The organism is Streptomyces sp. NPDC002835 (assembly GCF_053591995.1).
Genome location: NZ_JBSFUW010000046.1, coordinates 1 through 42,696 on the forward strand (window position 1 = coordinate 1; position 42,696 = coordinate 42,696).

Genomic DNA, 42,696 nt, shown 5'->3' on the forward strand with positions numbered 1-42,696 from the left:
AGCCCCAGAGCCGCCTCCGGGTCCTCCGCGCGCACCGTGGAGGAGCTGACGGCCACAGCCGCCAGCGCCTCCGGCGTGCGGTGCTGGAACACCTCGCGCGCCGAGAACACCAGCCCGGCCTTACGAGCCCGGCTCACCAGCTGGATCGAGACGATGCTGTCACCGCCCAGCTCGAAGAAGCTGTCGTCGACGGAGACCGAGTCGAGGCCGAGGAGTTCGGCGAAGATGCCGCAGAGGATCTCTTCCTTGGCGGTCTGAGGCTGCCGTCCCTCGCCGGCTCCGGTGAACTCGGGTGCGGGGAGGGCTTTGCGGTCGAGCTTGCCGTTGACGGTCAACGGCAGGGCGTCCAGGGCGACGAACGCGGACGGCACCATGTAGTCCGGGAGACTCGCCGCCACATGGGCCCGCAGCGCGTCCGTGTCCAGGCCGGTGCCGGTGCCGGCGTTAGTGCCGGTGGCCGGGACAGCGTAGGCGACCAGACGCTTGATCCCGGGCTGGTCCTCCCGCACCACGACCGCCACCTGGGCGACAGCCTCATGTGCGCCCAGGACGGTCTCGATCTCACCCAGCTCGATCCGGAACCCGCGGACCTTGACCTGGTCGTCCGCCCGGCCCAGATACTCGAGTTCGCCGTTCCGGGTCCAGCGGGCCACATCGCCCGTCCGGTACATCCGCGTCCCGGCGGGTCCGTGCGGGTCGGCGACGAACCGCTCCGCCGTCAGCCCCGGCCGGCCCAGATACCCGCGCGCCAGACCGGCGCCCGCGATGTACAGCTCACCCGCCACACCCGCCGGAACCGGACGCAGACCACCGTCCAGCACATAGACACGGCTGTTGGGAATGGGCGTGCCGATCGTCGGGACTCCCGAACCGGCCACCAGCGGCGCCGACATGGTCGCAGCCACCGTCGACTCCGTCGGACCGTAGGCGTTGACCATCCGACGCCCCGGAGCCCACCGGTCCACCAACTCCGCCGACGTCGCGTCCCCGCCGACCACCAGGGACCGGAAGTCGGGATATTCCCCCGCCGGAACACTCGCCAGCGCCGCCGGCGGCACCAGAGCATGCGACACCCGCTGCGACTCCAGCACCTCGGCCAGCACCTCACCCGCCAGCGGACCCGCGGGGGGCACCACCAACGCGGCGCCCGCCGCGAACGTCATCACGAGCTCCAGCACCGACGCATCGAAACTCGGCGACGCGAACTGCAGCACACGGCTGTCACCGTCGACCGCGAAACGCTCGACCTCCGCAGCCGCGAAACTCGCCAGACCGCCGTGCGGAACCACCACACCCTTCGGCCGCCCCGTCGACCCCGACGTATAGATCACATACGCCGGACCCGACGAAGACACCGGAACCGCCGGACGCTCGTCACTCAACCGCTCGTACAGCTCGGGCAGTTCGCGCAGGACCAGTACCGGCCGGGCGTCGTCGAGCATGTAGTCGATCCGCTCCTGCGGATAATCCGGATCGACCGGCAGATACGCCGCCCCCGCCTTCAGTACCGCCAGCTGCGCCACCACGATGTCCACCGAACGCGGCAGCACCAGCGCCACCACGCCCTCCGGCCCCACGCCCCGGCCCGTCAGCCAGTGCGCCAAGCGGTTGGCCCGCACCTCCAACTCCGCGTAGGACAGTTCGAAGCCGGCACCGACCACCGCCGGCGCGTCCGGACGCCGGTCCACCGCGGCCTCGAACAACCCGTGGAACGTCACCGGCGCCAGGGCCTGTTCGGCGCCGGCCCACTCGCCCAGCACCCGCTCACGCTCGACCGCGTCCAGCACCTCGACCGCACCGACCCGCACGTCCGGATCAGCCGCCACCGCATCGAGCACCGACACCAGCCGTGCCGCCAGCACCTCCACCGACTCCCGGTCGAACAGATCGACCGCGAACTCCACGCTCCCCTCGATCCCCTCCACCGACTCCGCCAGCGTGAACGACAGATCGAACTTCGCGGTGTTCAGACGGACGGGCTGGCGGCGGACCTCGACGCCCGGGAGGGCGAGGTCGGACGCCGGGATGTTCTGGAGCTGGAGGGAGACCTGGAAGAGCGGGTGCCTGGCCATGGAGCGCTCCGGGTTGAGCACCTCCACGAGCCGCTCGAACGGCACGTCCTGATGGGCGTACGCGGCCAGGTCCGCCTCCCGCACCCGCTCCACCAGCTCACGGAACGTCGGGTCGCCCGACACGTCCGTACGCAGCACCAGCGTGTTGATGAAGAAGCCGACCAGGTCGTCGAGCGCCTCGTCCGTGCGGCCCGCGATCGGTGAACCGATCGGGATGTCCGTCCCCGCGCCCAGGCGGTGCAGCAGCGTGGCCAGTGCGGCCTGGAGGACCATGAACAGGCTGGTGCCGGTCTCCCGGGCGACGTCCGAGAGGCGTGCGTGGAGCTCTGCGGGAATCGTGAAGCCGAGCGTCTCGCCGCGGTAGCTCATCTCCGCCGGGCGCGGCCGGTCCACCGGCAGCGGCAGTTCCTCCGGCAGGCCGGCCAGCGTGGTCCGCCAGTGGTCGACCTGGCGCGACAGTTCGCTGCGGGGGTCGTCCTCGTCGCCGAGCACGTCCCGCTGCCACAGCGTGTAGTCCGCGTACTGCACCGGCAACGGCGCGAACTCCGGCGCGACGCCGCCGATCCTGGCCGCGTACGCCGTCGACAGGTCCTGCGCCAGCGGGGCGAGCGACCAGCCGTCGCCGGCGATGTGGTGGACGACGACCAGGAGCGCGTGGTCGTCGGGGGCGAGGGTGAAGAGGTGGGCCCGGACCGGGATCTCGCGGGCCACGTCGAAGCCCTGCGCCGCGGCGGCGCTCAGCGTCTCGTCGAGCGCGTCGGGGTCCGTCGTGGCGAGGTGCAGCCGGGGGCGGGCCTCGGTGTCGCCGGCGTCGAGGACGAGCTGGCGGGGCCGGCCGTCCACGTCGGGAAACAGCGTGCGCAGCGCCTCGTGGCGTGCCGTGACGTCGGCGAGCGCCGCCGCCAGGGCGTCGGAGTCGACGTGCCCGCCGAGCCGCAGGGACAGCCCCAGGTTGTAGGTGCCGCTCGGGCCTTCGAGGTGGCTGAGGAACCACAGGCGGCGCTGGGCGTGCGAGAGGGGGATCTCGGCCGGGCGCTCGCGTACGGTCAGTGCCTCACGGGCCTGACCGGCGTCACCGAGGTGCTCGGCGAGGGCGGCGACGGTGGGGGCCTCGAAGAGGTTGCGGACGGTGAGTTCGGCGCCGAGGGCGGTCCGGACGCGGCTGATGAGGCGGGTGGCGAGCAGGGAGTGGCCGCCGAGGTCGAAGAAGCCGTCGTCGATGGTGACGGCCTCGACTCCGAGCACTTCGGCGAACAGCTCGCACAGCGCGGTCTCCCGGCGGGTGCGGGGGGCGCGGCCGGTGCTGAGGTGGGTGAAGTCGGGCGCGGGCAGCGCCTTGCGGTCCAGCTTGCCGTTGACCGTCACCGGCAGCCGGTCCAGGAGCAGGACGGCGGCGGGCACCATGTAGTCGGGCAGGGCCGCGGCGACGTGGCCGCGCAGTTCGGCCGGGTCGGCGGCCGGGCGGGCCGGGTCGGCGGCGACGGTGTAGGCGACGATCCGCTTGTCGCCGGGGCGGTCCTCGCGGACGATCACGGCGGCCTGGGCGACGTCCTCGTGCGTGAGCAGCCGTGCCTCGATCTCGCCCAACTCGACGCGGAAGCCGCGGATCTTGACCTGGTCGTCGACGCGGCCGAGGTACTCCAGTTCACCGTCGGCGGTCCATCTCACGAGGTCGCCGGTGCGGTACATACGGGAACCCGGGGCGCCGTACGGGTCGGCGAGGAAGCGCTCCGCGGTGAGCGCGGGGCGGGCGTGGTAGCCGCGGGCGAGGCCGGCGCCGGTGAGGTACAGCTCGCCGGGGACGCCGGCGGGTACCGGGCGCAGGCCGGCGTCGAGCACGTACACGCGGGTGTTGGTGATGGGCCGGCCGATGGTCGGGGTGCCCGCGCCGGGGCGCAGGGGGGCGCTCATGGTGGCGCAGACGGTCGACTCGGTGGGGCCGTAGGCGTTGACCATCCTCCGGCCGGAAGCCCAGCGTTCGACGAGCTCCGCGGAGCATGCCTCTCCGGCGGTGACGAGGGTCATCCCGGCGGGCAGTCGCGCGTCGCCCATCGCGGCGAGCACGACGGGGGGCAGGGTGGCGTGGGTGACCTCCCGCTCGGCGAGCAGGGCGGCCAGCGGCTCGCCGGCGGCCAGCCGCTCGGCGGACGCGACCACCAGCGTGGAGCCGTTCAGCAGCGTGGTCAGGATCTCCCACATCGACGCGTCGAAGCTGGGTGAGGAGAACTGCAGTACCCGGTGGCCTTCCCCGCCGCCCAGCCGGCCGCGGTGGGCGGCGGCCATGCTGGCGACACCGGTGTGGCTGACGACGACGCCCTTGGGGCGTCCGGTGGAGCCGGAGGTGTAGATGACGTACGCGGCGTCCTGCGGCGTCAGCCCACTCGCCGTGTGACCCTCGGCGGGCAGTTCGGTCTCGTCGAGCAGCAGCTGCTCGGGCCCGCCGTCGGGGAGCGCGCCGCGCAGAGCGCCGGTGGTGACGACGAGTGCGGGGCGCGCGTCGTCGAGGATGTACGCGATGCGGTCCGCGGGGTAGGCCGGGTCGACGGGCACATAGGCGGCGCCCGCCTTCATCGCGGCGAGGAGCGAGACGATCGTGTCGGCGGAGCGTCCGAGGGCGACGGCCACGGACGCGCCGCGGCGGACGCCGCGGTCGCGCAGGAGCGCCGCCAGGCGTGCGGCCCGGGTGTCGAGCTCCCGGTAGCTGTAGGACACGTCGTCGGCGACGAGGGCGGCCGCGTCCGGCGCGGTGCGGACCTGTTCGGCCAGCAGCTCGGGGACGGTGGCGTACGGGACGTCCCGGGCAGTGTCGTTCCAGCCGGTGAGGAGGTTCTCGCGCTCCTCCCCGGACAGGATGTCCACGGCCGCGATCCGGTCGTCCGGGTCGGCGGTGACCGCCTCGAAGAGCCGGAGGAAGCGCTGCCCGACGCCGGCCGCGGTGGACTCGTCGAACAGGTCGCGGGCGTACTCCAGCCGGACCTCGACCCCGGCCGGCTCTCCGCTGCCGGTGAAGCGCTCGCCGAGCCGGAACGCGAGGTCGAACTTGGCGGTGTCCGTCTCCAGTCCGCGGGGGGATGCGCTGATCCCCGGCAGGTCCAGCACGGGCGCCTCGTTGTCCTCCAGGGCGAGGGTGACCTGGGCCAGCGGGTGGCGGGCGAGCGAACGCACCGGGTTGAGGATCTCCACCAGCCGCTCGAACGGCACGTCCTGGTTGGCGTACGCGGCCAGGTCCGTCTCCCGCACCCGCTCCACCAGTTCACGGAACGTCGGGTCGCCCGACACGTCCGTACGCAGCACCAGCGTGTTCACGAAGAACCCGACGAGGTCGCCGAGGGCTTCGTCGGTCCGGCCCGCGATGACGGTGCCGACCGGGATGTCGTCGCCGGCGCCGAGCCGGTTCAGCAGCGCCGCGAGGGCCGCCTGCGCCACCATGAACACGCTCGCGCCGCTCTCGTGGGCGATGCTCCGCAGTCGGGCGTGGACGTCCGGGGCGAGCCGGAGCTCGACCTTTCCGCCTTCGTGGCTCGCCACCGCGGGACGCGGCCGGTCGACCGGCAGGGCGAGCTCCTCCGGCAGTCCGGCCAGCGTGGTCCGCCAGTGCGCGATCTGCTGGGCGAGGACGCTCGCCGGGTCCCTCTCGTCGCCGAGGAGTTCCTGCTGCCAGAGCGTGTAGTCGGCGTACTGCACGGGCAGTGGCGTGAACTGCGGTGCGTCGCCGCCGAGCCGGGCCGCGTAGGCCGCCGACAGGTCGCGGGTGAAGGGCGCCACCGACCAGCCGTCGCCCGCGATGTGGTGCACGACCACCAGCAGGACGTGGCGCTCGGGCGCCGTGGAGAACAGATGCGCCCGCACCGGGATCTGGGAGGCGAGGTCGAAACCGCGGTGTGCCGCCGCGGCGAGCTCGCGCTCGAGTTCGCCGTCGGTGATGTCGGCGGTGAGCAGCTCGGGACGGGCGTCCCGGAGCGCGAGGATGTGCTGGTGCGGCGCGCCGTCGTGGACGGGGAACACGGTCCGCAGACTCTCGTGCCGCGCCACGACGTCCGCGAGCGCCGTGCGCAGCGCCTCGACGTCCGGCCGGCCGGAAAGCTCCACCGTCAGGCCGTCGTTGTAGGCCGCGCCGCCGCTCTCCATCTGATTCAGGAACCAGAGCCGGTTCTGCGCGGCCGACAGCGGCAGCCGCTCCGGCCGGGGGCGGACCGTCAGGGCCGGCCTGGCGCCCGGCGCGAAACCGAGCGCTTCCGCGAGGGTGGCGACGGTGGCGTTCTCGAACACGGTGCGCAGCGTCAGTTCGGCGTTCAGCTCCCGCCGGATCCGGCCGACGAGCCGGGTCACCTGGAGCGAACTTCCGCCGCGGAGGAAGAAGTTGTCGTCGACGGAGACGACGTCCTCGCCGAGCACATCGGAGAAGAGGCGGCACAGCGCCTCCTCCTGCGCGGTGCGCGGCGCCCGGTGCCCGCCGACCACGCCGGGCGACTCCTGCTGCGCCGCTTCGGTGGTCCGGCGGCGTACGGGCAGGCCCGCGACCTGCTCGGCCGCGAGCTTGACGGAGTCCACCCGCTCGTCCAGGGAGGCGGAGCCGAGCCGGTGCAGGAAGTCCAGGAAGGTCTCCTGGTAGGCGCGGAGCGCGTCGTCCTCGTAGAGGTCCGGGTTGGCGTCGAAGTCGATCTGCAGCCCGGCGCCGGTCCCCCGGTCGTAGACGATGAAGGAGATGTCGTCGGCGGGGCCGATGGAGAGGTTGTGCGGCTGGGCCGGGTGTCCGCCGAAGGTGACGTCGTAGTCGAACATCATGATGTTGACGTGCGGTCCGACCAGCCGCCGATCGTCGGCGAGCATGCCGAGGTCACGCCGCAGGTCCTCGAACTGGTAGCGCTGGTGCTTCATCGCCGCGCGCATCTCGGCCGACACCCGGGTCAGCAGCTCGCCCACGGTCAGGTCCGGCGCGACGGCGATGCGCAGCGGCACCACGTTGGAGACCATGCCGGGGACGCTCCGGCCGGTGCGGCCGAGCCGGGTGGAGACCGGCAGGCCGAGCACGATCTCCGGGGCGCCGGTGAGGTTCTGCAGCCATGCGGCCACGGCCGCGACCAGCGCGGGCGGCCAGGTGACGGAGGCGTCCGAGGCCAGGTCGCGCAGCCGGTCGGTGTCCGCGGGCGCGAGATGGGCGGTGCGGCGGGCCAGGGAACGGGCCAGGGCCGGCTGCTCGCCGGAGAGGCTGACCGGCTCCGGGCACTCCTTGAGCCGGTCGATCCAGTAGGCGCGGTCCCGGGCGAAGCGCTCGGAGTCCTGGTAGCCGGCCTTCTCTTCGAGGAGGCGGGCCAGGGGCGCGAAGGGGGTGGCGGGAACGTCCTCGCCGGCCACCAGCGCGGAGTACACCTCCGCGGTCCGGCGGGCGACCATGTTGACGGTGAAGCCGTCGACCAGCAGATGGTGGTAGCGGTGCAGCCAGAAGTAGCGGTCGTCGTCGATCTTGAACAGGGCGAAGAGGAAGAGCTGGTCGTGCTCGGGGTCCAGGGGCCTGGCGAAGTCCTCGGCCATCCAGGCACGGGCCGCGGCCACCGGGTCGGGCTCGCCCTGGACGTCCACCACGTGCAGGTACCGGTCGAAGCCGTCGGCCGGGACGATCCGGGCGACGGGGCCGCCGTCCGCCTCGAAGAAGCGCAGCCGCAGGGTCTCGGCCTCGGCGACGACCTGCCGCAGAGCCGCCTCGAACAGATCGGCGTCCACCGGGCCCGCGATTTCCAGGAATTCACCGGTGTTGAAGATCGTGTTCTGCGGATTCAACTGCTGCGCGTACCACACACCCGACTGGGCGGCGGTCAGCGGAAGAAGGGCGCCCCGAACGTCAGACACAGCCACTCACCCTCAATGCAGTGATGAAAACGAAAGTTGCCAAACATGGCAACTTGGCCATGTCTAACAGTCCGCTTTCGGCCGGGACAACGGCAGTTGCAGAAAGTTGCCACCGGACACCAAGTCCCCCTTCAGGGGCGCGTGCTAGCGTCGCCGGTATGACCGGAGACACGAAATCAGAGGCAACGCTGCTCGATCACTACATGCCCGAATGGCATTTTCGCGAGCGCCATTGGGTGGCGATGGAGGCGCCGCGCGAGGAAGTGCTGCAGGCAGCCCGGGAGCTCACCTGGCGCGAGGCGCCGGTGGCCCGTTTCCTGCTGGCCTTCACCCGGAACCGGCTGCGGCCCGACGGCCGGGTGCTCGACGACTTCGCCATGGGCGGTGACACCGTACTGGCCCTGGGTGAGGACGAGTTCCTGTACGGGGGCATCGGCTCGCAGGCCGGCCCCGTGACCCCGGAGCAGCCGATGCACGAGGCGTTCCGGGACTACGCGGAGCCCGGCTGCACCAAGGTCGGTTTCAATGTGCGCTATGCCGACGGGATATTGACCACGGAGACCCGGATTCTCGCCACGGACGAGCAGACCCGGCGCAGCTTCGGCCGCTATTGGACGGTTATCCGGATGCCGAGCGGCGTGGTCAGGATCTCCGTCCTCGGCGCCATCAAGCGCCGGGTCGACGGAAAACGTAAGAAGCCTGCAGGCCGCTCAGCACAGCGGCCCGCAGACAGCCCGAGTCAGCCCTGAGCGTCCCGCACGAGTTCGACGAACCGGCCTGCCGTCGAGTTGCGATAGAAGTCCTGAGTCGCGACCTTCGGCAGGCCTTGTTCGCGCATTTCCCGGAGCACCCGGATGACCAGCAGTGAATTGCCGCCGAGCTCGAAGAAATTGTCCTTCAGGGTGACGTCGGTGTTCAGCGCGTGGCCCCAGAGCCCGAGAATCCACTCGGTGAGCGTGTCGGTCTCCCCGTCGAGCGGTCCCGTCGGCTGTGCCGCCCCCGCGCTCCCGGACCCGCCCGTCGAGCGGTCCCGGTCCGGCCTCGCCGCCTCCGGCGCCGGCAGGGCCGCGGTGTCCACCTTGCCGTTGATGGTCAGGGGGATCGAGGGGAGTTCGGTCACGGAGGCCGGGACCATGTACACGGGGAGCACACCGCGGGCGTGGGCCAGCACGTCGGCCGTGGAGACCGCCGCGCGCAGCGTCACGTAGGCGTCGATACGGGCGGTCGCCGAGTCGCCCGGGGTGTCGTGGCCCAGCACGGCCGCCGCACCGGCGACGGCGGGGTGGCTCAGCAGGACGTTGCGGATCTCGTCCAGTTCGATGCGGTGGCCGCGCACCTTGACCTGGCTGTCCAGCCGGCCGAGGTGGTCGAGACTGCCGTCCGGGCGCAGCCGCCCGCGGTCGCCGCTGCGATAGATCCGGCCGCCGCCGTACGGGTCGGTGACGAAGCGTTCCGCGGTGAGTCCGGGCTGCCCGAGGTAGCGGTCGGCGACGCCGGCGCCGCCGACGCAGATCTCTCCGGGGACGCCGAGCGGCAGGAGCCTGCCACGAGGATCGCGCACCGACAGGGACCAGCCGGGGATCGCGGGGCCGACCTTGCGCCCGGCGGCGAGGACGTCGGCGGGGGTCACGGTGTGGGCCGTGACGTGGACCGTGGTCTCGGTGATGCCGAACATGTTCACCAGCCGGCAGTCGGTGTGGGAGTGCCGGGCGAACCAGGGGGCGAGCATCCGCACGTCGAGCGGCTCGCCGCCGAAGACGACCAGGCGCAGCGAGAGTTCCGTGCGCCGCTGCCGGTCCGCCTCGACGATCTGGGCGAACGCGGACGGGGTCTGGTTCAGCACGGTGACCTGTTCGCGGACGAGCAGGTCGTGGAAGAGGTCGGTGTCCCGTGTCACCCAGTAGTCGACGACCACGAGTCGGCCGCCGGTGAGCAGGCAGCCCCAGATCTCCCAGACGGAGAAGTCGAAGGCGCTCGAGTGGAACAGCGTCCACACGTCGTCCCCGCAGAGCCCGAAGTCCTTAACGGTCGCCTCCAGCAGGGCGGCGACGTTGCGGTGCGGCACGACGACGCCCTTGGGCCGCCCGGTCGACCCGGAGGTGTAGATGACGTACGCGGTCGCCGATCCGTCCTCCGCGCGGGGCGGAACGCCGCCGCCGTCGCCGAGGTCGCCCAGTTCGGCGGGGGTGACGACGCGTACGCCCGCGATGTCGGGGAACGGCTCGTCGGCGCCGCCGACCACGACGGACGCCCCGGCGTTCTCCACCGTGTAGCGCAGCCGCTCCTCCGGGTAGCGCAGGTCCATGGGCACGTAGGCGCAGCCGGCCTTGAGGATGCCGAGCAGCGTCACCACCAGGTCGGCGTTCCGCTCGAGGGCCACGCCGACCAGGCTGCCGGGGGCCACGCCGAGGGCCACGAGGCCGGCGGCGGTCCGCTCGGAGCGCGCGTCGAGTTCGGCGTAGGTGAGGCTGGTGTCACCGGCCGTGAGGGCGACCGCGTCGGGACGCTCTCGGGCGACGTCGGAGAAGAGCCCGTGCAGGGTGCGGCCGGCGGCGACGGCACTGCCCGCGGCCGGTGTGACGCCCAGCCGCAGCACGGACCGGGCCTCGTCCTGAGGCATCAGTTCCACCGCGTCGAGCGTGCGGTCCGGGTCCTCTGCCAACTGACCGGCCACGTGCGCGACGTGACCGGCGAAGCGTTCCGCGACGGCCGGGTCCAGCGCGCCGAGGTCGTGGCGGAGCACACCGGTGACGGTGCCGTCCTCGTGCCGGCGGAAGTGGAGTTCCGCGGGTCCGGCGGGGGCGAGGTGCGGCAGTCTCCGCTCCCCGGGCCTGGCCGTGTCGATGCGCAGGCCGATGCCCGGCAGGGACTCGCCGTGCGCCCTTCGCAGCCGGGCGAGGAAGTCGCCGGTGCGCTGCGACTCGTCGACGGGCCGGCCCGTACCGTAGCGGGCCAGGACCAGCTGGGCCGCCCCGGTGAGCACGGCGTCGTCGGCGCCCGCGGTGCCGGGCAGGGGCACCGGCACCTCGCCCGTCCGGCCCGCGCGGGCCGGATCGCCGAGGCCCCACTCCGGCGGCGGTGCGGCGTCCTCGCGCGGCAGGGCCGCCCCGGTGCCGCGGCCGAACGTGAAGCGGGGCTCGTCGAAGGTGAGTTCGTGCCGGGCCACCAGGACGAGGTCGGCGTCGCCGTCGGCGTACCGCACCAGCACGGCGCGCAGGGGCGGCCCCCCGGCGTGCAGCGGCCGCTCGGCCTCCGCGGCGACCCGGTGCAGGGCGGACGGGTGGCCGGCGCCGAAGGGCAGCGCCTCCTCCCACAGCCGGAGCCGTGCGGCCGTCCGCGGCCAGGAGCCGGCGGCTCCGGCACGCAGGCGGCGCTCCAGTTCTGCGGCATCGACCGGGCCCGGCACCCGGACCACCAGGCTGTGGCAGGACCTGGCCTGACTTCTCGACATGGCGGGACTCCTGAAGCAGTGCGAGGTGTGTGGGGGCGGGTCAGCGGGCGCTGAAACCGCCGTCGACGGTGAGCGTGGTCCCGGTGACCTGCCGGGAGTCGTCCCCCGCGAGCCAGACGGCCGCGCCCGCGATGTCCTGGGGCTCGATGAGGGAGTTCATCGGCTGCGACTGGACGAAGATCTCCTCGTGCTCGTCGACGTCGACGTCGAGGGAGCGCGCGATCTCGGCGAGCATCCGGCCCTCGTTGAGCGGGTCGTCGCGGACGGATCCGGGGCACAGCGCGTTGACCCGTACCCGGAACGGCGCGTAGTCGAGGGCGGCCGCCTTGGTCAGGCCGATCAGGCCGTGCTTGGCGGCGACGTAGCCGGCGAAGTGGCGGTAGCCGACGAGCCCCGCCGTGGACGCCACATTGATGACGCTGCCGGACCGCTGCTCCACCATGGCCGGGACCACGGCCTTCATCATCCGCCAGGCGCCGGTGAGGTCGATGCCGACCATCAGGTCCCACTCTTCCTCGGCGATCTCGTGCACGGCCTTCCCGGAGGGAGCGGCGATGCCCGCGTTGTTGAGCAGGACGTCCACGGCCGCGAACCGGTCCAGCGCCTGCCGGGCCGCTTCCTCCACGGCCTCGGGCCGCCGCACGTCGGCGGTCACGGTGACGACGGCGGCGCCGTGCGCCCGGCACAGTTTCGCCGTGTGCTCGAGCTGGTTCCCGGAACCGAGCGGATACGGGACCCCGGCCAGGTCCCCGCCGACATCGACGAGGACCAGGTCGGCACCCTCCTCCGCGAACCGCACCGCGCAGGCCCTGCCGAGGCCCCGGGCGGCGCCGGTGACGACGGCGGTCTTGCCCCTCAGGAGCGCACGCGGCGCCTGCTCGCGACCGGCCGTCATGGCGGCGGGCCCGCCGCCGCTGGTAGCCGTCATGACGGCAGGGCCGCGGCGACCGCGTCGATGAGCGGCAGCGGCGAGTCGATGAGGTACATGTGGCCGCCGTCGGGCTCCACCAGGCGGAAGTCCCCGGTGGTGGCGGTCCGCCACTCCTCGGCCTGCTCGCGGGTGACCAGCTCGTCCCCGGTGGCGCGCAGCGAGGTGACGGGGGTGCGCAGCGGCGTGTCGGAGACGGGCTTGTAGTTCTCGTGCATCTCCACGTCGGCCCGCAGGACCGGCAGCAGCAGTTCGCGCATGTCCGGGTCGGCGAGGGCGTCGTGCTCGTAGCCGGCGAACTCCTGTACCCGGGCGAGGAACTCGCTGTCCGGAAGCCCGGTGGCCCGGCGGTTGCGGCCGGTCCAGGGCCCGGGCGAGCCGCTGACGAAGAGGTGGCTCAGCCGGACGGCGGGGTCCTTCTCCAGCCGGCGGGCGAGTTCGTAGGCGAGGACGGCGCCGAGGCTGTGCCCGAAGAGGGCCACGGGGTCGTCCCCGGCCAGCGCGGCGACCTGCGGTGCCAGCGCGTCGGCGGCATCGACGACGTCCCGGAACGGCTCGTCGATGAACCGCTCCTCGCGGCCCGGGAGCTGCAGGGGCACGATGCGTGGAGCGTGGTCGGGCAGTTGTTTCCAGGCGCGGTAGAAACCGGCGCCGCCTCCCGCGAAGGGGAGGCACACCAGTGCATGGGTCATGAGCGGCATCGCTTTCTGAAAAGGTGCTGCTTCCCGGAGGCGGCGGGGTGCCACGCTCACAGCGGCGTCAGTGCCACGGTCACATCGGCGAGGTCGTCGGGCAACGGGCGTTGCACATTGCTGCCAACGCCCGTTGCCGGGCCGCCCGGAGGGGGGTGGTCAGGCGGCGTCCATCGCGACGGCCAGGGACTTGGGCCGCATGTCGGTCCAGTTCTTGTTGATGTGGTCGAGGCATGCCTGGCGGCTGTCCTCGCCGTGCACCACGGTCCAGCCGGCCGGCACCTCGGCGAACACCGGCCAGAGCGAGTGCTGGTTCTCCTCGTTGACGAGGACGAAGTAGCGGGCGTCGTCGTTCTCGAAGGGGTTCGTGGCCATGATCAGTCTTCCTTCACTGTGTGTCGTTCGAAGTGGGCGCGGGCCGTCCCGACGAAGTCGGTCAGCCGGTCCACACCCCAGAACTTGTCGAATCCGCTGATGAAGAAGGGCACCCCGAACACTCCGTCGCGGTGCAGGGAGGCGAGCGCGGCGATACCGCGCTCCCGGATCCGCGGGTCCTGGTGGGCTCCGGCGAGCGCTTCCCCGTCGAGGCCCAGCGTCTTGCCGATCCGGCCCATCGTCTCGGGGTCGGAGATGTCGTCGCCGAGTTCCCAGCGGGCGCGGTAGGTCTCGTCGATGAACTCCCGTCCGGCGCCGAGTTCCTCGGCCGCCAGGTAGGCGAGGTGGGACACCTCCCAGCGCGGCGCGGGGTCCACCGGCCACACCATCTCGAGCCCGCGCGCCCTGGCCAGCCGGCGGACGTCCTGAAGGATGTAGAGGTGTTTCTCCTTGGACATCGCCACGTAGGGCAGCTTGATGTCGCTGCGCTCGAGCTGGTCCTGGGCGGACTCGTCCGGCTCCCAGAAGGGCAGCCATTCGATCCGGTCCGCCACGTCCGGATGGCTGCCGGTCAGGTCCCGGTAGGCCATCCAGGAGTACGGGCTGCGGAAGGAGAAGTACCAGCGTGGTCCGCGTCGTGCCATCACCGCCTCCAAGGGGGTTCGCGGGTGGATCAGATGGTGATGCCGCCGTCGATCTGGAGCACGGCTCCGGTGATGTAGGCGGCCCGGTCGGAGACCAGGTAGGCGACGAGGTCGGCCACCTCCTCCGCCGTGCCCATGCGGCGCAGCGGGATCGAGGAGAGGGCTTCCTTGCGGGCCTTGTCGTTCATCGCGGCGACCATGTCGGTCTCGATGAAGCCGGGGGCGACCGCGTTGACCCGGATGCCGGCCCGGCCGGTCTCCTTGGCCAGGGCGCGGGAGAAGCCGATGATCCCGGCCTTGGAGGCGGAGTAGTTGGTCTGGGTGCCGTTCCCGTACACACCGGCGACGGACGAGATGTTGACGATCGCTCCGGAGCGGCGCTTCATCATGCCGAAGACGACCGCCCGGCAGACGTGGTAGACGCCGTCCAGGTTGGTGTCGATGACCTGGTGCCACTGCTCGTCGTCCATGAGGACCAGTGGGTTGTCGCGGGTGATGCCGGCGGCGGTGACGGCCGCGTCGATCTGGCCGAACTCCTCCTCGGCGGCGGTGATCCAGGCCCGTACGGACTCGGCGTCGGCGACGTCGACCCGGCTGCCGGTGACGCGCACGCCCAGGTCGGCGGTCTCCTTCTCCAGCGTGCGGGCGGCCTCTTCGTCCGAGCGGTAGCAGAAGGCGACGTCGAATCCGTCACGGGCCAGCGCGTGGACCGTGGCCCGGCCGATGCCGCGCGAGCCGCCGGTGACGAGGGCCACCCGGTTCGTGGTGTCTCCCATGATGTTTCTCCGTGAGTCGTGCATCAGGTGGTCGCTGCGGCGGGGCGCAGCGCCTCGGCGGGGCGGAAGGCCATGACGATCCGGCCGATCGTCATGACCGTCTCCCCTGCCGAGCGGCTCTCGCCCTCGAACAGCACGGTGTCGTCGACGCGGCGGTCGAGGCGGACCCGGTGCTCCAGCACCTCGCCGGGCAGCACGGGCCGGTGGAACTCGACCCCGGTCATGGAGCCGAAGAGCATCACCTGCCCGTCCAGCACGTCCGGGTTGGGGTCGTCCCAGGTGGCGAGGACTCCGGCGGACTGGCACCAGGACTCCACGAGCAGCGACTTCGGGTAGGCGAAGTCCTCCTCGGGGGTCTCGGGGCCGAGCTTCTCGTACCAGGGCTCGTTGCAGGTGACCGCCTTCAGCGCGGTCAGCCGCTCACCCGGTACGACGTCGACGACACGGTCGACGAGCAGCATCGGGAAGCGGTGCGGCAGCCGTGCCCGGATGTCGCGCTGGCCGGTCATGCCGCCACCTCCGGGGCCGTGGTGGCCGGGCGGTAGCGCAGCCGTACCGTGGCGGCGTCGCCGCGCTGGGTGGCGAGCTTCGCCCGGCACTGCCAGTCACCGGCCGGGGTCTGCTTCCAGCCCATGGCGATCTCCAGCCGGTCGCCGGGGAAGACGGGCCCGGTGAACCGGGTCGACTCCACGGCGGCCAGTTCGCCGTCCTTGGCGCCGCCGGGTGCGGTGGCGAGGGCGGCGAGGTGGGTGCACTCCACCAGGCAGACACCCGGGAAGATCGGGAAGCCCGGGTAGTGGCCGGGCAGCACGGTCTCGCCGTCCTGGACGGTGAAGCGGGCGGCGGTGCGCGCCTCGTCCTCGGAGGGCAGCACCTCGACCAGTCCCGCGAGCGGGCTCGCGCCTGGCATCAGGCTGCCCGCTGCGCCGCGTCGAGTTTGCCGAGCAGCAGGTCGTAGGCGCTCTGCAGGGTGACGATCTGCTTGAGGTCGGACTCCGGCAGCTTGATGCCGTACTTCTTCTCCAGTACGACGACGACCTCCAGGGCCATGAGCGAGTCGACCTCGAGGTCGTCGACGAACCTGGCGTCGTCGGTGATCTCGGACTCGTCGACGTCGAGCACCTGGGCCACGACGGCGCGCAGTTCTTCCTTGTCCAGCACGGTTGGAGTTCCTCTCATCAGCGGGTGGTTGTGGCGGGGCTCAGCGCAGGGCGAGCAGGGCGCAGCCGACGGTGCCGGTGCGGTCCACGGAGGTGATCACGCCGATCCGGCCGGCGGCCGTCTCCGGCCGGTCGGCGGCGTACGACAGGAGTGCGGCGGCCTGGAAGGCCGCGGCGGCGGCGCCGGTGTCGCCGATGAGCCCGGTGGGGGTCAGGTCGGTGTGGCCGGCGTCGCCGAGGACCTCGGCCACGGCCTCGGCCTCCCCGCGGCCCTCGCGGCCCGGGGCACCGGACCGGGCGACGGCCACGACCTGGTCCGTCTCCACGCCGGCCCGGCGCAGCGCGGAGCGCAGGCAGGACACGAGGGCGGGGCGGGTGTCGCCGTCGAGCACGACGCCGAGTTCGACGGCGAGGAGTTCGGCGAGGACGGGCTGGGCGGCGTCGTCGGGGTCGTGCGGTTCGACCAGGAGCATGGCGCAGCCCTCGCCGAGCGGGGCGCCCGCCGCGTCGTCGCCCCCGTCGCCGGCGCGGCGCTCCAGCCAGGCGCGGGCCGAGGAGAACTCCTCGGCCGCGCCGCACAGCACGGTACGGGCGCGGCCCGAGGAGAGCAGCCTGCGCGAGTAGTTGAGAGCGTGCAGACCGGCGGTCCGGCCGCCCGCGATGGTGGCGTTGGGGCCCTTGAGCCGGTACCAGATGGCGCTCTGGCCGGCGGCGCAGTTCATCACGGTGTTGGGGAAGCGCGCCGGGTCGACGAAGAAGGGCTGGTCACCGGTGAGGGAGTCCCGGGTGAAGTCCATCATCGACTGGGCGCTGCCGGTGGTGGTGCCGAGCGCGAAGGCGGCGCCCTCGCCGGTGCCGACCGCGCGGTTGCGGTCGCCGTCGTCGAGGAGGGCGCCGACGGCGGTGACGGTCAGCCCGGTGACCCGGTCCATGGAGCGGGTGCCCTTCTTGCCGAGCACCGTGCGGATGTCGAAGCCGGGTACCACGCAGCCGGTGCCGTCGGGCGTCTCGCCGTGCTCGGGGCCGAGTTCCGCGACGGCCTCGCGCCGTTCGCGCAGGCCCTCGGCGAACGCCGCCCTGCCGACGCCGTACGACGACACGGCCGACCATGCGGTGATCACCGGGCGTCCGGCGCCGGTGGTGAGTGTGGACATGTCCGTCGTATTTCCTTCCGCTCATCGAGCTCGTCGAGCTCGCGAAGTCACAGCAGCGCGCACACCGCCGGTGCGGCGGTCAGGCGCTCGGGGGGTCACAAGAAGGCAGTCACAGAAGGGCGGTCACAGGAAGCAGACCATCCGGTACTCGGTCCAGCGGGCGGCCGTCTCGCCCTCCGCCGCCACCCGGATGCCGGCCAGCAGCCGGTCGGGCGAACCGGACCCGCCGAGCGCGGCCAGCCCCGGCTCCTCGGCCCAGACGCCCACCCCCGCGTCGAGAAGGGTGCGCAGCCCCTTGCGGGGGTCGCTGAGCGTGTCCACCGTGCGGTTGCCGATGCGCAGCGGCGGCATGGGCGGCGCGTCGATGGCGTAGGTCACGGCCTGGCCGCGCAGCAGGATGTCGAGACCGCCGAGCTGCCGGTGCAGTTCGGTGGCGAGGTAGAGCTCGTCGAAGAACTGCTTCTCCAGCGCGCCCCGGTAGCCGCGCTCCACGATGGCGAGCACCCGCCCGCCAGGATGTTCCTGAAACTCCATCAGATCACTCCGACCAGGACGGTCTTGGCCGCGGCGGCCACGTTGGCCGCGTATCCGGCCGGCGGGCGCAGCACCACCTGCGGCAGATGCTCCGCGGCGCCCCGGTCGTCGCTGCAGAAGCGGCAGCCGTACCAGTACAGCCGGCCGGGGAAGGCGTTGAGCAGCTCCTCGGCCAGCGCCGCGGTGGAGGGGTAGTCGCGGTTCCAGTCGGCGAGGTTGCGCGGCTTGTCCGGGCCCAGCGCCCGCTGGGTGAGCAGGGTGGCGTAGCCGCACGTCCACACCTGGACGCTGGCCCCCCGCTCCAGCAGCGCCTGGGTCAGCCGCAGTGCGGTGGTGACCTGGTCGCTGCCGTGCGGGGCGCCCATGAGGGTGATCAGCACATCCGTCTCGGGAATCCTCCTGGCCACCTAGTGCCACACCACCCGGACGGCGGGGTCGAGGAGCCAGCCCGCCACTTCGTCCATGCCGACGACCCGCAGTTCGGGCCGCAGCAGGTCCGTGTCGAGTCCCCGCTGGGCGAGCGAGAACCCGTCCGCCGCGAGCACCCCGCCGCCCTTCTGGAACCGGTCCAGGTCCTCGTCGCTGCCGGGAACCGCCAGTACGACACCGTCCTGGACCAGGAAGAGCAGCACGGAGTGCCCGGTGAGGACCTGGGTGACCGCATCGCGCCGGAAACCGGAGTCCCGCGCGGGCTGCCCCTGGCTCTCGATGAGCAGCAGCCGGGGCGGACCGCCGCTCTCCCAGGTCTCCGTCACGCCTGCGGCGCCTTGCCGTTGATCGCGTCGATCACCCGCTGGTCGAAGTTGACCAGGCTCCAGTCGCGGCGGTTCTCGATGACGGCGTAGCCGTGCACGATGCGGCCGGTGGCGGTCTTGACGAGCTTGCCGTCGCGCAGCACGTAGAAGTCCATGCGCGAGGTGTAGGTGAAGTCCTTGAAGACCTCCTCGACGGTGTAGACCGTGTAGAGGTCCTCCTCCATCAGCGCCTCGTCGAGGATGCGGATGTCGGAGCGGGGCACGACCGGGATCCAGCGGCGGTCGTCGAGCAGGGTCTTGATGGAGATGCCGCGGTCGGCGACGAAGCGGTCCTTGCCCTCCTCCATCAGCCGCAGGTAGCCGGACATCTGGATGCGCTCGGTGAAGTGGCAGTACGGGTACGGGATGTTCCACTTCCACGCGTACGCGTTCTGGCCGGCGGTGAGCGAGGCGAGGATCTCCTCCTCGGCCGGGGCGGCGGCGGGCGCCTCGCGCTCCAGGTCGTCGCCGAGGGTGGCGACGGCGAAGCGGGCGAGCTCGGCGGGAACCTCGCCGGCCGCCTCCAGGTAGGTGTCGATGCGCAGCGAGACGCGGACCTTGGAGGTCACGGCCTTGTGGATCTCGCCGTTGCGCTCGAACTGGATGGTGACCTTGAAGCCGATCGTGCCGTCGTCATCCTTCGTCCAGGGCACGACCTCCGCGTCCGCGACGTCGTCCATGTGGAAGGCGTGCAGGATGCGGCTGTCGATGGAGACGAGGTCGAGGCCCAGGCCGTGCTCCTCGTAGAGCGCGCGGGCGGGCAGCCCGGCCTGCCGGAAGTGGTCCAGGACGGCTTCCTCTACGAGGTAGTTGACGTGCTTGAAGCCGATCCAGGTGCAGATGTTGGAGCCCTCGTAGCGGGGGCGCACCTGCGTGGTCGTGGTGGTTTCGAGGAGCGCCTTGACGGCGGTGTCGGTGACGAGGGTCATCGCTGGGGCTCCAGAGCGTTGAGGGGGGCGGTCCCGCGCTGAGGGGTGACGCCCGTGATCGGGTTGACGAAGTCCTGCACGGCGGCGGCGAAGAGCTGGGCCGCCTCGAGCATCGGGAAGTGCCCGCAGCCGGGCAGGACGCGGGAGACCGCGTCGGGGAGCGCTTCGGCGAGTGCCACGCTCTCCTCGGGCCGGGCGGCGAAGTCGGTCTCGCCGCCGAGCACCAGGGTGGGGACGGTGATGCGCCCGGTCTGCAGTGCGGGTGTGCGGAGGTAGAGGTCGAAGAAGCGGAACCAGCCGTAGGCGCCGACCCGGTCGCGCACCCGCCGGCCCATGGCCTCCTGCACATCGGCGGGGAAGCGGCCGTCGGAGTGTGCCCTGATCCCCTCTTCCATGATCAGATGGAAGTCGTTCAGGTAGTAGCTGATGGTGTTCCAGTCGAACTCGTCGGCACGGCCGCGGTAGAACGGCGAGACGAGGACGAGGGCGCGGATGCCGAACTGGCGCAGCGCGTCGACGCCGCCCCGGTTCTTCTGGTCGAGCAGGTCGAGCAGCACGTTCGCCGCCATCGAGTGCGCGACGACGACCTCGGCGCGGCCGGGCACCGCCTCGATCGCCTTGGCCAGCCAGCCCTTGAGGTTGGGCTGCTCGCCCCACTCGCCGATGGTCTCCGTGCGCCACGGCAGCCGGGCGGTCCAGAGCTCGTACTCGTCGGGGAGCAGCGGAAGAACACGCTCCCAGACGCTGTCGTTGGCGGCCAGGCCGTGCAGCATCAGCACCCGGGGGCCGCTGCCCTCGGTGCGCTGCCGGACGGAGACGGGTCTCAGGTCCATGTGGGTGGTCATCACGCCGCCTCGGGGGCCAGGAGCACCAGATCCGCGCTCGCGTCGTCCGCCGCGGTGCCCGCGACGGCATGCACCGGGCCGCGCTCGCCGGCGTCGAACCAGCCGACGGCGGCGGCGCACTGGAGGACTCCGTGCGCGCCCGAGGCGCTGCCGAGATGCTCCGGCAGCTCCCAGCGGCGACCGCGGGCGGGCCCCTGCTCGCCGGCGCTCCTCGTGTACCCGCCGAGGACCGCGCGCACGGTCGCCGAGCGCTGCTCGGCCGCCGGCCGGGACTCGAGCACGAGCGCCGCACCGCCGTCCAGGGCACGGTTGCCGCCGAGGAGCTTGCGCACCACGTCGTTGTCAGGTTCGACGCCGAGGACGAGGACCCGCTCGGCCCGCCCCGCCGCGATCATCGTGGTCGCCCAGTGGACGGCGTCCAGGCCGGACGTCTCGCCGTTGCAGACCATCAGGTTGGGGCCGCGCAGGCCGTAGCGGATGGCCGCGGACGAGGCGATGACGTTGCTGGACGCGTTGGGAAGGTCCATCGGGCTGGTCGCGGTGACGGTCTCCTCGCGGATGGTGTCCAGCGCCCTGGCCACGGTGTCGAGGTTGCCGAAGTTGGAGCTGGCGACCACGCCCACGCTCTCGGGGGCGCAGGTGAGACCGTCCTCGCCGAGCAGGCCGGCGTCCTTCAGGGCCGCCGCGGTCAGGCAGTAGCCGAGCTGGGTGGCCCGGTCCTTGTAGCGCAGCCCCTTGCGGCCGACGTGCTCGGCCGGCTCCACGGGGGCGCCGCCGGAGACCGGGCCGTCGGCGAGGGCCCGTACGGTGTCGGCGCCGGGCAGCAGCACTGCGGCGCCGGAGACCACCACGGTGGTGTCGGTGCTCTGCGTGGTCATCGGGGGCCCTCCACTATGGCGACGGCGTTGATCCCGCCGAATCCGAACGCGTTGAGCTGCGCCACGTTCAGCTGCCGTGAACCGGCCGCCTCTCCGGTGACGAAGCGGAAGGGCGCGGCCTCCTCGACCGGCTCCTCGAGGCCCACGGTCGGCGGTACCCGTCCCTCGTTCAGGGCGCGTACGCCCACGATCAGGTTGATCAGCCCGGACGCACCGGAGGTGTGCCCGGTCATGGATTTCACGGCGGTCATCAGCGGTCCGGAGGCGCTGTCGCCGAGTACGTCGGCGAGCGCGGCGGCCTCCGCCTCGTCGTTGAGGAGCGTGCCGGTGCCGTGCAGCATCACCAGGTCGACGTCGGACGGCTTGACGCCGGCGAGTCGGTGGGCGGAGCGCATGGCTTCCGCGATGCCCTCCGGGGAGGGCGCGGTGACGTGGTAGGCGTCGCAGTTGACGGCGACGCCGCGCAGCCTGCCGTGTACCTGGGGCGCGCCCTGCTCGGTGCGGCGCAGCACGATCGCCGCGGCGCCGTCGCCCATCAGCACGCCGGTGCGGTTGCGGTCGAACGGCCGCACCCGGTCCGGCGGCTGCGGGTGCACGCGCTCCAGCAGGCCGTACATGGACTCGGTCAGCACGTCGACGCCCGCAACGATCACGGTGTCGGGCGTGTCCTCGCCCTCCTGGTCCAGCAGGTCGGAGCCGAGCGCCAGCGCGTACAGCGACGCGGAGCAGGCGTTGGAGAAGGTGTGGGTGACATCGGCGTTGAAGCGCTCGCGCAGCCCGGTGCCGAAGTGCAGTCCGGAGTCCGCGAACGGCGAGCCGTCGCGCCACCACAGCTCCAGGGAGCGCAGCTCCCGCAGCCCGGTGCCGACGAGGACGGGGATGCCGCTGAGGTCCTCGCCGAGGCCCGCGTCGGCGGCCGCCTGGCCGACGGCGTCGAGCAGCAGCGCCGTCGCGCGGCCGGGTACGTCCTGACCGGCGACCGGTCTGTCGTCGACCTCGTACGCGTGCTGCGCCCGGAACCGGGTGCGGTCGAACCCGCGGAGCTCGGCCCGGCCGCTGCGGCCCTGGCACAGGCTCTCGAAGAGCTCGTCGACCCCGGAGCCGGTGGCGGCGACGGCGCCCATCCCGATGATGGGGCGGATCGTCATGACGCCTCCTTGATCGCGTCGTACCTGCCGAGGAGGACCGCCGCGTTGTTGCCGCCGAACGCGAGGCCGTTGTTCTGCACGATCCTCAGGTCGGCCTCGACCGCCTCGTTCGGGACACAGTCGACGTCGCACTCGGGGTCGGTGGTGACGTGGTTGATGGTGGGCGGGATGAAACGGTTCTGGATCGCGAGGGCGCAGCCGATGGCCCCCAGGGCGCTGGCGGCGCCCATGCTGTGGCCGAGCATCGACTTCATGGAGACGGTGCGGGGAGGCGCGTCTCCGAAGACCTGGCGGATGGCGCCCGCCTCGGTGATGTCGTTGGCCTTGGTGCCGGTGCCGTGCGCGGAGATGAGGTCCACCTCGCTCGGCTTGACGCCGGCGTTCTCCAGGGCGAGGCGCATCAGTTCGGCGACGCTGTCCCGGTCGGGCGCCACCTGGTGGTGGGCGTCGCAGTTGAGCCCGTAGCCGAGCACCTCGGCGTAGATGGTGGCGCCGCGCGCCAGGGCGGAGTCGAGTCGTTCCAGGACGAGGACGCCCGCGCCCTCGCCGGTGAGGATGCCCTTGCGGTCGACGTCGAAGGGCTGGCACCGGTCGGGGGCGATGGTGCCGAGCCGGTAGAAGCCGGTGAACGTCTTGCGGCACATCGCGTCCGCGCCGCCGCAGAAGGCGAACTCGGCCTCGCCCGAGCTGACGGCGTCGAAGCCGTAGCCGATGGCGTAGTTCCCGGCCGAGCAGGCGGTCGGGATGGTGAGTGCCTCCACGTCCGTGAGGCCCAGCTCCTGGGCGATGGCCACCGAGAGCCGGCCGGCCGGCACCCGCCGTGCGGCCGCGGGGTCGAACATGCCGGTGCCGTCGGCCAGTTCCCGCTCGACCATCTGGTCGAGGTCGTAGCTCTCGCCGTCGGTGGTGCCGATGGAGATGAGGCCACGACGGCCGCGCAGCTCCGTCAGGTCGAGTCCCGAGTCCTCCAGGGCCATCCGGGCCGCCGCCACGGAGAACTGCGCGGCCCTGCCGAGCTGTTCCGCCTGGAGCGTGCTGATCCAGTCACGCGGGTCGAAATCCGTGATCTCGCACCCGTTCGCGTGGGCGAACCCCTCGGTGTCGAACACCGTGATGGGCCGTGCCCCGCTGCGCCCTTCCCTGAGCCCCCGGAGGAACTCCTTCGCCCCCAGCCCGATGCTGGAGACCACACCGAGTCCGGTGAGGACGACCCGGTGCCGTTCCGGCCCGGCCTGGCCGGTGCCGCGCACTGCCGTCATGCCAACCTCCCAATCCGCCGCGGTCGGACCGACTACCAGCCGGCCGGCTCCGAGACGACCTCGTAGACGCCCTTGAGGTTCACCATGCGCGGCAGTTCGCTCTGGTTGATGACGACCTTGAACTCCTTTTCGAGCGCGGCCAGAATTTCGATGGCGCGCAGCGAATCGGCGTTGTGGTCCTCCTTGAAGAGGCTGACCTCCGTGACCTCGTCCTCTTCGATCTCGAGAATGTCGCAGACGATTTCCTTGATGGTGACGAGACGGTCGTCGCGCGTTGCAGTGGTCACGCCTTTACCCCTTTTCTGATGTGCCGCTCGACAGGTCGGCGGCAGGACTCGGAATGAATACTGTCGGTGGTCTCTTTCGGCCACAACGGCGGCTGCAACAAGCTGCCACCGCTGCCTTTTCATGTCCCGGAAGCGCTCACCGGGACGAATTCGCCCTGGGCGCGCAGCAATGCGTCGCTCAGCACGGCGGCGGAATCGATCAGCGCGCGGCCGAGTACCCGGCCGGACGGGGCGGGGACATGCGCGGGTGTCTGCGACAGCGTCAGCGCGGCCATCACCCGGCCCGCCTGGAGCTGTACGGGCACGGCGCAGGAGAGCGTGTCGGCCACCATCGCGTCCGGGCCGTAGGCCCAGCCGCGCCGGCGGACCAGCGCGAGCTGCGCGGCGTTGAACCGCGCGCCGAGCAGCCCCTCGTACAGCTCCTCCGGTTCCTCCCAGGCCAGCAGCACCTGGGCGACCGGGCCGGACTTCACCGGCCGGGAGGTGCCGACGGGGACGGGGTCCTCCTCGGCGGGCCGGACCGGCGAGGTGGCGACGCAGATGTGCCGGGCGCCTCGGCGCCGGAAGAGCCGCGCGTCCAGCCCCGTCCGGGCGCTCAGCTCGTCCAGTACCGGCACGGCGGCCTGCACCAGCCGGTCCCGCTGTGCCTCGACCGACAGGTTGCCGAGCCGCGGGCCGAGTACGAAGCGGCCCTCGAAGTCGCGGGTCAGCAGGCCGAGCCGCTCCAGGGCGACCGCGATCCGGTGCGCGGTGGGCCGGGCGAGCCCGCTGCGCGCGACGAGTTCCGCCAGCGTCACCGGCTCGCTCTCGACCACGCTGAGCACGATCGAGGCCTTGTCGAGCACACCGACCCCGCTCGTGGGAAGCGGGCGGGTGTCGGTGTTCATCGCCGGTGCGCCAGCCGTGCGCGGATGTCCTCGAGGAGTTCCTCGCGACGGTCCACCAGGTAGAAGTGGCCACCGGGCAGCACCTTCAGGGAGAAGCCCGCGGGTGCCACGTCCGCCCACCCCTTGACGCCCTCGACGTCGACGTCCGGGTCGCTGTCGCCGACGTAGCCGACGACCGGGCAGGCCAGCGGGGTGCCGGGCCGTGCCGCGTACCGGGCGACGATCGAGAAGTCCGCGCGGACGGCGGGGAGGATGAGCTCCCGCAGATCCATGTCGTCCAGCAGCGCGGTGTCGGTTCCGCCCAGCCGCTTCACCTCCGCGACCAGTTCCTCGTCGTCGCCGAGGACCGCCGTGCGCGGCGTGAGCAGGTGCGGGGCCTTGCGGCAGGAGACCATCAGCGCGGCCGGGACGGTGCCGTGCCGCTGCTGGAGCCGCAGGGCGACCTCGTAGCCCAGTGAGGCGCCCATGCTGTGCCCGAAGAGCACCAGCGGGGCGTCCGTGTACGGAAGCAGCTCCCGCGTGACGGCGTCGGCGAGCGGCTCCATCTCGGTGAAGAGGTCCTCCGCGATGCGCTCCTGGCGGCCCGGGTAGCGGACGGCCATGACCTCCACGTCGCTCCCGAAGGCGTGCCCCCAGCTGTGGAAGAAGCTGGCCGAGCCGCCGGCGTGCGGGAGACAGACCAGCCGCAGCCGCGGCTCGTCCCGGGTGGTGTATCTGCGCAGCCAGATACTGTCGGTGCCAAGTGCCATGGTGGGTCGGTCTCCTCGCTCACATGGGTACGTCAGTTGAGGGCGCCGGGACCGTCCACGGACACGACCTCGAGGTCCGGGTCGATCCGGCGGATCAGTCCGGCAAGGGTCCGGCCCGGCCCGAGCTCGACCAGCCGGCGGCAGCCGAGCGTGCCGGTGAGGGTCCGTACGCTCTGCTCCCACAGCACGGGCGAGGTGAGCTGACGGGTCCCGATGTCGGTCCAGTCGCAGTCGCCCGTGTACGCCCGGGCGTCGACGTTGGCCACCACGGCCAGGTGGGCGGGGGCACAGGCGGTGTTCTTCCAGGCCGTGCGCAGCGCGTCGGCGGCCGGGGCCATGAAGGGGCTGTGGAAGGCGCCGCCGACCTGGAGGCGGATCATCTTGGCGCCGATGGACGGCGCCTGCTCACCGAGCCGGTCGATCCCCTCGGCGGAACCCGACACCACGGTCTGGCCCGGGCCGTTGAAGTTGGCGGTCCACACCTCGTGGCCCGCGGCGCGCAACTCGCCCACGAGGGCGTCGACCTCGGACGGCGGCGCGGCGACGAGGACCCCCATGGTGCCCTCGCGTTCCGCCGCGGCGTCCCGCATGGCCCGGCCACGGGCGGCGACCAGCGCGGCGGCGGCACCGACCGACAGGGCGCCGGCGGCGGTGAGGGCCGCGTACTCGCCGAGGCTGTGGCCGGCGCAGGCGACCACGCGTCCGCCGAGTGCCCCGCGCCGTACGGCCTCCGCGTGGGCGACGACGGCGACCGAGAAGACGGCGATCTGCGCGAGGTCGGTGCGGCGGAGATCATCGGCGGCGGTGCGCAGCAGGAGTTCGGGTACGTCCTCGCCGGTGGCTTCCGAGATTTCGGCAGTCAACTGCCAGGAAGGTGTTTCCTGCCAGGGTTCACCCATTCCCTGTTTCTGGGTTCCCTGGCCTGGAAAAACAAGACCGATCGGCAATTGCTCCATGGCACGCCCTCCGCGCGGTGTCAACCGGGGTCGGCGCGGAGGTCCGTTCTTCACGGACCTCCGCGCAAACGGCGGCGCACACGGGGGATTGCACGACCGCCGGGACGGGATTTCCGTTCAGATCCGGATTCCCGCGCCTCGGGTGCTATACAACTGCCCGGCACGTAGGGCGGCAACGTTCGTTTCAGGAAGCTGCCAGTGGGCATTCAGGGCCGGGTGCCGAAGCCGCCCGGAGCCGATCCGGAAGCGGTCGGCAGCAGACCCAGTTCGGCTGCTCTGACCCCGGCCTGGAAGCGGGAATTGGCACCGAGCAGCGTCATGATCTCGGCGACGTAGCGCCGGTACGTACGGACGGACACGGTGAGTTCGCGGGCGGCGACCTCGTCCGTGACGCCGGCCCGCAGGGCGCCGAGTATCTGCCGGGCGAGCGCGGCCCGGTCGCGGTCTCCGAAGACGATGCGCTCACCGGCGGGCACCGCGTTGCTCCATACACTCTCGAAGAGGGTGTACAGGGTGTGCAGCACGTCGGCCGCCCTGATCAGTGAGGCCCGGCGGCCGACCGCCGATTCGGCCACCACCAGCCCGGTCGTGCCGTCGACCAGCAGCGCCTGCAGGGGAGGCACCCGGGCCACCCGTATCGCCACCGGTCTGGGTCTGCCGAGCTGTTCACGGACGTACGACTCGTCGAGGAGGGTGGGGCTGGTGAGCAGCCGCACCGACACCGACTCGTTGGCCCCGTAGATCAGTTCCCGCTCCGAGCGCTCCGAACGGTCGGGCTGCTCGCTGACGGCCGGCATCCGGGCGTGCACGATGTCGATCGACCGGTCAGCCGACGCGATCAGTTCCTCCGCGACGTCGAGCACCGCCCCGTAGCCGCCCTCCACGGTGGCGATCTGCTGTTTTCGAACGCTGCGGCCGCGATGGATGGCCATGGTCGACTCGATCAGCGCCTGGACCTCCAGCAGGGCGTGCTCGAGTTCGTCCCCTGGTTCTCTGGACAAGTAATTTTCCACCATCCCCGTTGGTGTTCTGCCTGCGGCCCGCCCGCCTGACGGGCCGCGTACTGGTCGGTCGTTCGGCCGCTACTCCGCCAGCAGCCCGAGCTCCACGGCGCGCGCACCGGCCTGGAAACGGGAGTTGGCGTCCAGTTCCCGCATGATCTCCGCGACATGGCGGCGATAGGTGCGCAGCGACACGTTCAGTTCACGTGAGGCGACGTCGTCGGTCCGGCCCGCACGCAGTCGCTCGAGGATGCTGCGGGTGAGCTCCGTGCGCAGCCGCGGCCCGAGTTCCAGGTGGTCGGCGAGCCTGCGCCCGCGGGACCACGCGCCGGCGAACAGCAGCTCGAGCGCGCGCACGGCCGCCGTGTCGTTGACGACGGTGGCCTGGGTGCCCTGCTCGGTCGCGGCGCCGCGCACCAGGGCGCCCGCGCCGTCGACGACGACGATCTCGCGCAGTTCGCGCTCGACCACCCGGATCTCCAGACGGGACTGCGGGAGCCGCCGGAGCGCCGCGAGGGACGCGTCCGCCACCTCCGCGGTGCACAGCACCCGTACCGCCGCGGTCGGCCCCACCCTGGCGAGCAGCCGCAGCACCGAGTCGTTGAAGTCGCCCGCCTGTGTCAGCGCCACGCTCAGCGAGTGGCGCGCACCCCCGATGAGCTGGTCGAGCGCACTGTCGAGCAGAGCCACGTCGGTGGGCTCCGCCGCGAGTGATGCGACCGGCTGCCTGCGGTACAGGGAGACCGTCGACTCGATCAGTGCCTGGACCTGCAGCAGCGTCTCCTCAAGATGTGCTGCGTGCTCCTCCGGCACGGTCTGCTCGGCTCCGTCCGCATCTGGTGGATCCAAAACCGTGTCCATCACTTGCGCCCCCCTCGACTACCCAGGATCTTCTTCATAGTCCGCGCCGACCCTCAGTATTGGTCACAGGCACCCCCCGGGGTCGCCGGCGGGAGATTGCCCGATACACCTGTTGAATCCGGCACTTTCACGCCATGAGAAAGGCTCAGATGCCGTCAGGAACACTAGTTCGCTGGTTCGGAACCAGTCAACAAGATCGGTCATGGCCGACGCGCTCGGCACTCATGGAACCCCCTTGTTTCAAGCCATGTGCGCTCCCGTGCGCCACGAGTGTCAACAAGCTGCACACGCGCCCCGTAAGCGAAAGTGCCGCCTCCCACTTGAGTCACCACACGCGATTTGATCATCACTGTCGGTGATACGCGTGACCGCTTGCTGTCAACTCACCACTCGTACGGGTGGTTTCACGCCTACGGTCACCGGGTGACCACACGCTGCGCACCGATCCATCACTCCATCAGTGCAACTTCGTCAGGTCCGCTCGCCACCGGCACCCAGGTGTGGTGGTGGCACGTACCGACGGGTACGTACGCCAGAGCCGATCTCGACCTGCTCGACAGTGCGGAGCAGGCCCGCCTGAAGCAACTCAAATCAGCCGAGGCGGCCGCCGAATACATCTGCTGCCGCGCCGCGGTAAGGCGCATACTGGCCGGTTTCTTCGACCTCCCGGCCACCAAGATTTCATTTGGCCGAAACCCATGTCCGGGCTGCGGGAGCGAGAAACACGGCCCCCCCTCAGTTGTTCAACCTGAAACCAATTGGCATATCAGCCTTTCGCACTCGTCCGGGCTCGGCATGCTGGCCGTCGCCCCGTCCCCGGTCGGCGTGGACACCGAGGCGGTCAGGGACCTCGCCGTCGAGGAGCTCACGGACAACGTCCTGACCCGCCGCGAGCACGACGCCGTCCTCGCCGCGCCCGAGGGCCCGGGCCGCACCAGGGCGTTCCTGCGCTGCTGGACCCGCAAGGAGGCGGTCCTCAAGGCCGCCGGCGTCGGGATCGTCACCGATCTGAGCCGGCTGGAGACCCGCGCATGGGCCCCGGGCCCCGCCGAGGTGACCACCGACGTCCTCGCCGCCCCGACCACGTGGCAGGTGGCCGAAACGCCGGTGCCCGACGGTTGGACAGCGGCCGTCGCGGTTCCCTCGGGAACCGGCGGCGACATCACCGTCCGGCAGTTCGCGTCCCGCGGTTGAAGCCCCACGCTCACAGACCCACACAAGCGAACAGCGCCCCACCGACCCCCGCTCGCCGCTGACTGCACGACTTCTCGTCAGGTCCTTCATCCTGCACATCCTTACGACGCCACGCGGGGACGCGTTCCCCGCCGTGCCCTGAGGCAACGGAGACAGACCAAACGTGGACACCGCACCTTCGCAGAGCATCGCCGGCCTCCTCCTGCGCGCCGCCGAAGAGCATCCCGGCTCCGGCGTCCGCTACTGCCTCGGCGGGGCCGACGCCGAGTACGCCGACCAGAGCCACCCGGACCTGCTGGCCGACGCGACCCGGGTACTGGCCGGCCTGCGTGCACGGGGCCTGAGGCCGCAGGACAAGGTCGTCCTGATCCTCGAGCGCCCGCAGGACTTCCTCACCGCGTTCTGGGGCGCCGTGCTCGGCGGATACGTCCCGTGCCCGATGGCGCCGCTCCGCGGCGACCCGGAGCGCTGGGCCGCGCAGCTCCAGCATGTCGACGCACTTCTGGACCGGCCGCTGATCGTCACGAGCGAGTCCCTCGCCGCCGAACTGCCTCCGGTGCCGGGCCTCTCCGTCGCCCCGCTCGACCGGCTGTACGCCGACGGGCCCGCCGCCGTCCACCGGGCCGCGCCCGACGACACCGCGGTGCTGGTGCTGACGTCCGGATCGACCGGCAACTCCAAGGCGGTCATGCTGAGCCACGCCAATCTGCTGGCCTCCATGGCCGCCAAGAACGGCCACCACCGGCTCGGCGCCGACGACACCACGCTGAACTGGGTCTCCTTCGACCATGTGGCCGCCCTGCTGGAGTGCCATCTGCTGCCGCTGTCCACCGGCGCCCGGCAGCTCCACGTCGAGGCCCCCGTCGTCCTCGGCGAGCCGCTGGAGTTCCTGAGGCTCGTCTCGCGGCACGGCGTGACCATGACCTTCACGCCCAACTTCCTGCTGGGGCTGATCAATTCGTCCGCCGACCGGCTCGCGGAGGCGACGGCGGAGGCCGACGCACGGCTCGACCTGAGCCGGCTGCGCCACATCATCAGCGGCGGCGAGGCGGTCGTCTGCGCCACCGGCGAGGCGTTCCTCGATCTGCTGGCGCCGTACGGCCTCGCCCGGGACGCGCTCTGGCCGGCGTTCGGCATGACGGAGACCTGCGCCGGCAGCGTCTACTCCCGCGCCGCCTTCCCCGACATCGACCGCGGCAAGGAGTTCGCCAACCTGGGGACCCCGGTCGAGGGCCTGCGGATCCGGATCGCCGACGCCGACGACCGCCCGCTCCCCGAGGGCGAGGTGGGCGAGCTGCAGCTCACCGGCCCGATGATCACGCGCGGCTACCACAACAACGCGCAGGCCACCGCGGACGCGTTCACCGCCGACGGCTGGTTCCGCAGCGGCGACCTGGGGCGCCTGGACGAGGGCCGGCTGACCCTGGTGGGCCGCAGCAAGGACAGCGTCATCGTCAACGGCGTCAACTACTTCAGCCACGACATCGAGACCGCCCTCGAACAGCTCGACTCCGTGGCCCCCTCCTATGTCGCGGCGTTCCCGGTGCGCCCCGCGGGCAGCGACACGGAGCAGCTGGTGATCGCCTTCCACCCCGACCTCCCGCCGGGCGACGACGCGGCGCTGTACCGGGTGCTCACCGCCGTACGCAGCAGTGTGGTCATGCACTGGGGCTTCCGCCCCTCCCTGATACTGCCGCTGCCCAAGGACGCCTTCCCGAAGACCAGCCTCGGCAAGATCCAGCGCGCCCTGATGCGGCGGCGCCTGGAGTCGGGCGCGTACGAGACGCAGCGGCGTCACGCCGCCGACCTCACCCTGCGGATGCTCGGCGGCTACACCGCGCCCGAGGGCCGGGTCGAACGGGTCCTGGCGGAGATCTACGCCGAGATGTTCGACATCGACCCCGGCACCGTCAGCGCCACCGCCAACTTCTTCGACCTCGGCGGCACCTCCCTGGACATCCTGCGGCTGCGCAGCAAGGTCACCCAGCGGCTCGGCGCCGGCGGCCTTCAGCTCATCACCCTGATGACGGCGCCGACCGTCCGCGCGCTCGCCGCCCACCTCGCGGACCGCGAGGCGCGCGGGCGCGGCCGGGCCGGCGCGCACGATCTGGCCGCGTACGACCCGATCGTGCCCATGCAGACCGGCGGGACCAAGACCCCGCTGTTCTGCGTCCACCCCGGGGTCGGCGAGGTCCTGGTCTTCGTCAACCTCGCCAAGTACTTCGTGGGCGACCGGCCGTTCTACGCGCTGCGGGCCCGTGGGTTCAACGAGGACGAGAAGCCGTTCGCGACCTTCGAGCAGATGGTGGACTGCTACGTCGAGGGCATCAGGGCGCGGCAGCCGCACGGTCCGTACGCCGTCGCCGGCTACTCGTACGGCGGTGTGGTGGCCTTCGAGATCGCCAAGATCCTCCGGTCCCAGGGCGAGCGGGTCGACTTCGTCGGCAGCTTCAACCTGCCACCCCACATCAAGTACCGCATGGACGAGCTGGACTTCGCGGAGACCGCCGCCAATCTGGCCTTCTTCCTGTCGCTGATCGACAAGAAGCAGTCCCGCGAACTGCCCCGCCTGCTGCGCCGGCTCGCCCCCGAGGAGCAGGTGGACGGACTCCTGGCCCTCGCCCCGCCGGAGCGTCTCGCCCAACTGGACCTCGACGCAGACCGGTTCGGCACCTGGGCGGAGCTGGCCAACCGGCTCACCGACCTGGGCCGCTCGTACCAACCGAGCGGCACGGTGCCGTCGATGAACGTCTTCTACGCCGTCCCGCTGCGCGGCACCGTCGACGACTGGCTGAACAACGAACTGCGCCGCTGGGACGAGTACACCACCGGGGAGAACCGCTACATCAGGGTGCCCGGCGAGCACTACACGCTGATGAGCCCCCAGCACGTGGCCGCCTTCCAGTCGATCCTCCGCCGGGAGCTCGACCGCGCCCTCGTGGACGCCGACCGCACAGCCGCGGCGCGTGCCGCCGCCGCACAGGAAGAGAGCCTTCGATGAACGCGCCGGCCGCCCCGCTGAAGGGCAAGAAGATCCTCGTCACCGGCGGTACCGGGCAGGTGGCCCGGCCGGTCGCCGAGACGCTGGCCGAGCACAACGAGGTCTGGTGCCTGGGCCGCTTCGGCGCACCCGGCGTCGAGCGGGAGCTCGCCGAGCGGGGGATCACCACCTGGCGCTGGGACATGGACGACCTCTCGGGCGACGGCCTCAAGGGCGTCCCCGAGGACTTCACCCATGTCGTCCACTCCGCCGTACGCCGCGGCGAGGACGGCGACTTCAACGCCGCCGTCGAGGTCAACGCCGTGGCCGCCGGCCGGCTGATGACGCACTGCCGCACCGCAGAGGCGTTCCTGTTCGTCTCGACGGGCGCGCTGTACGCACGGCAGACGCTGGACCACCGGTACACGGAGACCGACCCGGTCGACGGCGTCGCCGACTGGCTGCCCGCCTACCCCGTCGGCAAGATCGCGACCGAGGGCGCGGTACGCGCCTTCGCCCGGGTGCTGGACCTGCCCACCACGATCGCGCGGCTCAACATCGCCTACGGGCCCGGCGGCTACGGCGGCGTGCCGATGCTGTACTTCAAGCGCATGCTCGCCGGAGAGCCCATCCCGGTGCCCCTCGAAGGCCAGAACTGGTGCTCCCTGCTGCACACCGACGACCTGGTGGCACAGGTGCCCGCGCTCTGGCGGGCCGCCACCTCCCCGGCGCGACTGGTGAACTGGGGCGGCGACGAATCCGTCGGCATCACCGACTGCATCCGCCACATGGAGGCGCTCACGGGGGTCGAGGCGAAGCTCGTGCCGAGTGAAGTGACCCGCGAGACCTACCAGTTCGACCCCACGCTGCGCCGGGAGCTGACCGGGCCGTGCACGGTCGGCTGGCGCGACGGCATCCGCCGCACCCTCGAAAGCCTGTACCCCGAGCACATCAACCGGTGAGGAGCGCACACCTGATGCAGACCGCATCCGTGACCCGTACGCAGACCGTCGCACAGCCCGGCCCCGCGGCGGCCCCGCTGCCCTCCGCCGGGACGGACGGCGCGCCCGGCCTTCCCGGCCTTCCCGGGCCGAGCGCCCATCTCGAGCTGATCCGGCGCGCGTACCGGGCCTTCGGCTCCCGCGACGTGGCGGCCCTGCTGGACACCCTGGCGCCCGACGTGGAGTGGATCCACCCCGACGGGATGACCGTGTACGGGCTGGGCGGCACGAAGCACGGGCACGCGGGCGTCAAGGAGTTCCTGGCCCATGTGCCGAACGTGCTGGGCGGGATGCGGCTGCAGCCGGAGGAGTTCGTGGAGTCCGGGGACCGGGTGGTGGTGTTCGGAACGCGTCAGGTGACCTCCAGGAGCGGGCGTACGGAGACGCTGTCGTTCGTGCACTCCTGGACGCTGCGGGACGGCAGGGCCGTGCGCATGGAGGACATCTTCGACACGGCGGCCCTCCACCGGCTGATCGAAAGCTGACACCGGCCGGCGGCTCGCTCGCTCGGCGGCCGGTTCCCCCGGCACGCTCCCCTCGCTCGGCGGCCGTTCCCCCACCGGCCGCCGGCGCGTCCTATCGCTGTACGCCCTCCGGCAGGGCGTCCTCCGGCTGTACGTCGTCCGGCACGGCGTCCACCGGCTCTGCCGCGACCGCCCCGCCGCCGTGCTCCAGCGTGTCGGCCGCCACCCGCACCGCCGCCAGCACGGCCGCGACCGCGGGCCGCTCCAGGGCGCCGCGCCTGACCACCAGGGAGAGCCGCCGGATGAGCTCGGGCTCGGCGAGGGGGATACGGCGGACCGGATAGCCGGGGCGGGCCGGTACGAGGTCCGGGACCAGGGCGACCCCCCAGCCCAGCGACACCAGCCCGAGCGCGGCGTGCATGTCCCCGGTGTCGGCCACCACGTCGGGGGCGAAGCCGGCCGCCGCGCAGGCGTGCAGCGCCAGCCTGCCGAGTCCGGAGTCGGGGTCGAGGATCCACGGCCGGTGGGCGAACTCGCCGAGCCCCACGGGTCCACGGCCCCCGGCGGCGGTCACGTCGTCAGGGGCGACCGCGATCCTGACCCGGTCGTCCGTCAGCGGTTCCTCGTGCAGCCCCGGCACCGGGTTCTGGGGCACCTGGTCGTAGCGGGCCGCCATGACCACGTCGAGCCGGCCGAGCCGGACCGCCTCCCGGCCCTCGGACGCGGCGACCCCGTGCAGGGTGACCCGCAGGTCGGGATGTTCTGCCTGCAGCCGGGTGAGGACGGGCACCAGCAGCGCGGGTCCTTCGTGGAACGGCACCCCCACCCGCAGTTCGCCCGAGACGCCGCCGGTCACCGCGAGCAGCACCGCCTCGGCCGCCTCGACCCGCTCGAGGATCCGCTCCGTATGCTCCACCAGGGTCCTGCCCGCCACGGTGAGGCCGGCACGCCGGCTCCCCCGGTCGACCAGCGCCACACCCGTCTCGGCCTCCAGTGCGGACAACTGCTGCGAGACGGCGGAGCGGGTGTAGTTCAGCGCCTCGGCCGCCGCCGCGATCGAACCGGATGCCTCCACCTCGCGCAGCAGCACCAGTTTCCGAATGTCGAGCACCGTCCGCACCGTCACTTCTTCTAACGCCAGCCGTCGTCGACCGTCACGCCAACATACGGGATTCACAACGCATTTACCGGTTGAATAACAAGGCCCCGGTCCGATTCCTCCTAGATGGGGTTCTCGTATGCCAACGCTGCTCCACCTCGACTCCAGCGCTCGCCCGGAGTCCGTGTCGCGTCAGGTCTCGGCCGAGTTCGCCGCGGCCTGGCGAACGGCCAACCCCACGGGCAGGCACCTCCACCGCGATCTCACCGCGACTCCGGTGCCGCACGTGGACGCGGCCCAGATCGAGGTCGTGACGCGCCTGGAGACCGCCGGGATCCGCGAGCTGTGCGACGCGCGGGACGCGGCGGTGACGGCGGAGGAGAAGGGGAGCTGGTCGCTCAGCTGGGAGCTCATCGAGGAGGTGCTGGCGGCCGACACCGTGGTGATCGGGCTGCCCATGTACAACTTCTCGGTGCCGTCAGCCTTCAAGGCGTGGTTCGACCGCATCGCCATCCCGCCGATGATCGTGGACCACACGACCGGGCAGGGGCCGCTGTCGGGCAAGCGGGTCGTGGTGGTGACGGCACGGGGCGGAACCTACGGCCCGGGGACGCCCCGGCACGGCTCGGACTTCCAGGAGCCGTATCTGCGTGCCGCCTTCGGCATGGTGGGGCTCTGCGACGACCTGCTCTTCCTGCACTCGGAGATGACCAAGTCCGGTCATGTGCCCAGGCTCGCCGAGTTCCGCGAGACCGCCGCCGGCTCGCTGAAGGAGGCGGTGGAGCGCGCCCGCGAGGCCGCCCGCCGCTGACCTGCGCCGTACGCCGGCCACCAGCGCGGACGGCGGCGCCACGGCCCTGCCTGGCCGGCACGGGGAGGAAGCTGGCAGGATCGTGCCATGCTCCCGGCACCCGCGGTCCTCTCCCGCCTCGGCCGCCGCCGCGCCCTTCAGGGTGCCGCGGCCGCCCTGGTGGTCCTCGGGCTGCTGCTGTGGTGGCTGCTGCCGCTGGGGCAGTCGTCACCGAGCGGGAAGCTGACGCTCAGCACGGGGTCGCACAGCGGCGTCTACCAGCGCTACGGCGTGCTCCTGAAGGAAGCCCTGGCCCGGGACATGCCGGACGTGGAGATAGACCTGCGCACCAGCGAGGGATCGCAGCAGAACCTGGAGCGGGTGGCGTCCGGCGAGGCCGACTTCACCATCGCCACCGCCGACGCCGTCGCGACGTACAAGCGCCAAGGGCTCCCGGGAGCCGACCGGCTGCGCGGCTGCGCCCGGCTCTACGACGACTACGTCCAGCTCGTCGTGCCGAAGAACTCCCCGGTGCGGTCGGTGCACGACCTGCGGGGCAAGGCGGTGGGCGTCGGGCAGGACGGTTCCGGCATCCGGCTGGTGGCCGACCGGCTGATGAAGGCCGCGGGCCTCGATCCCGAGCGGGACATCACTCCGTTCCCCTCCGGCATCAACGCGGCGCCGGGACAGCTGGAGAAGGGCGCCATCGACGCGTTCTTCTGGTCCGGCGGACTGCCCACGAACACCGTGCAGGAGCTGTCCGAGCGCTTCCCCGTCCGGCTGGTCGCCCTGGGGCCCGAGCTGGTCGCCAAACTCCACGCGTCCGGCGACCCGACCAGCTACTACCGCTCCGCCGTGATGCCGGCCGACGCCTACCCGCAGGCGCAGGGCGGCGAGCCAGTCGAGACGGTGGCGGTGGCGAACCTGCTGGTCACCATGGAACGCATGAGCCCGGCGCAGACCGAGGGCTTCACCCGCACGGTGATCAGGAGCCGGGACCGCATCGGCAACACGGTGCACCCGGCGCAGCTCGTGGATCTGCGGACGGCCGTCTACACGGACCCGCTGCCGCTGCACGAGGGCGCGCGGCGCTACTACCGCTCGGTCAAGCCCTGACCGGTCAGTCCTTGATGCCGCCGGTGCTCAGGCGTCCTCGGGCCGCGTACGCGGAACCGTGAGCGTCACCTTCAGACCGTGCGGCTCGTGGTGCGCGTACGTGATGGACCCGCCGCCCGCCGCCAGCAGCGCCCTCGAGATCGACAGGCCCAGGCCCGAGCCCTTCACGTTCTGGTGGTGGCCGCTGCGCCAGAAGCGGTCACCGATCCGGGCCAGCTCCTCGTCGGTCAGGCCCGGCCCGCGGTCGGCGACGACGATGGTCGACGTGTTGCCCTGCGACGCGGTGCCGACCGTCACCTGTTCACCCTGTGGGGTGAACTTCAGCGCGTTGTCGATCACCGCGTCGAGTGCGCTGGACAGCGCCACGGGGTCCGCCCAGGCGGTGACGGCGGCGGTCTCGGAGGACAGCAGGACGCCCTTCTCCTCGGCGAGGGGCCGCCACGCGGTGATCCGCTCGGCGGCCAGCTCTCCGATGTCGGTGAGCCGCAGCTCCGCGGAGGTGTGCTCGGCCAGCGCCAGGTCCAGCAGATCGTCCAGCACCCGGGCGAGGCGCTTGCCCTCCGTACGCACGGAGGCGACCTCCGCGTTCCCCTCGGGCAGTTCGAGGGCGAGCAGCTCGATCCGCAGCAGCAGCGCGGCGAGCGGGTTGCGCAGCTGGTGCGAGGCGTCGGCGACGAAGGCCCGCTGCTGTTCGAGGACCTCCTCGACGTTGTCGGCCATCTCGTTGAACGAGCAGGCCAGGCGCCGCAGTTCCGGCGGCCCGCTGCCGGCCGCGACCCGTGAGTTCATGCGCCCCGTCGCGATGTCGTGGGTGGCGGCGTCCAGGATGCGTACGGGCCTGAGCACCCACCCGGTGAGGCGGAAGGCCGCGCCGACCGCGACGAGCATCGCGACGCCCTCACCGGCCACGATCAGCAGCCAGCCGCGCAGGACGCGCGAGCGCAGATGGTCGGTCGGCGAGTCGGTGAACACCACGGCGACGACGTCCCCGTCCCGTACGACGGGCGAGGCGACGACGAGCCGCTCGCCGCGCTGCCACGGCCACACCTGCGGCGGGTCCTGGCTGCGCCGGCCGGTGAGCGCCTCCTGGAACGCCGCGCGGCCCTCCCCGTCCGGCGGCAGGTACCAGTCGCCCGGGGCGCGGGCCATCGAGTCGCCGCTGCGGTAGAAGACGCCCGCCCTGATCCCGTACACGTCCTGGTAGCGGTCGAGCTGCTCCTGGAGCGTCGAACGCCGCTCGTCGGGTGCGGGCGCCTGGTCGGTGACGAACTGGGCGAGCGCCGCGAACCGCACGGTGTCGTCGATGCGGTCGACGACGACCCGCTGCTGCTCCGCCGCCGCGACGCTCACGGCCAGCGGAAAGCCGAGCGCCAGCAGCACACCGGCCATGAGCACGATGAGCAGCGGAAGGAGTCGGGTACGCACCGGGGCCGGAGGACCTTACGCGCCGACGGGCGTGACGAGCCGGTAGCCGACGCCCCGCACGGTCTCGATCAGGGCCGGCATCCGGAGCTTGGAGCGCAGCGACGCCACGTGCACTTCGAGGGTGCGGCCGGTGCCCTCCCAGCTGGTGCGCCACACCTCGCTGATGATCTGCTCGCGCCGGAAGACCACACCGGGGCGCTGGGCGAGCAGCGCCAGCAGGTCGAACTCCTTGCGGGTGAGCTGTACGGCCGTGCCGTCCACGCTGACCCTGCGGGTGGGCAGCTCGATGGTGACCGGTCCCAGCCGCAGCGCCTCGTCGGCGGCGGGCGCGGCGTCGTCGGTCGCGGTGCGCCGGCTGACGGCGTGGATCCGGGCCAGCAGTTCCCCGGTGTCGTACGGCTTGACCACGTAGTCGTCCGCGCCGAGATTGAGCCCGTGGATACGGGAGCGGACGTCGGAGCGGGCGGTCACCATGATCACGGGCGTGGAGGTCAGCTTCCTGAGCTTGCCGCAGACCTGGTAACCGTCCTGGTCGGGCAGGCCGAGGTCCAGGAGGACGACGCCGAAGGGCGGCTTGCCCGGTTCCGTGGCAGGCAGGACGGCCCGCAGGGCCTCCTCGCCGTTACGGGCGTGCACCACCTCGAAGCCGTGCCGGGCCAGCACCGCCGACAGGGCGGCGGCGACGTGGTCGTCGTCCTCGACGAGCAGCAGCCTCATGGCCCCCCTCCGGTCGTGTGGTGTTCATGGTTCGGTCGTGCGGTGTTGTCCGGGCCGTTCCGCGACACACCACAGGGCATCAAGTCGGATTTCCCGGCGCCCAGTCAAGAGGCATCGGGGCACCGGATGGTTCCGTTATCCACCCGGTATCGCAGTGCACCACCCCGTTCACGCATAGTGTCCGGTTGAGGCCGGATCGTTATGCTCAATTTCCCCTCAGATGTAATGACGCTGGTCGCAGTGCGTGACTAAGGTCCTCCCAACCGAGGAGGACGGAGCAAGAAGCCGATGAGCGGAGTGTCAGTGACCAAGGACGCCGAGGACGCGGTACCCACGGCCGATCTGGTCGTGCTGAGCAACGTGAACAAGCACTTCGGCGCGCTGCATGTGCTCCAGGACATCGACCTGACCATCGCCCGGGGCGAGGTCGTGGTCGTCATCGGACCCTCCGGGTCCGGAAAGTCCACGCTGTGCCGCACCATCAACCGCCTGGAGACGGTCGACTCCGGCGCCATCTCGATCGACGGCAAGCCCCTGCCGCACGAGGGCAAGGAGCTCGCGCGACTGCGCGCGGACGTCGGCATGGTCTTCCAGTCGTTCAACCTCTTCGCGCACAAGACCGTGCTGGAGAACGTGACGCTGGGGCAGATCAAGGTCCGCAAGGCCGACAAGAAGGTGGCGGAGACCAAGGCCCGGGCGCTGCTCGACCGGGTGGGCGTCGCCGCGCAGGCCGACAAGTACCCCGCACAGCTCTCCGGCGGCCAGCAGCAGCGTGTGGCGATCGCGCGGGCGCTGGCCATGGACCCGAAGGTCATGCTCTTCGACGAGCCGACTTCGGCACTCGACCCCGAGATGATCAACGAGGTCCTCGAAGTCATGCAGCAGCTCGCGCGTGACGGGATGACAATGGTGGTCGTCACACACGAGATGGGCTTCGCCCGATCCGCCGCGAACCGGGTCGTGTTCATGGCGGACGGCAAGATCGTCGAAGAGGCGACGCCCGACGAGTTCTTCAACAACCCGCGCAGCGACCGGGCCAAGGACTTCCTGTCGAAGATCCTTCACCACTGAGTCCTGGATCAGCCGGTTCCATACTTCGCGTCTGATCCGACACTTCGCGTCAAATTTTAGGGAAGTCATCATGAACCTTCGTAAGGTCACCACCGCTTCGGCCACCGTGTTCGCGCTCGCCCTGACCGCCACGGCCTGTGGCTCCGACACCAAGGAGAGCGGCTCCGGCTCCGACGGCGGCGACAAGAAGATCACGGTCGGCATCAAGTACGACCAGCCGGGCCTCGGCCTGAAGACCCCGGACGGCTCGTTCACCGGCTTCGACGTCGACGTCGCCAAGTACGTCGCCAAGGAGCTCGGCTACGCCGAGGGCGACATCGAGTTCAAGGAGACGAAGAGCGCCGACCGCGAGACCGCGCTGGCCCGCGGCGACGTGGACTTCATCGCCGCCACGTACTCGATCACCGACGAGCGCGCGACGAAGGTCGACTTCGCCGGCCCGTACCTCCTCGCCCACCAGGATCTGCTGCTGCGCGCCGACGACAACGTCGCCAAGGGTGACGACCTCAACGGCAAGAAGCTCTGCTCGGTCGTCGGCTCCACCTCCGCGCAGAACGTGAAGAAGGACTTCGCCCCGAAGGCCCAGCTGCAGGAGTACCCCACGTACTCCCAGTGCCTCGGTGCCCTCCAGAGCGGCCGGGTCGATGCGCTGACCACTGACGACTCCATCCTCGCCGGTTACGCCGCACAGCCGCAGTACAAGGGCAAGTTCAAGCTCGCCGGCCTCAAGCTGAGCAACGAGAACTACGGCATCGGCGTCAAGAAGGGCGACAAGGAGATGGTCGACAAGATCAACGCCGCCCTCGAGAAGATGGTCGAGGAAAAGGCCTGGGACAAGGCCGTGGCGGACAACTTCGGCCCGGCCAACTACAAGAACGAGCCCGCCCCGGAAATCGGCAACATCGTCAAGTGAAGCAGGGCTGACACGGCGCGCCGCCCCTGAGGGCGGCGCGCCCGGCCCTCCCACACGCGGAAGCGCGGGAGATCGTGTTCGACTTTCTTGAAGGTTACGACTTGCTCGGGGCGTTCTGGATGACGGTGAAACTCACCGTCCTCTCCGGAATCGGCTCCCTGGTGCTCGGCACCGTCCTCGCCGCGATGCGGGTGAGCCCGGTTCCTCTGATGCGGGCGTTCGGCACGGTCTACGTGAACGTGGTCCGGAACATCCCGCTGACCCTGATCATCGTCTTCTCCTCGATCGGCCTCGCCGATGTCTTCGGTATGACGCTCGGGGTGGCCGACGACTTCAACGCGCTGTCGTTCCGGCTGGCGGTCCTCGGGCTCTCGGCCTACACCGCTGCCTTCGTCTGCGAGGCCGTGCGGTCCGGCATCAACACGGTGCCGGTCGGCCAGGCGGAGGCGGCACGCGCTCTCGGTCTGAGCTTCACGCAGGTCCTGACGACCATCGTGCTTCCGCAGGCGTTCCGCTCGGTCATCGCCCCCCTCACCAATGTGCTGATCGCCCTCACCAAGAACACCACGGTCGCTGCGGCCATCGGCGTCGCGGAAGCGGCTCTGCTGATGAAGGAGATGATCGAGAACGAGGCACAGCTCGTCCTCATCTCGGCGATCTTCGCGTTCGGCTTCGTGGTCCTCACCCTCCCCACCGGCCTCATCCTCGGCTGGGTCGGCAAGCGCATGGCGGTGAAGCGATGACATCGGTCCTCTACGACGCTCCCGGCCCCCGCGCCAAGCGTCGCAATATCATCTACACGGCTGTCTTCCTCACCGCGCTGGCCCTGGGCATCTGGTGGGTACTGGGCACCATGGCCGACAACGGACAGCTCGAGTGGTCCCTGTGGAAGCCGTTCACCGAGGCTCCGGCCTGGACGACCTACCTGCTGCCCGGCCTCGCCAACACACTGAAGGCAGCGGCCCTCGCCATGGTGATCGCCCTGCCGCTGGGCGCGATCTTCGGCATCGCCAGGCTCTCCGACCACCGTTGGGTCCGCGTCCCGTCGGGCGTGGTCGTGGAGTTCTTCCGCGCCATTCCCGTCCTGCTCCTGATGCTGTTCGCGAACGAGTTCTACTCGAGCTACACCAACATCAGCAGCGACGTCCGCCCGTTGTACGCGGTGGTCACCGGCCTCGTCCTCTACAACGCGTCGGTCCTCGCCGAGGTCGTCCGGGCCGGCATCCTGTCGCTGCCCAAGGGCCAGTCGGAAGCGGCGAAGGCCATCGGCCTGCGCAAGGGCCAGACGATGACGAACGTGCTGCTCCCGCAGTCCGTCACCGCGATGCTGCCGGCGCTGGTCAGCCAGCTTGTCGTGATCGTCAAGGACACCGCACTCGGCGGCGCGCTGCTGGCCTTCGCCGAGCTGCTCAGCGCGCAGGGCACGCTGTCCGCGAACTACGCGAACACCATCCCCAGCTTCATCGTGGTCGCCCTGATCTTCATCGTCGTCAACCTGATCCTGACCACCTTCGCCTCGTGGCTGGAGCGCAGGCTGCGCCAGGCCAAGAAGAGCACCGGCGCGGTGCTGACCGCGCCCGGCGGCGCGGAGGAGCCCGTCGGGGCGCTGACAGGGTCGGCCCATGGCCACCTTCCGCGCACCCGACGGCACTCTGCTCGCCTATCACGTCTCCGGCGACGGACCGCCGCTGATCTGCCT

The 42,696-nt window shown here is 71.4% G+C and carries 39 protein-coding genes; 11 read left to right on the forward strand and 28 right to left on the reverse strand.

Going from position 1 to position 42,696, the window contains the following annotated elements; translation table 11 throughout:
• A partial coding sequence (locus tag ACWD01_RS32565; protein ID WP_451166920.1) for an amino acid adenylation domain-containing protein occupies positions 1–7,919 on the reverse strand: 7,919 nt, incomplete at its 3' end.
• A gap of 158 nt (positions 7,920–8,077) precedes the next feature.
• Between ACWD01_RS32565 and ACWD01_RS32570 the strand changes: the two genes are divergently transcribed.
• Positions 8,078–8,668, forward strand: a complete 591-nt coding sequence (locus ACWD01_RS32570) for a hypothetical protein (protein WP_451166922.1) — start codon at positions 8,078–8,080, stop codon at positions 8,666–8,668.
• Here the strand turns inward: ACWD01_RS32570 and ACWD01_RS32575 are convergent.
• The 24 genes from ACWD01_RS32575 to ACWD01_RS32690 form a co-directional block, all read right to left on the reverse strand.
• Positions 8,659–11,370, reverse strand: a complete 2,712-nt coding sequence (locus ACWD01_RS32575; RefSeq protein WP_451166924.1) for an amino acid adenylation domain-containing protein — start codon at positions 11,368–11,370, stop codon at positions 8,659–8,661. The genes ACWD01_RS32570 and ACWD01_RS32575 overlap by 10 nt on opposite strands.
• Positions 11,371–11,410: 40 nt before the next feature.
• Positions 11,411–12,265 (reverse strand): SDR family oxidoreductase, encoded by an 855-nt coding sequence (locus tag ACWD01_RS32580; protein WP_451166984.1) that lies wholly within the window; start codon positions 12,263–12,265, stop codon positions 11,411–11,413.
• Positions 12,266–12,294: 29 nt separating this feature from the next.
• A complete protein-coding gene (locus ACWD01_RS32585) occupies positions 12,295–12,990 on the reverse strand; it encodes a thioesterase II family protein (RefSeq protein WP_451166926.1) in 696 nt (231 codons plus the stop codon).
• Positions 12,991–13,149: 159 nt separating this feature from the next.
• Positions 13,150–13,365: an MbtH family protein gene (locus tag ACWD01_RS32590; protein ID WP_451166928.1), complete on the reverse strand. Its 216-nt coding sequence runs from the start codon at positions 13,363–13,365 to the stop codon at positions 13,150–13,152.
• 2 nt (positions 13,366–13,367) lie between these two features.
• The gene (locus ACWD01_RS32595) at positions 13,368–14,009 is read right to left on the reverse strand and encodes a DsbA family protein (RefSeq protein ID WP_451166929.1); all 642 of its coding nucleotides are present in this window, start codon (positions 14,007–14,009) and stop codon (positions 13,368–13,370) included.
• Positions 14,010–14,038: 29 nt separating this feature from the next.
• Complete coding sequence (gene fabG / locus ACWD01_RS32600; RefSeq protein WP_451166931.1) at positions 14,039–14,785, reverse strand: 3-oxoacyl-[acyl-carrier-protein] reductase; 747 nt, start codon at positions 14,783–14,785, stop codon at positions 14,039–14,041.
• Between the two features lie 23 nt (positions 14,786–14,808).
• The gene (locus tag ACWD01_RS32605; RefSeq protein ID WP_451166933.1) at positions 14,809–15,294 is read right to left on the reverse strand and encodes a 3-hydroxyacyl-ACP dehydratase FabZ family protein; all 486 of its coding nucleotides are present in this window, start codon (positions 15,292–15,294) and stop codon (positions 14,809–14,811) included.
• The gene (locus ACWD01_RS32610; RefSeq protein WP_451166935.1) at positions 15,291–15,695 is read right to left on the reverse strand and encodes a 3-hydroxyacyl-ACP dehydratase FabZ family protein; all 405 of its coding nucleotides are present in this window, start codon (positions 15,693–15,695) and stop codon (positions 15,291–15,293) included. Before ACWD01_RS32610 ends, ACWD01_RS32605 begins: the two co-directional genes overlap by 4 nt.
• Positions 15,695–15,946 carry an acyl carrier protein gene (locus tag ACWD01_RS32615; protein ID WP_356899498.1) on the reverse strand — a complete coding sequence of 84 codons (252 nt, stop codon included), beginning with the start codon at positions 15,944–15,946 and terminating at the stop codon, positions 15,695–15,697. The genes ACWD01_RS32610 and ACWD01_RS32615 overlap by 1 nt, the downstream gene beginning before the upstream one ends.
• Before the next feature lie 40 nt (positions 15,947–15,986).
• On the reverse strand, positions 15,987–17,099 hold the full coding sequence (locus ACWD01_RS32620; RefSeq protein WP_451166937.1) for a beta-ketoacyl synthase N-terminal-like domain-containing protein: 1,113 nt from the start codon (positions 17,097–17,099) through the stop codon (positions 15,987–15,989).
• A gap of 123 nt (positions 17,100–17,222) precedes the next feature.
• Positions 17,223–17,633: a hypothetical protein gene (locus ACWD01_RS32625; protein WP_451166939.1), complete on the reverse strand. Its 411-nt coding sequence runs from the start codon at positions 17,631–17,633 to the stop codon at positions 17,223–17,225.
• Complete coding sequence (locus ACWD01_RS32630; RefSeq protein ID WP_451166941.1) at positions 17,633–18,040, reverse strand: hypothetical protein; 408 nt, start codon at positions 18,038–18,040, stop codon at positions 17,633–17,635. The genes ACWD01_RS32625 and ACWD01_RS32630 overlap by 1 nt, the downstream gene beginning before the upstream one ends.
• Entirely contained in the window at positions 18,041–18,388 is a 348-nt protein-coding gene (locus ACWD01_RS32635; protein WP_356899494.1) for a DsrE family protein, read from the reverse strand. It lies immediately after the preceding gene.
• Entirely contained in the window at positions 18,385–19,356 is a 972-nt protein-coding gene (locus ACWD01_RS32640; RefSeq protein WP_451166943.1) for a hypothetical protein, read from the reverse strand. The genes ACWD01_RS32635 and ACWD01_RS32640 overlap by 4 nt, the downstream gene beginning before the upstream one ends.
• A complete protein-coding gene (locus tag ACWD01_RS32645; protein WP_451166945.1) occupies positions 19,353–20,201 on the reverse strand; it encodes an alpha/beta fold hydrolase in 849 nt (282 codons plus the stop codon). Before ACWD01_RS32645 ends, ACWD01_RS32640 begins: the two co-directional genes overlap by 4 nt.
• Positions 20,201–21,079 carry a beta-ketoacyl synthase N-terminal-like domain-containing protein gene (locus ACWD01_RS32650; protein ID WP_451166947.1) on the reverse strand — a complete coding sequence of 293 codons (879 nt, stop codon included), beginning with the start codon at positions 21,077–21,079 and terminating at the stop codon, positions 20,201–20,203. The genes ACWD01_RS32645 and ACWD01_RS32650 overlap by 1 nt, the downstream gene beginning before the upstream one ends.
• A complete protein-coding gene (locus ACWD01_RS32655) occupies positions 21,076–22,227 on the reverse strand; it encodes a beta-ketoacyl-[acyl-carrier-protein] synthase family protein (RefSeq protein WP_451166949.1) in 1,152 nt (383 codons plus the stop codon). The genes ACWD01_RS32650 and ACWD01_RS32655 overlap by 4 nt, the downstream gene beginning before the upstream one ends.
• Entirely contained in the window at positions 22,224–23,486 is a 1,263-nt protein-coding gene (locus ACWD01_RS32660; protein WP_451166951.1) for a beta-ketoacyl-[acyl-carrier-protein] synthase family protein, read from the reverse strand. The genes ACWD01_RS32655 and ACWD01_RS32660 overlap by 4 nt, the downstream gene beginning before the upstream one ends.
• Before the next feature lie 32 nt (positions 23,487–23,518).
• Positions 23,519–23,773: an acyl carrier protein gene (locus ACWD01_RS32665; protein WP_451166952.1), complete on the reverse strand. Its 255-nt coding sequence runs from the start codon at positions 23,771–23,773 to the stop codon at positions 23,519–23,521.
• A gap of 119 nt (positions 23,774–23,892) precedes the next feature.
• A complete protein-coding gene (locus ACWD01_RS32670) occupies positions 23,893–24,660 on the reverse strand; it encodes an IclR family transcriptional regulator (protein ID WP_451166954.1) in 768 nt (255 codons plus the stop codon).
• Entirely contained in the window at positions 24,657–25,409 is a 753-nt protein-coding gene (locus ACWD01_RS32675; protein ID WP_451166956.1) for a thioesterase II family protein, read from the reverse strand. The genes ACWD01_RS32670 and ACWD01_RS32675 overlap by 4 nt, the downstream gene beginning before the upstream one ends.
• 32 nt (positions 25,410–25,441) lie before the next feature.
• Positions 25,442–26,365 (reverse strand): ACP S-malonyltransferase, encoded by a 924-nt coding sequence (locus ACWD01_RS32680; protein ID WP_451166958.1) that lies wholly within the window; start codon positions 26,363–26,365, stop codon positions 25,442–25,444.
• 206 nt (positions 26,366–26,571) lie between these two features.
• Entirely contained in the window at positions 26,572–27,366 is a 795-nt protein-coding gene (locus tag ACWD01_RS32685) for a LuxR family transcriptional regulator (RefSeq protein ID WP_451166959.1), read from the reverse strand.
• A gap of 81 nt (positions 27,367–27,447) precedes the next feature.
• Positions 27,448–28,227, reverse strand: a complete 780-nt coding sequence (locus ACWD01_RS32690; RefSeq protein ID WP_451166960.1) for a DNA-binding response regulator — start codon at positions 28,225–28,227, stop codon at positions 27,448–27,450.
• Between the two features lie 795 nt (positions 28,228–29,022).
• On the opposite strand from ACWD01_RS32690, the gene ACWD01_RS32695 reads away from it, so the two are divergent.
• The 4 genes from ACWD01_RS32695 to ACWD01_RS32710 all read left to right on the forward strand — a co-directional run bounded on the left by ACWD01_RS32695 (position 29,023) and on the right by ACWD01_RS32710 (position 33,887).
• Entirely contained in the window at positions 29,023–29,421 is a 399-nt protein-coding gene (locus ACWD01_RS32695) for a 4'-phosphopantetheinyl transferase family protein (RefSeq protein ID WP_451166962.1), read from the forward strand.
• Positions 29,422–29,584: 163 nt separating this feature from the next.
• A complete protein-coding gene (locus ACWD01_RS32700; protein ID WP_451166964.1) occupies positions 29,585–32,422 on the forward strand; it encodes an AMP-binding protein in 2,838 nt (945 codons plus the stop codon).
• Complete coding sequence (locus tag ACWD01_RS32705) at positions 32,419–33,363, forward strand: NAD-dependent epimerase/dehydratase family protein (RefSeq protein ID WP_451166965.1); 945 nt, start codon at positions 32,419–32,421, stop codon at positions 33,361–33,363. Before ACWD01_RS32700 ends, ACWD01_RS32705 begins: the two co-directional genes overlap by 4 nt.
• Positions 33,364–33,377: 14 nt before the next feature.
• Positions 33,378–33,887 carry a nuclear transport factor 2 family protein gene (locus ACWD01_RS32710; protein WP_451166966.1) on the forward strand — a complete coding sequence of 170 codons (510 nt, stop codon included), beginning with the start codon at positions 33,378–33,380 and terminating at the stop codon, positions 33,885–33,887.
• A gap of 91 nt (positions 33,888–33,978) precedes the next feature.
• Here the strand turns inward: ACWD01_RS32710 and ACWD01_RS32715 are convergent, their stop codons facing one another.
• On the reverse strand, positions 33,979–34,977 hold the full coding sequence (locus tag ACWD01_RS32715) for a LysR family transcriptional regulator (RefSeq protein WP_451166968.1): 999 nt from the start codon (positions 34,975–34,977) through the stop codon (positions 33,979–33,981).
• 127 nt (positions 34,978–35,104) lie between these two features.
• Here ACWD01_RS32715 and ACWD01_RS32720 point away from each other — a divergent pair, with 127 nt between their 5' ends.
• Both ACWD01_RS32720 and ACWD01_RS32725 read left to right on the forward strand, forming a co-directional pair.
• On the forward strand, positions 35,105–35,776 hold the full coding sequence (locus ACWD01_RS32720; protein ID WP_451166970.1) for an FMN-dependent NADH-azoreductase: 672 nt from the start codon (positions 35,105–35,107) through the stop codon (positions 35,774–35,776).
• Between the two features lie 87 nt (positions 35,777–35,863).
• On the forward strand, positions 35,864–36,871 hold the full coding sequence (locus ACWD01_RS32725) for a TAXI family TRAP transporter solute-binding subunit (RefSeq protein ID WP_451166972.1): 1,008 nt from the start codon (positions 35,864–35,866) through the stop codon (positions 36,869–36,871).
• A gap of 27 nt (positions 36,872–36,898) precedes the next feature.
• Here the strand turns inward: ACWD01_RS32725 and ACWD01_RS32730 are convergent, their stop codons facing one another.
• Together ACWD01_RS32730 and ACWD01_RS32735 are read right to left on the reverse strand one after the other, a co-directional pair.
• A complete protein-coding gene (locus tag ACWD01_RS32730; RefSeq protein WP_451166974.1) occupies positions 36,899–38,296 on the reverse strand; it encodes a sensor histidine kinase in 1,398 nt (465 codons plus the stop codon).
• 15 nt (positions 38,297–38,311) lie between these two features.
• Positions 38,312–39,013, reverse strand: a complete 702-nt coding sequence (locus tag ACWD01_RS32735) for a response regulator transcription factor (RefSeq protein WP_451166976.1) — start codon at positions 39,011–39,013, stop codon at positions 38,312–38,314.
• Positions 39,014–39,301: 288 nt separating this feature from the next.
• Between ACWD01_RS32735 and ACWD01_RS32740 the strand changes: the two genes are divergently transcribed.
• The 4 genes from ACWD01_RS32740 to ACWD01_RS32755 all read left to right on the forward strand — a co-directional run.
• Complete coding sequence (locus tag ACWD01_RS32740; protein ID WP_451166978.1) at positions 39,302–40,084, forward strand: amino acid ABC transporter ATP-binding protein; 783 nt, start codon at positions 39,302–39,304, stop codon at positions 40,082–40,084.
• Positions 40,085–40,154: 70 nt separating this feature from the next.
• Positions 40,155–40,997 carry a glutamate ABC transporter substrate-binding protein gene (locus ACWD01_RS32745; RefSeq protein ID WP_451166979.1) on the forward strand — a complete coding sequence of 281 codons (843 nt, stop codon included), beginning with the start codon at positions 40,155–40,157 and terminating at the stop codon, positions 40,995–40,997.
• A 74-nt stretch (positions 40,998–41,071) separates the two neighbouring features.
• Positions 41,072–41,740, forward strand: a complete 669-nt coding sequence (locus ACWD01_RS32750; protein WP_451166981.1) for an amino acid ABC transporter permease — start codon at positions 41,072–41,074, stop codon at positions 41,738–41,740.
• Positions 41,737–42,696, forward strand: a 960-nt coding sequence (locus ACWD01_RS32755; protein ID WP_451166983.1) for an amino acid ABC transporter permease, incomplete at its 3' end; no start/stop codon positions are given. The genes ACWD01_RS32750 and ACWD01_RS32755, both read left to right, overlap by 4 nt.

Bases quoted from the DNA above. Each gene is read 5' to 3' on its own strand.
- ACWD01_RS32660 (WP_451166951.1), bottom strand. From the start codon at position 23,486: ATGACGGCAGTGCGCGGCACCGGCCAGGCCGGGCCGGAACGGCACCGG.
- ACWD01_RS32725 (WP_451166972.1), top strand. From the start codon at position 35,864: ATGCTCCCGGCACCCGCGGTCCTCTCCCGCCTCGGCCGCCGCCGCGCC.
- ACWD01_RS32735 (WP_451166976.1), bottom strand. From the start codon at position 39,013: ATGAGGCTGCTGCTCGTCGAGGACGACGACCACGTCGCCGCCGCCCTG.
- ACWD01_RS32575 (WP_451166924.1), bottom strand. From the start codon at position 11,370: ATGTCGAGAAGTCAGGCCAGGTCCTGCCACAGCCTGGTGGTCCGGGTG.
- ACWD01_RS32650 (WP_451166947.1), bottom strand. From the start codon at position 21,079: ATGACCACGCAGAGCACCGACACCACCGTGGTGGTCTCCGGCGCCGCA.
- ACWD01_RS32585 (WP_451166926.1), bottom strand. From the start codon at position 12,990: ATGACCCATGCACTGGTGTGCCTCCCCTTCGCGGGAGGCGGCGCCGGT.
- ACWD01_RS32740 (WP_451166978.1), top strand. From the start codon at position 39,302: ATGAGCGGAGTGTCAGTGACCAAGGACGCCGAGGACGCGGTACCCACG.
- ACWD01_RS32670 (WP_451166954.1), bottom strand. From the start codon at position 24,660: ATGAACACCGACACCCGCCCGCTTCCCACGAGCGGGGTCGGTGTGCTC.
- ACWD01_RS32605 (WP_451166933.1), bottom strand. From the start codon at position 15,294: ATGACCGGCCAGCGCGACATCCGGGCACGGCTGCCGCACCGCTTCCCG.
- ACWD01_RS32695 (WP_451166962.1), top strand. From the start codon at position 29,023: ATGCTGGCCGTCGCCCCGTCCCCGGTCGGCGTGGACACCGAGGCGGTC.
- ACWD01_RS32705 (WP_451166965.1), top strand. From the start codon at position 32,419: ATGAACGCGCCGGCCGCCCCGCTGAAGGGCAAGAAGATCCTCGTCACC.
- ACWD01_RS32655 (WP_451166949.1), bottom strand. From the start codon at position 22,227: ATGACGATCCGCCCCATCATCGGGATGGGCGCCGTCGCCGCCACCGGC.
- ACWD01_RS32675 (WP_451166956.1), bottom strand. From the start codon at position 25,409: ATGGCACTTGGCACCGACAGTATCTGGCTGCGCAGATACACCACCCGG.
- ACWD01_RS32690 (WP_451166960.1), bottom strand. From the start codon at position 28,227: ATGGACACGGTTTTGGATCCACCAGATGCGGACGGAGCCGAGCAGACC.
- ACWD01_RS32580 (WP_451166984.1), bottom strand. From the start codon at position 12,265: ATGACGGCCGGTCGCGAGCAGGCGCCGCGTGCGCTCCTGAGGGGCAAG.
- ACWD01_RS32595 (WP_451166929.1), bottom strand. From the start codon at position 14,009: ATGGCACGACGCGGACCACGCTGGTACTTCTCCTTCCGCAGCCCGTAC.
- ACWD01_RS32720 (WP_451166970.1), top strand. From the start codon at position 35,105: ATGCCAACGCTGCTCCACCTCGACTCCAGCGCTCGCCCGGAGTCCGTG.
- ACWD01_RS32610 (WP_451166935.1), bottom strand. From the start codon at position 15,695: ATGCCAGGCGCGAGCCCGCTCGCGGGACTGGTCGAGGTGCTGCCCTCC.
- ACWD01_RS32680 (WP_451166958.1), bottom strand. From the start codon at position 26,365: ATGGAGCAATTGCCGATCGGTCTTGTTTTTCCAGGCCAGGGAACCCAG.
- ACWD01_RS32710 (WP_451166966.1), top strand. From the start codon at position 33,378: ATGCAGACCGCATCCGTGACCCGTACGCAGACCGTCGCACAGCCCGGC.
- ACWD01_RS32745 (WP_451166979.1), top strand. From the start codon at position 40,155: ATGAACCTTCGTAAGGTCACCACCGCTTCGGCCACCGTGTTCGCGCTC.
- ACWD01_RS32625 (WP_451166939.1), bottom strand. From the start codon at position 17,633: ATGGAGTTTCAGGAACATCCTGGCGGGCGGGTGCTCGCCATCGTGGAG.
- ACWD01_RS32640 (WP_451166943.1), bottom strand. From the start codon at position 19,356: ATGACCCTCGTCACCGACACCGCCGTCAAGGCGCTCCTCGAAACCACC.
- ACWD01_RS32570 (WP_451166922.1), top strand. From the start codon at position 8,078: ATGACCGGAGACACGAAATCAGAGGCAACGCTGCTCGATCACTACATG.
- fabG (WP_451166931.1), bottom strand. From the start codon at position 14,785: ATGGGAGACACCACGAACCGGGTGGCCCTCGTCACCGGCGGCTCGCGC.
- ACWD01_RS32620 (WP_451166937.1), bottom strand. From the start codon at position 17,099: ATGTCCACACTCACCACCGGCGCCGGACGCCCGGTGATCACCGCATGG.
- ACWD01_RS32590 (WP_451166928.1), bottom strand. From the start codon at position 13,365: ATGGCCACGAACCCCTTCGAGAACGACGACGCCCGCTACTTCGTCCTC.
- ACWD01_RS32645 (WP_451166945.1), bottom strand. From the start codon at position 20,201: ATGACCACCCACATGGACCTGAGACCCGTCTCCGTCCGGCAGCGCACC.